The organism is Geobacillus sp. WSUCF-018B, from assembly GCF_002809985.1.
In the GTDB taxonomy this organism is placed as follows: domain Bacteria; phylum Bacillota; class Bacilli; order Bacillales; family Anoxybacillaceae; genus Geobacillus; species Geobacillus thermophilus.
Map to the genome: position 1 here is coordinate 1 of NZ_PIJF01000025.1, position 40,593 is coordinate 40,593.

The window sequence follows — 40,593 nt, forward strand, 5'->3', positions numbered from 1 at the left end:
GTGTTTCCGTGCTTGGTCACGAGATACACGGGAAACCCGGTGTATCGTGAAACACCCGGAAAGAAAAAGGCAAGAAACCCCCACTTCAACGCCTACAGGCGTAAGTGGGGGAGGTTCATCTCCTCGCTATGTTTGGTCGGAATTTGATGGCGGGCCTGGTCGATCAACACAACGCCAGCATGCGGCACATAGCGGCGAAATATGGTGATATAGAAATGAATGTAACGGTCGCGCGCTCCGTAAATGAGCAGCACCGGCAGGCGCAGGGAGGAGAGCTGCTCCGTGCAGCGGTAGACGAGCCCAGCCCGATACGCGGCCTCTAAATCCCGCTTGTTGGCCATCTGGGCGTACCGCCTCAACAGCCGCCGCTCGCGCTGGTTTGTTCCGTGCCCGAGGGCGAGCGCCAAGGAGAGCAGTGGGATGGCTCTGAGTTTGGCGGCGGAAATGCCAAGCCAAAACTCACCCCACAGCAGCGGGGTACACACTTCAGGAAATCCGCCAATCAAAATAAGTTGCTTCACATGCTGTGGATAGCGAAGGGCGAAATCAAGTGCGACCGACCCGCCGCTGGAGTAGCCGCAAATGATCGCGCGCCCGATGCCGAGGGAGCGAAGCAACACCGAGACGTCATCGGCGAGCAGCGGCACCGTAATCGGTCCATCCGACGGACTGCTTCGCCCGTTGCCGCGCATGTCGTATAAAATGAGGCGAAAATCGCGGGCGAGCGGCTTTTGGCGGCAAAAAACGACATGCCCCATCCCAGGGGGATGGATGAACAATAGCGGTGTTCCGTTCCCTTTTTCTTCATAATATAGAGACGGACGCGGCTGTTGATGGAAATGTATGGCATGCGAATCCCCCCTTCACGGCATCGCCCTCTATAGTATGGAAAGAAGAACAGCCTCCCATCCAAAAAACCTCCATCTTTTTTTCATTGAGAAGGACGGCTTTCCGATTTATAATTAGTCACGTGGATGAACGGCGGACAGGCGGCACGGAAAGGAGGGGGCCCGATGGAGCAGTCGTTCCGTGTGGAAAAGGCGCTCAATAACAACGTTTTAATCGCTTTCCACTCCCAGTATGGCGAAGTCGTCCTGCTCGGCAAGGGGATCGGCTTCGGCAAAAAAAAGGGGGATGAAATTGCGGAAAGTGCCGTGGAAAAATGTTTCGTCCTCAAAAACGAACGCGAACAAGAGCAATACAAAAAGCTGCTTCCGGAATTGAGCGAAGAATTCATCGCCCTCATGAGCGAGGTGGTTCAACATATTCAGCAACGCGTGGGCGCACCGCTCGACGAGCACATCCATGTGGCGCTGACGGACCATATCGCCTTTACATTAAAGCGGCTTGAGCAAGGATTGGACGTCAAAAACCCGTTTTTGGCTGAGACGAAAAACTTGTATCCGTTGGAATATGAAATTGCCCATGAAGTGGCCCGCACGATTGAACAAAAGCTCGGAGTCTCCCTGCCTGAAGGGGAGACAGGCTTTATTGCTCTTCATATTCATAGCGCGATTTCGAAACAAAGCGTGTCGGAAGCGAATCGATATTCCCAGCTCATTGCTGACCTTGTCAAGATCGTCGAGCAACAGCTTGGCGTTGACATCGACCGCGAGAGCGTTCATTATTTGCGTTTCGTCCGCCATTTGCGCTATGCGATTGAGCGGATGAAAAAAGGTGAAAAAGTCGAAGAACCAAAAAATTTGTCGAAAATCTTGAAGGAAGCGTATCCATTGTGCTATAATCTAGCATGGAAGTTGGTTAAGGTCATGCAGCAAACGCTTCATCTGCCGGCGGACGATGCCGAGGCGGTCTATTTGACGTTGCATTTGCAACGGCTGGCGGAGAAAAAGAACAATACAACTGCATAGGTTGTCTCGCTTTACGTGTTACTGACTCGATCAGGCATGAGTAAAGAGGGCAAATAAGGCGGCAACAGCTGCGAATGTATGCGCGCTGTTGTAAGCGTTCTTTTTGCCTCTCTTTAGTCATGCCTTTTTTATTGCGCCGATGCCCCTCGGAAGCGTCCGCTCCATTTTCGATACATGAATCGGCTGTTTGCTGCAAAACTTAAGAAAAGGAACCTAAAGGAGGTTATGAAGATGAAGCGAGCGTTTGGCACGCTGCAAAAAGTCGGGAAAGCGCTCATGTTGCCGGTGGCGATTTTGCCGGCGGCCGGGATTTTGCTGGCGTTTGGCAATGCGTTGAAAAACCCGGCGCTCACGGATAAAATTCCCGCATTAAAAGCCGATTGGGTCGTGCTCGTCTCCAACGTGATGGAGCAAGCAGGCGGCATCGTCTTCTCCAACTTGTCGCTCTTGTTTGCGGTCGGCGTAGCGATCGGCCTTGCCGGCGGGGACGGAGTCGCAGGCTTGGCGGCGATCATCGGCTACTTGATTATGAACGTGACGATGAGCGTCATCTTAGGTGTAACGGCCGATATGGTCGGCGCTGACCCGTCGTATGCCAACATTCTCGGCATCCCGACGTTGCAAACCGGCGTCTTTGGCGGGATTATCGTCGGGATTTTGGCCGCCTACATGTACAACAAATACTTCAATATTGAACTGCCTCAATATCTCGGCTTTTTTGCCGGCAAGCGGTTCGTGCCGATCGTGACGGCGGCGTCTGCGGTCGTGCTTGGCATTATCATGACATTCATCTGGCCGCCGATTCAGCACGGGCTCAATGCGTTTTCGCACAATATGATCGATGCGAACAAACCGTTGGCCGCCTTTATTTTCGGCGTCATCGAACGGGCGTTGATTCCGTTTGGCTTGCATCACATTTTCTATGCACCGTTTTGGTTTGAATTTGGCGAATACGTCAATAAAGCCGGGCAAGTGGTCCATGGCGACCAAAAAATCTTTTTCGAGCAGCTGAAAGACGGCGTGGAACTGACGGCCGGCACGTTCATGACCGGGAAGTTTCCGTTTATGATGTTCGGCCTTCCGGCAGCGGCGCTTGCCATCTACCATGAAGCGCGGCCAGAAAACAAAAAAGTTGTGGCCGGCATTATGGGATCGGCTGCGTTGACATCGTTTTTGACTGGGATTACCGAACCGATCGAATTTTCGTTCTTGTTTGTCGCTCCGGTGCTGTTTGCCATTCACTGCGTTTTTGCCGGCTTGTCGTTTATGATCATGCACTTGTTGAACGTCAAAATCGGGATGACGTTCTCCGGCGGGGTCATTGACTTCTTGCTGTTTGGCGTTCTGCCAAACCGGACGGCATGGTGGCTCGTCATTCCGGTCGGCTTGGTGTTTGCCGTGATTTATTATTTCGGGTTCCGCTTTGCGATCCGCAAATGGGATTTGGCGACGCCGGGCCGGGAAAAAACGGTCGAGGAAGCACCGAAAGCCGAGGCGGCCGCTGCTGGCGACCTGCCGTATGAAGTGCTCGCTGCTCTTGGCGGAAAGGAAAACATCGAACATTTGGACGCCTGCATTACACGTTTGCGCGTGTCGGTCCATGACATTGGCCAAGTCGATAAAGACCGCCTGAAGGCGCTTGGCGCTGCCGGGGTGCTGGAAGTCGGCAACAACGTGCAAGCGATTTTCGGTCCGAAATCGGATATGTTAAAAGGGCAAATTCAAGACATCATGCAAGGAAAAGCGCCGGCCCGTGCGGCGGAAGAAGAAAAGCCGAAAACAGTGGCTTCGGAAGCCGCGGAGTCCGAAACGATCGCTTCGCCGATGTCCGGAGAAATCGTTCCGCTCGCTGAAGTGCCGGACCAAGTGTTTTCGCAAAAAATGATGGGCGATGGGTTCGCAGTCATGCCGACGGACGGCACGGTCGTCTCTCCGGTTGATGGGAAGATCATCAACGTCTTTCCGACGAAGCACGCCATTGGCATTCAGTCGGCCGGCGGGCATGAAATTTTGATCCACGTCGGCATCGATACGGTGAAGCTGAACGGCCAAGGGTTTGAAGCGCTTGTGAAGGAAGGCGACGAAGTGAAAAAAGGACAGCCGATTTTGCGCGTCGACCTTGATTATGTCAAACAGAACGCCCCATCGATCGTCACACCGGTGATTTTCACGAATCTCCAAGCTGGCGAAACGGTTCACGTCAACAAGCAAGGCTCAGTTGCTCGAGGAGAAGACGCTGTTGTGACGATCCGCTAAGCTGCTTATTCGCCGCGGGGCGGGGACAAGCATTTTCCGTTGCCATCCCGCCCCTGCATTTGATATGATGGCAAAGAAAAAATTGAAGAAAAGGGGAATGATGAACATGGCAGAAAAAACGTTTAAAGTCGTTTCGGATTCCGGCATCCACGCTCGTCCGGCGACGATTTTGGTGCAAACGGCGAGCAAATTCAACAGCGAAATCCAGCTTGAGTACAACGGCAAAACAGTGAACTTAAAATCGATCATGGGCGTCATGTCGTTAGGCATTCCGAAAGGGGCAACGATCAAAATCACGGCAGAAGGGGCCGATGCGGCGGAAGCAATGGCGGCGTTAACGGATACGTTGGCGAAAGAAGGTCTTGCAGAATAATGGGAAACGCAATCCGCGAAAAAACGATCCATGGGATTGCTGCATCGAGCGGTATTGCCATCGCGAAGGCATACCGCTTAGAAACCCCTGATTTGGCAGCCGAAAAACGGGCTGTTGCCGATGTTGAAGCGGAAGTAGCGCGGCTTGAGGCGGCGGTGGCGAAAGCGAAAGAAGAGCTGGAAGCCATCAAACAGCATGCCTTGGAAAAGCTTGGCGAAGACAAAGCTGCCATTTTTGCCGCCCACTTGCTTGTGCTTGACGACCCAGAATTGTTGAACCCGATTAAAGAAAAAATCCAAACGGAGCGCGTCAATGCCGAGTACGCTCTCGATGAAACCGCCTTGTTTTTCATCTCGATGTTCGAGGCGATGGACAATGAATATATGAAAGAACGGGCCGCTGACATCCGCGATGTGACAAAGCGCGTCCTCGCCCATCTGCTTGGCGTCACAATCTCGAACCCGAGCCTCATTTCTGAGGAAGTCGTGATCATCGCGGAAGACTTGACGCCATCCGATACGGCGCAGCTGAACCGCCAATATGTGAAAGGATTTGCCACCGACATCGGCGGGCGGACGTCGCATTCAGCAATTATGGCCCGTTCGCTCGAAATCCCTGCCGTCGTCGGCACGAAGACGGTGACGGCGGAAGTAAAAAACGGCGACATCGTCATTGTCGATGGGCTCGACGGCCAAGTAATCATCAATCCATCGCCGGAGTTGCTCGCCCAATATGAACAAAAACGGGCCCGCTACGAGGCGCAAAAGGCAGAATGGGCGAAACTCGTTCACGAGGCGACCGTGACGGCTGACGGCATTCATGTCGAGCTGGCTGCCAACATCGGCACGCCAGACGATGTGAAAGGAGCGTTGGCGAACGGAGCGGAAGGAATCGGATTGTATCGCACAGAATTTCTATACATGGGACGCTCGGAACTGCCGACGGAAGACGAACAGTTTGTGGCTTACAAAACGGTGCTGGAACAAATGAATGGCAAGCCGGTCGTTGTGCGGACGCTTGACATTGGCGGCGACAAAGAGCTGCCGTATTTGCAGCTGCCGAAAGAAATGAATCCGTTCTTAGGGTTCCGGGCGATCCGCCTTTGCCTTGAGATGCAAGACATGTTTCGGACGCAACTGCGCGCCTTGTTGCGGGCGAGTGTGTACGGCAATTTGAAAATCATGTTCCCGATGATTGCGACGCTCGATGAATTCCGCCAAGCGAAAGCCATTTTGCTTGAAGAAAAAGAGGCGCTCCTCCGCCAAGGGGTTGCCGTTGCGGATGGAATTGAAGTCGGCATGATGGTGGAAATCCCGGCAGCTGCCGTCATGGCGGACCAGTTTGCGAAAGAAGTGGATTTCTTCAGCATTGGAACGAACGACCTGATCCAATATACGATGGCGGCCGATCGGATGAATGAGCGGGTTGCGTATTTGTACCAGCCGTACAACCCGGCGATTTTGCGGCTCATCAGCCACGTGATCGATGCCGCCCATCGCGAAGGAAAATGGGTCGGGATGTGCGGGGAAATGGCCGGCGACCCGATCGCGATTCCGATTTTGCTTGCCCTTGGCCTTGATGAGTTCAGCATGAGCGCCACCTCGATTTTGCCGGCGCGCGCTCAGTTGAAACAATTGGCGAAAGAAGAGGCGGCTCGCATCAAAGAGACGGTGTTGTCGCTCGGCACGGCTGAGGAAGTCGTGTCGTTTGTCAAACGAACATTTTCACTTGCCTGAATGAAAGCGTGGCGACGTTTACGTTCGCCGCGCTTTTTTCGTTTTGCGTTATGCCAACAGCGGCGTCGACGATTCATAGCCATACCGCTGCCGGACCGTAAGCGAAAGGCCGATAGCGATAACTTTCGCCTTTTGGTAAACAATGTGCAAATTCGTATACGGAAGCGCGCTTACATCGGCCGTGTCCTCCATCATGACTCCCATGACGCTGATGTCTCCGACCGGTGGCAGCGATTTGCCGAGCGCCGTGCCAGGGGAAAGGGCGCCAGGGCGGATGGCGATCGTATGGACAAACGGCTGCGGGCCGACGATGCTGTCGATTGCCACCACATACGCTCCGCGCTCGTGTTGCAGCCGCTCGGAAACACGATGAATGTTCGTTGCATCGACAGGCTTCCTAAGTGTACCGATGACGGTCAAATGATCCGGATAAGCGTTTTCCAGCAGCGTGCCGACGAACGGCCCTAAGCTGTCGCCGTTGATGCGGTTGCTGCCGATGCAAACGACGGTCAAACGGGAAATGTGCGCTGGCAGCAGGGAAAACAATTCATTGCGAATAAGCAAAGGAGCAAGCGGATCACTATACAAAATCGATTTCATCGGCCGCCATTCCTTTCCGTCGGTCGTTCTCCTTTTCTTAGTTCGCCGCCGATGCTGGTGATTCCTTTTTTTCGTTTCTGTCAATTGTGTCCTTGTTTTTGCTTGAACGGATTGCGCCATTCCATTAACACGGCATGGTTGAGCGATTCTTCGTCTTCTAAATAATTACGGACAATCGCAAGCGGCGTTCGCCCGCAACGGAGCAAAAATGTAATGACCGGATCGTTCAGCTCGCCGGCGACGACTTTGTCGATGTAGGCTTCCGGCGATAGTTCAGCCGCATGTCGATGGTAGCCAGGCATCCGCCCGCCGCCGAGCAGCCGGTCAAGGCCGAGATGGACGACGACTTCATACATCGACTGCATGAGCCACTTGCCGAGGCCGAGCTTCCGGTATGGCGGCGAGACGCAAATGTCGACGACATACAGCGTGTTGCCATCCGGGCGGTGGTTGCGGATGTAGCCGCCGTCGGTGATCTCTTCCCATGTATGATCGGCATGGGCTGGATCAAAATCAACGATCAAGCCGGTCATCGATCCGACGATGCGCCCGTCGACTTCGACGCAAAGCGCTCCTTCGGGAAACAAGGTGACATGGTTGTGAAGCTGTTGTTCGTTCCACCATAACTCCGATGGAAACGGGGGCGGAAAACTTTCTTGCTGCACGCGGATGAGATCAGCGAAGTCGTCTGTCGTATAGTTGCGGATGACCGCTTCGCGCGGGGTGTTGCCGTCAAAGACGTATAAACGTTTATCGTACATGCCGATCCTCCTTGCTTTTTTACCTTCATCATAACGGAAAACGCGAAAAAATGGAAAGAAAAACCCCCGACAACTAACAGCGGCCGGAGGTTTTTTGCTCGACATACTCGCTCACAAGCGCTTCAATTTGCTGTTCATCGGGCTTTTCGCCGCAAAATGCAAACTCAATTTCCTCAATCAATTCACCGTCGCGATAAACGTGCAGCGCCCCTTTTTGCAGCAAGACGCTGTATTCGATCTCAAATATATAGCCCTCATGTTCAATCGCGCCCATTGTGGTTCACCTGCCTACGTTTAATGTCCCACAGGCGCGGCTCTCTATGTATGAATAAGAAGCCCATCCTATAGACGCAGGACGATTGTCCTTTTATAATGGACGTGGTTCGACAAAAAGAGGAAACAGAGGGGAGAAATAGAGAGTGTTCCGGACATTGCGCAGTAAATTGATCGTCTTGATGGCTTTATTGTTAGTGATTTCATTGGCAGCGACACAACTCGTTGGGGTTGTGCAAATGCGGAAGATGGTGGATGCTGACGTGAAACAGCGGGCGCAGACGGCGCTTGACGGACTGCTTGGCGATATTCGCGACAGTTTTCAAAGTGAGGAGAATAGCTTAGTGCAATTCAGTGAATCGCCGTTGGCTTTGCAAATGGTTCAAGATGAAAAAATGTGGCTGCAGCTTGAGAAACAGTTCCGCACGTTTTTGCGCCTGCATGAGAATGTGCAATTCATCTATATTGGCACGGAGCAGAAGAAAATGTACATATCGCCGATGACAGAGCTCCCGGATGGATACGATCCGACGAGCCGCCCGTGGTATAAAGAAGCGATGAAGCGTCCGGATGAAGTGGTGTGGACCGAACCGTACGTCGATGCGATTACCGGCAAGCACGTTGTGACGTTGGCCAAAGCGGTGAGCGAAAACGGCCGCATTGCGGCGGTCATCGGCATCGATATGACGCTCGATGCGGTGACAAGAATCGTCAATGCGAGCGACGTCGGCTATCACGGCTATCCGGTGCTGTTTGACACGAAGGGAACGGCGGTTGTTCATCCGGAAGATAAAGGGAAAAATATGGCGAACAATGCGACAGTCCGCTACATGCTCGAGCATGAAAAAGGAATGCACGAATATGAGCAAGACGGCGAACGGCGGGTGATTTACTTCACTACGATTCCAGAGCTCGGCTGGAAAGTCGGCGCCGTCTATAAAGAAAAAGACTTATCGGCGATGAGCCGCTCGCTCGGAGCAACCATGCTTGTCATTACGGTGATTGCGTTCATCATCGCTTTGGTCGTCGTTTATTTCTTAGCGCGCTCGATCACCAAGCCGATTGTGGCGCTGCAAGAGCAAGTCGAAAAGGCGGCGGGCGGTGATTTGACCGTGCAAGTGCGCACCGCCAGCAAAGATGAAATCGGCCGCCTCGCCCGCCATTTTAACGAGATGATCGATCATATGCGCGCACTGATCGGCGAAGTGAACCGATCGGTCAACGAGCTGGCCGCCTCGGCTGATCATTTAAGCGCCGTCTCAGAGGAAACGATGGCGACAAGCGAACAAGTGGCGAAAGCGATTGGCGAAATCGCCAAAGGAACAACCGATCAAGCAGGCAGCCTCGATACGATCAATGAGCGGACAACAGCGCTGTCGCAGCAAATCGAAGCGGTCACAGGAGCGACCGCTTCGATGGAATCGTTGTCAAATGAAACGAAAACGGCGAGCTACGATGGCTTGGAGCATTTAAATGTTCTGCAGCAAAAATCCGAAGAGGCGAACAACGAGCTGTCCGCCGTTGAAAACGTCATTAGCGACCTTGTGAGAAAAATGGGGGAAATCGATGACGTCATTCAAACGATTACCGCCATTTCCGGGCAGACGAACTTGCTCGCGTTAAACGCCAGCATTGAGGCGGCGCGCGCCGGCGAGCACGGCAAAGGGTTCGCCGTTGTCGCGGACGAAGTGCGGAAGCTGGCGGAACAATCGGCGAAAGCGACGGAAATGATCCGCGCAACGATCGCTGCGATTCAGCAGCAGGCCGGACTGGCGATCGAGGCGGTCGGCCGCTCGAAAGACGCTTACAACGAGCAACGGAAAGCGGTGCACACGACCGGCGATTCGTTCGTGAAAATTACGGGCATGATGGAGCAGTTGACCGACGCGCTCGCGAACATCATGGAAGAGGCGAAGCGAATGAACAGCGGCAAGGATGATGTGATCGGCGCCATGCAAAACATCGCCGCCATCGCTCAACAGTCGGCGGCAGCGGCGGAAGAAGTGGCCGCTTCCGCTGATGACCAGCTGCAGGCGCTGGCAACGGTGACCGAATCGGCGGAAACGTTAAGTGAGATGAGCCGGCAGTTGAAACAACTGGTGGAGAAGTTCAAAATTTCATAAAAGGCAGAGGACGCCCTGATGGCAGCGGGGTGTTCTTTTTATCGCCTCCAGCCGAGTGTATTCGTACAGTGATAATAAGTGAAATTTTTTCAGTTTCTTCGTCGATTTTAGTGAGCGATAGTGCTAAAATAAATAGTGAAAACGTTTATACCGTTATTTTGTTGTCCGTTCGGGCATAATGGCAGCTAAGCAGACAGTTGTCTATTGCGAGGAAACAAGCTGTCAACTCGAGGGAAACGAAAACTAGTTGGAGGTTTTTTCACGATGGCAAAACAGACAAACTACGCTCAACCGTGGAGCCAGTTTTACGGGCCGAACCTCGGTTATGTCATCGACATGTATGAACAGTATCTCGATGACCCGGACAGTGTCGACCCGGAACTGAAACGATTATTCGAACAGTGGGGGACGCCGGTTGTCGAAGAGCCGGTTTCACCGGCAGACGGCGGTGTGGCACAAACACACCAAACATTTCGGCTGCCGGAAACGCCGAACGCCTTCAGCAAGCTTGTCGCCGCTGTCAAGCTGGCGGACAGCATTCGCCATTATGGCCATCTGGCCGCCGACACGAATCCGCTCGTCAAAGAAGAGAAAAAGCTGCGCCGTCTCGAGCTTGACGAGTACGATTTGACGGAAGAGGACTTAAAGCGCATTCCAGTTGCGTTCCTTTGCCCGCATGCTCCGGCCCATGTTCAAAACGGCTGGGATGCCATCTTGCACTTGCGTAAAGTTTATACCGATAAAATCGCGTTTGAATTCTCGCAAGTACATAATCTAGAAGAAAGGAACTGGCTCATCCAGCAAATTGAGTCCGGAGCGTACTATCCGAGCCTGGCGAACAAAGAGCGGGTCGCCTTGTTGCGCCGCTTGACGGAAGTCGAAGGGTTTGAAAAATTCATCCATCGGACGTACGTCGGGCAAAAGCGGTTTTCGATTGAGGGGCTTGACGCCATGGTGCCGCTTTTGGATGAGCTTGTCAGGCAGGCGATCGAACATGAAATCGATGCCGTCAACATCGGCATGGCGCACCGCGGCCGGCTGAATGTGCTGGCTCACGTGCTCGGCAAGCCGTACGAAATGATTTTTGCCGAGTTTCAGCATGCAGAGAGCAAAAACTTTATTCCATCTGAAGGAGCGGTGGCCATCACCTACGGCTGGACGGGCGACGTGAAATACCATTTGGGGGCGGCGCGCCGCCTTCGCAATAAAAGCGCGCATACGATGCGGATTACGCTCGCCAACAACCCGAGCCACCTTGAAGTGGTCAACCCGGTTGTGCTTGGCTACACGCGCGCCGCGCAAGAAGATCGGACAAAACCGGGCGTGCCGGAACAAAAGACAGATGCTTCTTTTGCCATTTTAATTCATGGCGACGCCGCTTTCCCGGGGCAAGGCATTGTCGCCGAGACGTTCAACTTAAGCCAGCTGCGCGGCTATACGACCGGCGGGACGATCCATATCATCGCCAATAACATGATCGGCTTTACGACGGAAAGCTACGATTCACGCTCGACGACGTATGCTTCCGATATGGCGAAAGGGTTTGAGGTGCCGATTGTGCACGTCAATGCCGACGACCCGGAGGCTTGTTTGGCGGCCGCATGCTTGGCGTTTGCCTACCGCCAGCGGTTTAAAAAAGACTTTGTCATTGACCTAATCGGTTACCGCCGTTTCGGTCATAATGAAATGGATGAACCGATGGCGACGAATCCGACGATGTACGCGATCATCAACCAACATCCGACTGTGCGCAAGCTGTATGAGCAAAAATTGATGGAAAAAGGGATCATCACCGAGCGGGAAGTCGACGAAATGGAGCAAGAGGTGGCGGAACGGCTGAAAATCGCCTACGAGCGGGTGCCGAAAAACGAAGACGAGCTTGATTTCATCATGGATCCGCCCAAACCGGTCGTCGATCGGCTACCGGAAGTGAAAACAAGCGTGGCGAAAGACGTGCTCCATCGTGTGAACGAAGAATTGTTGCAGTTTCCGGACGGATTCAACGTCTTTAACAAGCTTGAGCGCATTTTAAAACGGCGAAGCGGCGTGTTTGCGCAAAACGGCAAAGTCGATTGGGCGCACGCGGAAATTTTGGCGTTCGCCACGATTTTGCAAGACGGGGTGCCGATCCGTCTGACTGGTCAAGATTCGCAGCGCGGCACGTTCGCACAGCGCCATTTAGTGCTGCATGACGTCAAAACCGGCAAAGAGTATGTGCCGCTTCACCATATCAGCGGCGCCAAAGCGTCATTTGTCGTGTACAACAGCCCGCTGACGGAAGCAGCCGTGCTCGGCTATGAATACGGCTACAACGTGTACGCGCCGGAGACGCTCGTGCTGTGGGAAGCGCAATTTGGCGACTTCGCCAACATGGCGCAAGTGATGTTTGATCAATTCATTTCATCCGGCCGGGCGAAATGGGGGCAAAAATCTGGGCTTGTCATGCTCTTGCCGCACGGCTACGAAGGGCAGGGCCCGGAACATTCAAGCGGCCGCGTCGAGCGCTTTTTGCAGCTGGCGGCGGAAAACAACTGGACGGTCGCCAACTTATCGACGGCCGCGCAATATTTCCATATTTTGCGGCGGCAGGCGGCGCTGTTGACAAGGGAAGAAGTTCGCCCGCTCATCATTATGACGCCGAAAAGTTTGCTCCGCCATCCGCTGGCGGCATCGGATGCGGAAGCGTTCGTTGACGGTGCGTTCTCGCCGGTGCTGGAACAGCCGGGATTGGGCGCTGACGCCGGCAAAGTGGAACGCATCGTGTTTGGCACCGGCAAATTGATGATCGATTTAGCCGAACAGATCGGCAAAACCGAAGGGCTCGATTGGCTGCACGTCGTGCGCATTGAAGAGCTGTACCCATTCCCGGAAGAAGCAGTGAGAGACATCATCGCCCGCTATCCGAACGTCAAAGAGCTCGTCTGGGTGCAGGAAGAACCGAAAAACATGGGCGCGTGGACGTATATGGAGCCGCACCTGCGTGCCGTTGCCCCAGACGGTGTCGATGTCAGCTATATCGGGCGGCGCCGGCGGGCGAGCCCGGCGGAAGGTGATCCGGTCGTCCACCGAAAAGAGCAGGAGCGCATCATCCGCTGTGCATTGACGAAGCATGAATGATGACTACGGAACATTTGAGGAGGGCATCAACGTGGCTGAGATCAAAGTCCCAGAGTTAGCAGAATCCATCACGGAGGGAACGATCGCCCAATGGCTGAAAAAACCGGGCGACTACGTGGAAAAAGGAGAATCGATTTGCGAGCTGGAAACGGATAAAGTGAACGTGGAAATTATGGCGGAAGAGTCGGGCGTTTTGCAACAGCTGCTTGCCAATGAAGGCGATACGGTTGCGGTCGGTCAAGCGATCGCCATTATCGGAGAAGGAGCGGCGTCGGCACCGCCTGCACCAGAGAAGGCGCCGCAGCTGGCCGAGGAACCAAAACCGGCTGTGCCGGTCGACCGTGCTGAGCAGCCAGCGCCGCAGCCGGTTGCGGTTGCCCAAGCGCCAGGCCAACGACCGATTGCTTCGCCGGCTGCTCGGAAAATGGCGCGTGAAAAAGGGATCGACTTGACGCAAGTGCCGACCGTTGATCCGCTTGGACGCGTGCGCAAACAAGACGTCGCCTCGTTTGCCGCCCAGCCGGCCGCCGCTCCGCAGCCGGCGCCGCAAGCCGCGCCGACGTCGACGCCGGCCGCCGTTCCAACCGCTGAGGCCGGCAAGCCGGTCATCCGCGAAAAAATGTCGCGCCGTCGGCAAACGATCGCCAAACGGCTGCTGGAAGTGACGCAAACGACCGCGATGTTGACGACATTTAACGAAATTGACATGTCGGCGGTCATCGATTTGCGCAAGCGGAAAAAAGATAAATTTTTCGAAGAGCATGACGTCCGCCTTGGCTTTATGTCGTTTTTCGTCAAAGCGGCTGTCGCGGCGCTGAAAAAATATCCGTACGTCAACGCGGAGATCCAAGGCGATGAGATTTTGCTGAAAAAATATTACGATATCGGCGTTGCCGTATCGACGGATGAAGGGCTTGTCGTTCCGGTTGTGCGCGACTGCGACCGGAAAAACTTCGCCGAAATTGAGCGCGACATTGCCGAATTGGCGGCGAAAGCACGCAGCAATAAGCTGTCGCTTGCCGATTTGCAAGGCGGCACGTTTACGATCACAAACGGCGGTGTGTTCGGTTCGCTTCTGTCGACTCCGCTTCTCAACGGCCCGCAAGTCGGCATTTTAGGGATGCATTCGATCAAACTGCGCCCGGTCGCCATCGACGAAGAGCGGATCGAAAACCGGCCGATGATGTACGTTGCTTTGTCGTACGACCATCGCATTATCGATGGCAAAGAGGCCGTCGGGTTCTTGAAAACGGTGAAAGACTTGATCGAAAATCCGGAAGACTTATTGTTGGAAAGCTAACCAAGGCAGGAACGGGGGTGTCCCAAAAGGATCGGGACACCCTCTTTCGTTTCTATATATACACCGACCGCTTCTTCCGCACTATATTTTGTGTCTATACTGAAGACAGACAGCCTTTTGGGTCAGCCCCTTTTTTGGAAAAGAACAAAAAGAAAAGTGCAGTCACCTGTTTTTGAAGGAAAGCGCAATTCGGAACCGAAAAGGCATGATTGCGCGATGCGGTGGTACACTACAAGCAAAAAGGAGGGAACCATTGATGCCGGAACGCGGACGAAACGACCATCCACATTCCTTTCACCGTGACGGCGCCCGCGAAAGCATCATCAACGATGCAACTGCCGACGGCGCCAAGGCAATCGGTGTACGGATTGACGCCGATCCGATGCGGGCGGCCAACCCCGACCCGTTTCACGTCGACTCCCTTGCTGTCGAGGAAGGAATGAAGCGGTTTCGCTCTCTCATGGAAGGAAAAAAGTGATTCGCCCAGCGGATCGCTTTTTTCGTGAACGAAAAAAGAAGGAAAACGGCGAACAAACGCGAATATTGTTTACTTGATATGACTATTTTTCGGGGGGGATGGCAATGGAGTACGGATTAGCCGGAAAAACGGCGCTGGTCGCCGCCTCAAGCCAAGGGCTCGGCAAAGCGGTCGCCCGGGCGCTTGTGCTCGAAGGAGCAAACGTGATGATCACGAGCCGGAACGAAGAAAAGCTGCAGGAAGCAGCCGAGGAGTTGAATGGGCTGCATAAGGGACGCGTCGCCTACACGCGTGCAGATGTGACGAAGGCGGAAGACATCCGCCAGCTGGTCGCCAAAACGGTCGAAACGTTTGGGACGATCGATTTGCTCGTCAACAACGCCGGCGGCCCTCCGGCGGGAACGTTTGAAACGGTGAGCGACGAAGACTGGCAATATGCGTTTGAGCTCAATTTATTGAGCTACATTCGGCTGATTCGTGAAGCGCTGCCATATTTAAAGAAAAACGGCGGCAAAATTGTCAACATCGCTTCGTCATCGATCAAAGAACCGATTCCGGGCTTGATTTTGTCGAACACGTTTCGCACCGGGATTGTCGGGCTGACGAAAACGTTGGCGACGGAATTCGCGCGGGACAACATTTTGATCAACACCGTCGCTCCCGGGCGGATTGCGACAGAACGCGTCGCCTTTTTAGATAAGGTGAACGCCGAAAAGCTTGGCATTACAAAAGAGGAAATGGAAGCGCGCATGAAAAGCGCCATTCCGCTCGGCCGCTACGGGACGCCGGAAGAATTTGCGAACGTCGTCGTCTTTCTATTGTCCGAAGCGAACTCGTACGTCACCGGACAAGCGTTGATCGTCGACGGCGGCATGGTCAAAGCGATTTAACGATTTTCGAAAGAAGCCTCCGCTGCTAAGCGAAGCGCAGGTGGTGGGCAGATCGCTGGGCGCTTGCGGCCAAACGGACAAGAAGGGAGAGGACAGCGTTGAAAACGATCGGGTTTATCGGCCTTGGCGTCATGGGAAAAAGCATGGCGCGCCATTTGCTGAAGGCGGGCTATCCGCTTCTCGTCTATACACGCACAAAAGAAAAGGCGGAAGACTTGCTTCAGGAAGGGGCGGTTTGGAAGGAAACGGTCGCTGATTTGGCGCGGGAGGCGGATGTCGTCATCACGATGGTCGGCTATCCTCACGATGTCGAGCAAGTGTATTTCGGCGAAGGCGGCATTTTGGAGAATGCGCGGCCGGGAACGTATGTCATCGATATGACGACGTCAACGCCGACGCTTGCAAAGTCCATTTATGAAGCAGCCAAGCAAAAAGGGATTCACGCGTTGGACGCCCCGGTGTCCGGCGGTGACATCGGTGCGCGCGAAGGAACGTTGACGATTATGGTCGGCGGTGATGAGGACGTCTTTTTGGCGTGCAAGCCGATTCTCGAGCGGCTTGGCACGAACATCGTGCGGCAAGGAGGAGCTGGAGCCGGCCAGCATACGAAAATGTGCAACCAAATTGCCATCGCCACCAATATGATCGGCGTTTGCGAGGCCATGGCGTATGCGAAGCGGGCTGGTCTTGATCCATTCAAAGTGTTGGAAAGCATCGCCAAAGGGGCGGCGGGCAGCTGGTCGCTGAGCAACTTGGCGCCGCGCATGTTGTCAGGCGATTTTGCTCCGGGGTTTTACATCAAGCATTTCATTAAAGATATGAAAATTGCGCTTGAAGAAGCAGAGCGCATGAACTTGCCGCTGCCAGGGCTGGCGCTCGCCAAACAAATGTATGAGGAGCTGGCGCAAGCCGGTGAGGAAAACAGCGGCACGCAAGCATTGTACAAACGCTATATCAGACAGTGACATGGGGGGCGGATTCGTCCTCTCTTTTTTTGAATGTGAGATATATTTATCAAAAAATATTGAATATTTCTTCTGGTCGAGGTATAGTAGAAATAAAGGGAACATACTAACCGGTTAGTATACAAGGAGGGGATGACATGGACTTTTCCTATTCGCCGAAAGTCCAAGAGTTGATCAAAAAATTAAGCGCTTTCATGGAAGAGTACATTTATCCGAACGAAAGGGTGTATGAGGAGCAGCTGAACGCCCAAGAGTCAAGATGGTCAGGGGTGCCGCCCATCATCGAAGAGCTGAAGGAAAAAGCGAAAAAAGAAGGGCTCTGGAACTTGTTTTTGCCGGACAGCGAATACGGAGCCGGCTTAACGAACGTCGAATACGCGCCGCTTTGCGAAATTATGGGCCGTTCGCTCATCGCTCCGGAAGTGTTCAACTGCAATGCGCCGGATACCGGCAACATGGAAGTACTCGTCCGCTATGGAACAGAAGAACAAAAGCGGAAATGGCTCATCCCGCTCTTGAACGGAGAAATTCGCTCCTGCTTTTCGATGACCGAACCGGACGTCGCGTCAAGCGATGCGACGAACATTCGCGCTTCCATCGTCCGCGACGGGGACGAATACGTCATCAACGGGCGGAAATGGTGGTCGTCCGGCGCCGGCGACCCGCGCTGCAAAGTCGCCATTGTGATGGGGAAAACGAATCCGGATGCCCCGAAGCATGAGCAGCAGTCGATGATCATCGTTCCGCTTGATACGCCGGGGGTGAAAATCGAACGGATGCTGCCGGTGTTCGGCTTTGACCATGCGCCGCACGGGCATGCGGAGATTACGTATGACAACGTGCGGGTGCCGAAAGAGAACATCATTTGGGGAGAAGGGAAAGGATTTGCCATCGCCCAAGGGCGGCTCGGTCCGGGGCGGATCCATCATTGCATGCGCTTGATTGGAGCGGCGGAGCGGGCGCTTGAGCTTATGTGCCGGCGCGTGCAGTCGCGGGTGGCGTTCGGCAAGCGGCTTGCGGACCATGGCGTCATTCGCGATTGGATCGCTCAGTCGCGCATTGAGATCGAGCAAGCGCGCCTGTTGACAATGAAGGCAGCGTACATGATGGATACGGTCGGCAACAAAGCGGCGCGCAAAGAAATTGCCATGATTAAAGTTGTCGCTCCGAATGTCGCCTTAAAAGTGATCGACCGCGCCATTCAGGCGTTCGGAGCCGCCGGGGTGAGCAACGATTTTCCGCTTGCTGCCATGTGGGCGAACTCGCGCACGCTCCGGTTGGCCGACGGGCCGGATGAGGTGCATAAAGAGCAAGTAGCCAAGCTTGAGTTGCGTCCATATGAACAATAAAGGGAGGGGAAGTGGCGTTTATGCATGTGTTGGACTTGTTTAAAATCGAAGGAAAAACCGCCATCGTCACCGGCGGCGGGCGCGGGCTCGGCGAGCAAATCGCCGTCGGCCTCGCCGAAGCGGGGGCGAACGTTGTCGTCTGCTCGCGCAAAGTGGAGGCGTGCGAGCAAGTGAAAGAAAAGTTGGAACAGCTGGGCGTCCGTTCATTGGCGCTAAAGTGTGATGTGACGAACCCGGATGATGTCCAACATGTCGTCGAAACGACGGTGAAGGAGTTTGGCGGCATCGATATTTTGGTGAACAACAGCGGAGCGACGTGGGGAGCGCCGGTCGAAGAGATGCCGCTTGAAGCATGGCAAAAGGTGATGAACGTCAATGTAACCGGCACGTTTCTCATGAGCCAGGCGGCCGGCAAGGTGATGATTGAGAAGCAAACGGGCGGCGCCATCATCAACATCGCTTCCGTCGCCGGCCTTGGCGGCACGCACCCGGACATTTTAAATACGATCGGCTACAACACGAGCAAAGGGGCGGTCATTACGTTTACGAGGGACCTAGCAGCAAAATGGGGGAAGCACGGCATTCGCGTCAATGCGGTGGCGCCGGGCTTTTTCCCGACGAAAATGTCAAGAGTTGTCCTCGAGCAAGTGGGGCAAAAAGTGCTCGAGCATACGCCGCTTGGCCGCTTTGGCGGCGAGGATGACTTAAAAGGCGCCGTTCTGTTTCTCGCCTCGCCGGCGTCTGCGTTTGTCACCGGTGCGCTGTTAGTCGTTGACGGCGGCAGCCATGCGACCGGCATTTAACGAGAAAAGGGGGAGACGAAATGAGCGAAAAACGGGCTTTGCCTTTTTATCCGGAGCATGTGTCGTTTTACATCGATATTCCAGACAAAACGGTATGCGATGTGCTCCAGGAACGGGCGGGGGAATTCGGCTCCCAGCCGGCGTTGACATTTTACGATAAGACGATCACCTATGCCGAGCTCGCGGCCGCGGTCAACCGCTTTGCCTCAAGCCTGCAGGCGCGCGGCGTACAAAAAGGGGACCGCGTCGCGATTATGCTGCCGAACTGCCCGCAATATGTCATCGCCTATTACGGCATTTTGCAGGCGGGCGCTATCGTCACCCAAGTGAACCCGATGCTTGTTGAGCGCGAACTTGCCTATTTGCTCAAAGATTCCGGCGCCAAGATGATTGTCATTTATGAACCGCTTTATCCGCGCCTCGCTGCCGTCAGAGGGGAAACAGCCGTCGAGCAGGCGGTCACCGTCAGCCTTGGCGCGCCGCCGTCCGTTGCGCTCGCGGAAGGAGATGTCACGTTTGACAAATTTCTTGCCGCAGGAAGCGGAGTGGTGCGCCCGGTGCCGATCGAGCCGATGCACGACGTCGCTGTATTGCAATATACGGGAGGAACGACGGGGCGCTCCAAAGGGGCGATGCTCACCCACCGCAACATTTTCGTCAACGTCCTGCAATGCGCCGAGTTTTTCAAAGGAACGTTTGAGCTCGGCAAAGAGCGGTATTTAACCGTCATCCCGTTGTTCCATGTGTTCGCGATGACGTCGGGAATGAACTTGGCCATTTACCAGGGGGCGGAAAACATTTTGCTGCCGCGCTTTGAGCTGAAAGAAGTGCTCGAGACGATCCGCGACAAACAGCCGACCGTGTTTCCGGGAGTGCCGACGATGTACGTCGCGATTACCAATACGCCGGGCGTCGAACAGTACGGCATCAGCAGCATCAAAACGTGCAACAGCGGCAGCGCGCCGATGCCGCTTGAATTGATGCGCGATTTTGAATCGAAAACTGGGGCGGTCGTCCTTGAAGGGTACGGCTTGTCCGAAGCGTCGCCGGTGACGCATTGCAATCCGCCATTTGCGGCGCGCAAGCCAGGTACGGTCGGCATTGGCATGCCGTTGACGGAGTACAAAGTCGTCGACGTGGCGACCGGCACGCAGGAATTGCCGCCAGGAGAAGTCGGCGAGCTGATTATCCGTGGACCGCAAGTGATGAAAGGGTATTGGAACATGCCGGAAGAAACGGCCGTGGCGCTGCGCGATGGCTGGCTGTACACTGGCGATTTGGCTTCGATTGACGAGGAAGGGTATGTGACGATTGTCGACCGGAAAAAAGATTTGATCATCGCCGGCGGTTATAACATTTATCCGCGTGAAATTGAAGAGGTGTTGTACGAACATCCAGCGGTGAGAGAGGCGGCGGCAGTTGGTGTGCCTGATCCGTATCGCGGCGAAACGGTGAAGGCGATTATCGTTTTAAAAGATGGAATGCAGGCAAGCGAAGAAGAAATTCTTGCCCATTGCCGAAAAAACTTAGCGGCGTACAAAGTGCCGCGCATTGTCGAGTTCCGTGCCGAACTGCCGAAGACGAACGTCGGGAAAATTTTGCGCCGCGCCTTGCGTGAAGAGGCGTCCCGCCCGCAATAACAGAGGGCTTTCGGCCAAGTCCGAAGCAGGCTTGGCCGTTTTATGGTACAATAGCTGGCAGCGACTACATTTTAGGCAAGAGGTGTAAAAACATGAAGGAGAAAATTATGGCTGCCAGCATTGAGCTGTTTGAACAAAATGGGTTCAGCGAAACATCGATCCAAGACATCGTTGACGCCCTCGGGGTGACAAAAGGGACGTTTTATTACTATTTTACAAGCAAAGAAGAACTGTTGATGGATATTCACCTTCGCTACATTGAATGGCTGCTGGACGAAGAGGAGCGGATTATAAGCGATACACAGCGCTCGGTGCGGGAACGACTGTATGACATCGTCTTCATGCTCATCCATAATGTCGAACGGCAGGGACGGGAAGCGCGTATTTTTTTTCGTGAAATGAAGCATTTGAATGAAGAGCATTTACAGAAAGTAAAAGAAAAGCGCGATTTGTTCCGCTATCGGCTGCAGTCGTTGATTGAGGAAGGAATGAAAAGCGGTGAACTGCGCTGCGATTTGTCACCATCGATCGCCACGCTTACCGTTCTTGGGGCGGCCAATTGGAGCTACCAATGGTTTCGTCCGGACGGCGAGCTGACCGATGCCGAGGTGGCGAAGCAGATGGTGGAGATCCTGCTTGATGGCATGAACGCGCCGTCTGTCTCGAAAGCCGAGTGAAAAGAGAGACAAACAAGTTTGATCCGAGGTGTGTCGATGGATGCTGTTCGTGCGGCGGCAATGGCGCGCTTGAATTGTTGACCAAGGGGGAGAGGGAGATGACAGCGATTATTCCAGTGCGCAAGGGGGAAGAACTGCCGGCAGGGAAGCTGGCCAAGTTTTTGCGAACGGTGCTGCCGGACATGCCGGATGGGGAGCTCGAGATCCAGCAATTTTCCGCCGGCCGGTCGAATTTGACGTATTTGCTCCGCTGTGGGGAGTGGGAGGCGGTGCTGCGCCGGCCGCCGTTCGGCCCGGTGCCGCCGAAAGCGCACGATATGAAGCGGGAGAGCACGTGGCTTTCTGAAATCCATCCGCTGTTCCCGTTGGCGCCGAAACCATTCTATTTTTGTGAAGACGAATCGGTGATCGGCAGTCCGTTTTTCGTCATGGAGCGGCGGCATGGCGTCGTGATTGACAGTGATTTTCCCGATGGCGTCATCCCGACAGAAGACGTTTGCCGTGGCATCTCTGAGACGATGGTCGAGACGCTTGTCCGTATCCATCAAATTGATTATACGAACACACGCCTCGTTCAGATGGTAAAGCCGGATGGGTTTATGGAACGGCAAGTGCACGGATGGATCCAACGTTACGAACGGGCGAAAACGGATGATATCCCGGAGGCCGAAGCGCTTATGAAATGGCTGGCGTCCCATATTCCGCCGCAGCGAGAGGCGACGGTCATCCATTACGACTTTAAGCTGAACAACGCTTTGTTTGCCAAAGACGATGTGACGAAAATGGTCGGCTTGTTCGATTGGGAAATGTCGACCGTTGGCGATCCGCTGGCCGATTTGGCGGTGGCGATGAGCTATTGGATTGAGGAGGATGATCCGCCGCTTGTCAAACACGGGTTTGGCCGCGCGCCGGTCACCGTTCGGCCTGGTTTTTACACGCGCGAACAGTTTATTGAGGCATATGCCAAAAAAAGCGGCCGTGATGTGTCCGATATACACGTTTATTTAACGTTTGCCTACTTTAAATTAGCGGTCATTTGCCAGCAAATTTATTACCGCTATCGCCGCGGCCAGACGAACGACGAGCGGTTTCGCCATTTCAACCAGTTTGTCGAGGCGCTCATTCAGCATGCATGGCAGCTGGCGGGGCGGGGAGGCGCATGATGACGAAAGTGCATGTCGTGCTGCGCAAAGAAGACATTGATGAAACTGCGCTCGCCGATGCCAAGGTCGCCGTTGTGTTCGATATTTTGCTCGCCACATCATCGATCACTGCGGCGTTGGCGGCGGGCGCCCGCTCCGTCATTCCGGTGTACAACGCTGCCGAAGCGGAGCAAGTCGGACGCCGATTGCCTGGCGGGAGCTATGAGCTTGTCGGGGAAAGCGAAGGAAGGACGATCGCCGGCTTTCATCCGCCCGCGCCGCTGTTTTTGCAGACGGTATGCCCGGAGAAAACGGTCGTTTTGTCGACGACAAACGGCACCGTGGCGCTCCGCAAGGCAATGCCGGCCCGCGCGGTCTATGCGGCGAGCTTGCTGAACAGCCCGGCGGTCAGCGAACATATTGGCCGTTCGCACAAAGAAGAGACCGTTATCGCCATTTGCGCCGGTTCATCCGGGCGTTTTTGCTTGGAGGACTTTTATGGCGCCGGATATTTTGTCCATTGTCTAGTCGAGCAGGGGATCGCCGCGGCGGAGCTGTCCGACAGCGCGATGGCTGCTTGGCTGTTTTACCGGCAATACGCAAGCGAGGAGAAGGCAAAAGAAGTGTTGTCCGCCTCGCGGGTCGGACGTTGGATGGTGGCTTATGGCCTCGAAAAGGAGATCGACTACATCAACCGGCACGGAGCGCTTTCCGTCATTCCGAAACTCGAGCCAGGGCCGTTGGCGGCGGAAGTGCGCGATATCGTGCAAATGAAGATGACGAAAGAGGGGAATGAACAGTGAAAATCGTGCAATTTGCTGAGTACGGCGGTCCGGAAGTGCTGCAAGTAAAAGAGGCTGAGCGCCCGTTGCCATCGGGACGGCAAGTGGTGATTGAAGCTGAGGCGATCGGTGTGAACTACGCCGATACAGCGAGGCGGGAAGGGCGCTACGTTGTGCCGACGCCGCTTCCGTTCGTGCCCGGCACCGAGGTGGCCGGCATCGTCCGCGAAGTCGGTCCGGATGTGGAAGCCATCCGCCCGGGCCAGCGGGTTGTCGCGTTGATTGAATCAGGCGGTTATGCCGAGTTTGTGGCGGTTGACGAACGCGCGGTCGTGCCGCTGCCGGACGGGTTGGACGTCCGCCGGGCGGCGGCTCTGCCCGTGCAAGGGTTAAGCGCCTATCATATTTTGACGACAATGGGGCGGCTGGAGGAAGGGGAAACCGTGCTTGTGCACGCTGCCGCTGGCGGCGTTGGCACGCTCGCTGTGCAGCTGGCGAAACGGTTCGGGGCGAAAACGGTGATCGCCACCGCCAGCACGGAGGAAAAGCGAGCGTTAGCCGCGCGGCTCGGCGCCGACGTCACGATCGATTATACAAAGGACGGCTGGGCGGCGGAAGTGATGGAGGCAACAGATGGACGCGGCGTCGATGTCGCCTTGGAAATGGCGGGCGGCGATGTGTTCCATCAAACGCTCGACTGCCTTGCCCCGTTCGGCCGCTTGGTTGTATACGGGGCGGCGAGCGGGGAGATGACGCGCCTCAATCCGGTCCGTTTGATGGCAAAAAACTGGTCGGTCGTTGGCTTTTTCTTGCCGCAAGTCATGCGAAAACGGGCGCTATATGAACGAAGCTTGCGCGATCTGCTCGCTTGGGTGCGGGATGGAAGCCTTGAGTTGACCATCGGGGGCGTCTATCCGCTCGAGCGCGCGGCCGAGGTGCACCGCCTGCTGCAAGGGCGAAAAACGAGCGGCAAACTGCTGTTGGTGCCGTGAGCAACAAAGGGGCTGACCCGAAAACACACTCTTGTTTTCGGTCAGCCCCTTTTTCAATCTTGTATTTTACGGAAGGACAGACGGCTTTTGAGTTAACCCGGCGCAAAAAAGCGAAAGCCTGTCTTGCTCCGGTCTTAAGGGGCGCCATCAGCGTGCACTTGCCGCCTTTTTGTCGATATACCGCTCAAGACGGTCAAGCCCTTCTTTCAGGACATCGAGCGAATAAGCATACGACAGGCGGACATGGCCTTCGCCGTATTCGGAGAAGGCGCTGCCGGGGACGAGGGCGACACCGGCTTTTTCAACGACATCGAGGGCAAAGTCAAACGATGGCATGCCAAAGGCGGCGATCGATGGAAACAAGTAAAATGCCCCGTCCGGTTTTTCGACCGGCAGCCCCATCGCGGTTAGGCGGTTGTAAGCGTACTCGAGCCGTTCCGCATAGGCGGCGCGCATTGCCTCGGCGTCATGTTTGCCGGCGGTCAGCGCCTCAATGGCCGCCTTTTGACTGATCGACGAGGTGCATGAGACGCTGTATTGGTGCACCTTCACCATCTGTTCAATCACAAACGACGGGGCGAAGACAAATCCGATGCGCCAGCCGGTCATCGAGTGCGATTTGCTTAAGCCATTGATGACGATCGTCTGCTCGGGCAGCCATTCGGCGATCGAACGATGGCGGCCGCGATAGACGAGTTCGCTGTAAATTTCGTCGGATACGATCCAAATTGGCCGTCCTTTCAAAAGGGAAGCGATGTTCTCAAGCTCTTCGGCTGACAGCGCCGTCCCGGTTGGATTTGATGGGTATGGAAGAACGAGGCAGCGCGTCTTTTCCGTCAAATAAGGCGCAATGAGCTCAGCCGACAGACGGAAACCGTTTGGCCTTGTGTCGATGTACACCGGTTTCGCCCCGCACAGGCGGATGAGCGGTTCATAGCCGGGGTAGACCGGCGCGGGAAGGAGCACCTCTGTTCCTTCCTCTAAAATGGTGCGAAACGCAATATCAAGCGCCTGGCTGGCGCCGACGGTGGCGATGACTTCGTCCGGCGTGTAACGAAGGCCGTACTTGTCAGCGACGAATTGGCAAGCCGCCTCGCGCAGCTCAATTAGGCCAGCGTTTGCCGTGTACGTTGTAAAATCCGCCGCGATGGCTTCTTGAGCGGCTGCTTTCACATGTTCGGGAGTTGGAAAATCCGGCTGGCCGATCGTCAAGGAAACAAGCCCCGGCCGTCCAGCGACAAGGTTGAAAAATTGGCGGATGCCTGATAATTGAATCGCTTGAACGCGTGGCTGAATGAGGTGTCTCACTTGTTGTCCACCTTTCCGTTTTTCCTCTATTGTACCATTTATGTCGAAGAACGAAAAAATAAAAATGAGCCCCTTTCCGTTTGCGTCATTCTGCACACGGAAACGGGGCTCATCCGGTCATAGATGATTCACAATCCAACATTATTCGCTCCTTTTACGCGCCGTATTGTTTCAACAAATCGTTATATTGGGCGGAAAGCTTGAAAAACAACGGCTTGTTGCCGGCCGCGAGCGCTTCATCAATTTGTTCCATCAGTTTTTTTCTTTGAAACTGAAAGATCGCCTCTTTCAACACTTGTTCCGCCATCGGCCCATAGCTGTTTTTTTCTTCGGGTTGATTGAACAAGACGGCGCCTTCATTTGGATATTGTTTTTCGTACATGGTTGATTCCCTCCCATATGGGAACAAAGGGTTCCCTTTTTTATATTATCGTCGTTTTTGGCGATAATGTAAAGAAAATTTTGATAAATTTTTTTGCCAATTTTTCTCTACATCTTTCTGTACCCTTTTTAGGTTGGGATGTAACACATTTTCGGTTATGATAAGAGAAGAGAAAAAATGGCAAGGTGTGATGGTGATGATCCGTACATGTGCGATAACAAAAGAGTTTGAGATTCTGCATGATGTTGATTTGACGTTTGTCAACAGCCCGGACGTTTCATGGTATTGGGTCGATTTTCACGAGCCGACGGATGAGGAGTCGGACTTGCTCGCTTCTTTTTTCCGGTTCCATCCGCTTGCCATTGAAGACTGTTTGGAGTATGTGCAGCGGCCGAAGCTCGATTTTTATGACCGTTACTTATTTATTGTCCTTCACGCGATCGCCGGGGCAACGCTTGAAGCTGAGGAAGTCGACTTATTTGTCGGGCAAAATTTCATCGTGTCTTTTCATAAGTCACCGATCCATGCGGTGGATGACGTATGGGAGCGGCTGAAGCGCGAGCAAGATGTGCAGCAAGGGCCGTTTCATGTTATGTATCGGCTCATTGACAAGCTCGTCGACGATTATTTTCCGCCGCTTTATCATATTGAGGATGTGTTGAATGACCTGGAGGAGAATACGAATAACGAACCGATTCACGACATTATCGAAAAGGTGTTTGATATCCGCAGCGATTTGTCGAAGCTGCGCCGGACGATCGTGCCGATGCGCGATTTGTTGTATCGCATCATCCACTCCGATCGCCTGCAGCGCATGAAAGAACGACAGTTGTATTTTCACGACATTTACGACCATTTATTGAAGCTGTCGGAAATGATCGAGACCAACCGCGAGATTACAGCAGATATCCGCGACAGCTATTTGTCGCTGAACTCGAATCGAATGAACAACATTATGATGACGTTTACGGCCATTACGACGATTTTCATGCCGCTTACCTTTATCGCCGGCATTTATGGGATGAATTTCAACTATATGCCTGAGTTGCGCTGGAAATACGGCTACTTTGCGGTATTGGCTGTTATGGCCGTGATCGGCATGACGATGTTTGTTTGGTTTAAGCGCAACGGCTGGTTTCAATTGTTGAAAGGCGATTGGACGGAAGAGGAACGGAAGCGCCGCCGGTAGCCGTATAAAACAAGCGCTCCCCCTCATATACATAACTATGGCAGCGTGACCGCAAAGGAGGGGGAAGGATGGTAAGAGGCATTTGGGGAGTCGATTCCGCGCAGGTGGTCACGGATCAGCTGTTTCAGTGCGTGCGAACCGAGCTCGGCTACCCGAAGTTTTGGGGCCGCTATTTGGTCGAGGTGCCGAACGTATCGGAAGGATTGACGCGGGAGGAGATCGCCCGCATTCGCAACTATGGGGTGAAAGTGCTGCCGATCTACAACGCCTTCCGAGAGGCGGTCGGCTATGCAAACGGACAGGTGGCGGCGCGCAACGCCGTATTCCATGCGCGGCGGCTTGGCATTCCAAAAAATAAACTGCTGTTTGCCAATATCGAGGACTTTTTTGCGGTTGATGCGGCTTGGATCGCGGCTTGGGTGGAAACGCTCTATCCGACCGGGTACCGCCCGGGGCTGTATGCGGATCCGACGAAAGGAGACTTTGCCGCTGCCTATTGTGAAGCGGCCGCACGGAACAATCAAGTGGCGGTGCAGGCTGTTATTTGGAGTTCAGCCCCAAGGCCGGGAACGACGAAAGAGCAAAAAGCGCCGCGCTACCAGCCGGCGGCCCCGCCCTGCAGCGCAAATGTGTGGGTGTGGCAGTACGGGCGTGATGCCGAAGTGTGCCCGGTCGATACGAATTTGGCGGACCGCCGCCTTCTCGATTTTTTGTATTGAATCGAGACCGTTGCCATGAAGCAACGGTCTTTTTGAATGCATGGACGAAAAAAGGCTGTTTTGCTTTCATTTTTTTTGATAATGTTTTTCGCCCCTGCCGACTATATTACTAATAGGAAAAAGGGAGGATGAACGTGAAAATACAAACGGCGGAACGGCAGGCCGATGGGCGGAAAGGAGGGGGAGATTGGATTCTTACACTGCTTCGTTATTAAGCCGATTGAAGGAACAGTATGAACGATGGAAGACGGAAGAGCCGTTTGCGGGGGCGGAGCTGATCCGGTTTTTAGACGCTGTCGGCCGGACGGCGGCGGTGATGAACCGCAGCGATCTCGCTGTTGAAGCAGACCGCCTTTCTCGCCGGATGAATCAGCAAAAGGAACGGAAATGGACAGCGGAGGAGGCGTTGGCGGAGATGTTTCCGCTCCTTCGCTGCTGCTATGAAGCGGGAGAATCGGATGCTTCGTTCGTTTCCCCTCCCGGCCGCCAAGGGCCGGAAGCGGCCATTCTCCTCTGCGGAAACGATCCGCTGTTTTCTGCGTATTTGCGCGGTTCGTTGCAAACGACGCCGTGGCGTTTCATCACACTTCCATTTATTGAACAACCTGCGGCCTCTTTAGTACAATTGGGCATAGATTGCATTGTGGTGATACTTGAGGAGGACGGCGCAGATGCTTCCGTTTTTGACGCTTTTTTGAACGATGCAGGCCGCCATTCATATATTCCAGTGGCCATTGTGGGTGGGAACAGACGAAAAGGCGAGGAGCTGAAATGGTATGAGATCGGCGCCGACGATGTCATGGCAAAGCCGGTCGCGGTCGGCGAGTTTTTCATTCGCATCCGCCGGCTTGTGGAAAAAAAGCAGAAAATTGATCAGTTAGTGCTGATTGACGAATTGACCGGCGTTTACAACCGAAAGTACTTGCCGCGAGTGTACGCTCGTTTGCGGAGCGATTTAGAGCGGTCTCGGACGCCGAGCTGTTTGGCGCTGCTTGATTTGGACCGTTTTAAGCAAGTTAACGATCGGTTTGGTCACTTGGCGGGCGATGCGGTGTTAAAGAAACTGGCTGCTTTTTTGCTTGCACATACGCGTGGGATGGATACGGTCGTTCGCTTTGGGGGAGAGGAGTTTGTCGTCTGGCTGGCCAAAACGACAAGAAATGAAGCGCATCGCGTGCTCAAACGGCTGCAGCGCCAATTTGCTGCTGAGGAAATCGAAGCCGGCGGCGTGCGCCTGTCATGCACTTTCTCGGTTGGTTTTGTTGAGTGCGATGACCCAGACGAACCGCTTGAGCATTGGCTTCGTCTGGCTGACGAAGCGCTGTACGCAGCCAAAAAGAGCGGGGGATGTCGGGTTGAAGAAGCGAAGAGGGAAGCCGTTCCGACCGATGGCGGCCGAGCGAAAAAAGAACGACGCCAAGGCAATGGGCAACGATGGTCTGTTGCGATCGTCGACGATGATGAACTGGCGCGGACGGTCATCGCTGACCTCGTCCGCAAGCTTGCGGACGAGCAAGAACGGGAGGCGGACATTTACGAGTTTAGCGACGGGCTTTCATTTCTCGAATCGCCGGTGTACAAAGGCGAGAAGCGCTCCGTCGTCATTTTGGACCGGGTGATGCCGAAAATGGACGGTCTTGAGGTGTTGCGCCGCCTCCGCCGCCAGCAAAAGCCGTATAAGGTGATAATGTTGACGTCGCGCCAAGATGAGCGGGACATCGCCCGCGCCATTGACGAAGGAGCGGACGAGTATGTGACGAAGCCGTTTAAATGGCTGGAACTGGAGGCACGCCTGCGCCGGCTGCTAAAGGAGTTTGATGAGTAATGGCGCTCATTGTCGCCGTCTTGATGGTTGCTGTTTTATTGGCGGTGCTGGCCGGGCTGTTTCTTTATTTAGTCGTGCGCAAATGGCGGGAAAACCGGCGCCAAGCCCGGCTTCATTTCTATAAAGAACAGCACCGGCTTCCTTTGCTTCGCTATTTGCTCGGCGAAGAGGAGCTTTCGTTTCGTTTTTCGTCTCCGCTCGAACGGGAAGCGGTGCTTCAACTGCTCGATGGCTTTGCTTCATTGCTTAAAGGAAAAGACGTGCAAGTGCGCATTCGAGCGTTTGCCGAGACCCATTTTCAAGGTTGGCTGCGCCGGCAATTGGCGAGCCGGCATTGGAGCGAACGGATGAACGCATTATTTTTCATTGAAGATTTGCATATGAAAGCGATGTTGCCAGACCTCGAGCGGCTGCATCGGGCGGATGGGGCGACAAGGGGAGAGGTGGCAAAAATTTTAACCATTTTCGCCAAGTTCGATTACGATCCAGTGGCCATCTATGTGTTTAGGCCAAACCGCGAACTGACGGAATTTGCGTATCGCCTCATTTTCGGCCATATGAGCGAGCGGCTGCTTGAAGAGGTGAAACAACGGTTTGCCGAGCTGCCGCCGGCCGGAAAGTATGCGTTTATCGATATGATCGGCATCCGGCGCCGGCAAGAACAGCGGTTTTTGCGGCGCCTGCTGGCAGCAGAAGAACCGGAAATTCGCATCCGCGCGCTCAAGGCGATGGCAGAAATCGGCATGCCGCTTGAAGCGGAGAGGCTCAAGCAGCATTTGTGCTCCTCCCATTGGCAAGAGCGGCTGATGGCTGCCCGCCTGGCGGGAAAATGCCGCGAAGAGCGGCTTCTTCCGTTGCTGTATGAGCGGCTTAGCGACCGTTCATTTGTTGTTCGTTCTGAAGCCGCCGCGGCCATCGCGCGTCTGCCGGGAGGCCGAACGGCGTTGCGCGCCGCGGCGCGCACAGCATCGGATCGTTATGCTCGTGATATGGCGAGGCAGTGGCTTGGAGGAGGAGAATGATAGTGGAAGCGTGGCGTTCGTTTCTTTGGGTCGCAGGACATATTGTACTGATTTACATGGTCATCGTTCTTCTTTTTTATGCCTTTTTGCTTGTTGTCTCGTTCATCCATTTGCGCCGCATTCATCGTCTTGATGACTGGGAGCCGTATGAAGAGCTGCTCGATGCGAGCTATGCCAAACCGGTGTCCATTCTTGTTCCCGCTTATAATGAGGAAGCAGGCATCGTCGGTTCGGTGCGGTCGCTGCTGGCTATTGAATATCCTGAGTACGAGGTCATTGTCATTAACGATGGATCGACTGACAAAACGCTTGAACGGCTGATTGAGCATTTTCATTTGCAGCTGGTCTATCGCATCATTCGCCGCCAGCTGGACGCAAAGGAAATTAAGGCGGTTTATCAGTCGCTTAATTATCCCCATTTGTTTGTGCTGGATAAAGAAAACGGTGGGAAAGCGGATGCGTTGAACGCGGGAATCAACGCTTCTCGCTATCCATACATTTGCACGATTGACAGCGATTCGGTTTTGGAGCGGCGCGCGTTTTTGAAAGTGATGAAACCAATGCTTGAGTCCGACGGGGAGATCATCGCTTCTGGAGGAAGCGTCCACATCGCCAATGGCTGCCGGATTGAACGCGGGGAGATCGTCCAGGTTGGGTTGTCGCGGCGGCCGCTCGTCATTATGCAAACGATTGAATATTTGCGTGCGTTTTTGCTCGGCCGTCTCGGCTTAAGCCGCCACAACTTGCTGCTGATTGTGTCTGGGGCGTTCGGCGTCTTTTCCAAGCCTTGGGTGATTGAAGCAGGGGGATATGCTAATACAGTTGGCGAAGATATGGAGCTCGTCGTGCGTCTGCATCGACTGGCGCGGGAAAAAAACGAGGCGAAAAAAATCATCTACATCCCCGACCCGGTTTGCTGGACGGAAGCACCGGAAACGTATGGCGATTTGCGGAGGCAGCGGCGACGCTGGCATCGCGGGCTTTTGGAAAGCTTATGGATGCATCGATCGATGCTGTTCAATCCAAAATATGGCTCAATCGGCCTTCTTTCGCTGCCGTATTTTTGGTTCATTGAGCTTCTTGGTCCGATCGTTGAATTGATGGGCTATATTGTCGTTGTTTTCTCCTTATTTCTCGGAAACTTGTACGTCGAATTCGCTCTTTTGTTGCTGACGGTTTCGGTTTTGTACGGTTCGCTGTTATCAGCAGTAGCCGTCTTGCTTGAAGAGTGGACTGAGCGGAAGTTCCCGAGCATCTCTGATTTGGTGAAGCTGTTTTTCTTCGCGTTGACCGAGACGTTTTGGTACCGTCCGCTTACCGCTTGGTGGCGGTGCGAAGGGGTGATCGATGCCATTCGTCGAAAAAAACAATGGGGAAGCATAAAGAGGAAAGGGGTCTCAGCGTAGCCGACAGAACAGCGGCTGGCTTATTTGTTTTAGAAGGCCGGTGATTGAACAGGAAAGGCGGCCCAATCATGTTTCTCCTCAAATGGAGAAGCCTTACGGATATTGTTCTCCTCTTCATTCGAGAATCATCAATTTAGGGAAAATGGTTGCTTTTCACCGCCTCTTAGTGCAGCGAAAACGAGAGGGGACTTTCATTGCAAGACAGGGTGGGCGAAAAAGCAGGTTGAAGCAAAAGAGACATCGATGCCCCTGTTGCCGACCCGGCGCTAAGATGTGCCCACTGTTGAAAAAAACCGGCGTCCGCTTAATAGCGGTCGCCGAGCCGTTTAAATACGGGTCTTGTCAGCCGTTTCGGCTTTTGTTCCGGCTTTTCCTTCAGTCCGGTGTAGGCGATGAGAATGGCTTTTGCCTCTGACAGCGGCATCCGAGCTGGAGGGTTGCGGTATGAATCGTTGAGAGAGCCAAGGTGCGGAAGGGCGGCGAAATCTTGTTTTGTCGGTGGGATGTGGAAGTAGTAGTCGCCGACGGCGACAAGCACGTCGGATTGCTGTTGACTGTATCTCGGATTGCGGGAAAAATGGAGGCCCACTTTTTTCGCCTTGCCCTCCTCAAGCAGCTTCTCGATCGCTTTTTTCTTCAGAAGATAAAGAAACGAAGGGTTCAATGCTGTTTTGGCATGGCGGTTGACGGTAAAAATCGCTTTGGCAATATTGTCGACCGTTAATTGCACCGGTTTCATCGGCATGTCTCCTTTTTTCTTTCTATTATAACATAGGAAGCGGTGTTGTTGCCCGGTTTGTCCTACTTCTATCCGGGGGTAAGCGAAAAAACGGTCAACTCCGGCGGAGCGAAGAAGCGAAGCGGCACCCTTGTTGTGCCAAGGCCGCGGTTGACGTACAACAAGAGTCCGCCGACGTGGTAAAACCCTTCATAATACCGCTCAGACAACGGCGGCGTGATGAGCGGTCCGATAAACGGCAACTGAATTTGCCCGCCGTGGCTATGGCCGGAGAGTTGAACGTGAATAGGGAAGCGGCGAGCCTCAATGGCACCGTCCGGCTCATGAACGAGGGCGATCGTATATGTCGCCCGAGGAATGCCGTTCGTCATTTTCGACCAGTCCGGGCGTCCGAGCATCATATCGTCGCTGCCGGCGATAGCGATCGCCCCGTGGCCGCGCCGGACGAGTGCATGCTCATTGACGAGAACGCGGAACCCGGCTCGTTCCATCAATCGACGGTAAATATCTGTCCCGTAGCCGCCGTGATCATGGTTTCCGTAAATGCAAAATTTTCCAAGAGGAGCACGGACGCCAGCCAACGCCTCAGCGACCGCGTTGACGTGCGGATACCGGTTCGCCTCATGGAGCAGATCACCTGTGAATACGACGAGATCGGGCCCGAGTTCGTTGATGCGGCCGATAATGCGGTAAAAGCGTTTCAAGCCGTAATAATGGCCGAGATGGAGATCACTGAACTGCAGCAGCTTGACGCCGGCAAACGACTTTGGGATCAACGGATGCGACAGCGCATGGTGCGTCACGGTCAGCTCGGCTGGCTCAATCCAGCGGGCGTATCCAGAGGCGGCTGCCATCGCCAGCGCTGCGCTGAAACTTGTGCGCGCCAGCTTTTTCAAAAAGGCGCGCCGGCTTAGTTTGGTTGTTTCGATATGGTGCATCGTTTCGCCGTCCTTTCACAAGCAGCTTTATTATAACGAAAAGAGAGGGAAAAGGACAATAGGAGGACTAAGATGTTCGAATATTCCACTATTTTATGATATGATAAAAATGAATGAGTAATCAGTCATAGGAGGAGAAATGGATGAACGGAAAAGTGATCATTGTGACCGGCGGGTCGAGCGGAATGGGGAAATATATGGCGAAGCGGTTTGTTTCTGATGGGGCCAACGTCGTCATTACGGGAAGGCGGGCCGAGGCGCTCGAAGAGGCCAAGCGGGAAATCGCCGCGCCGGATGGAGGGAAAGTGCTTACGATCCCGATGGATGTGCGCAACCCGGAACAAGTGGCGCACATGGTGGAGCGGACTGATGCGGAATTCGGCCGCATCGATGCCCTCATCAACAACGCGGCTGGCAATTTCATTTGCCCGGCGGAAAAGTTGTCGATCAACGGCTGGAACAGCGTCATTAACATTGTGTTAAACGGCACGTTTTACTGCAGCCGGGAAGTCGGCAACTACTGGATTCAGCGCGGCTTGAAAGGGAACATTATCAACATCGTTGCGACATATGCCTGGCATGCCGGCGCCGGGGTCATTCATTCAGCGAGCGCCAAGGCTGGAGTGCTGGCAATGACGCGCACGCTTGCTGTGGAATGGGGGAAAAAGTACGGCTTCCGCGTCAATGCGATCGCTCCCGGACCGATTGAGCGGACTGGCGGGGCGGAGCGGCTTTGGGAATCAGAGGAAGCGGAGCGGATGACGTTGGAAAGCGTGCCGCTCGGGCGGCTCGGGACGCCGGAAGAAATCGCGGCGGTCGCTTCGTTTTTGCTTTCGGATGAAGCCGCTTACATTAACGGCGCTTGCATCACAGTCGACGGCGGCCAATGGCTGAACCGGCGGCCGTTTTAATCAAATTTGCCATAAAGCAAGATGGTCCTCACCCAAAAGGGATTGCAGGCGGTATTTCTTCATTTATCGCGGGCAACCGGCTCATTGCACGCAACGGCCTTTGTCACAAGCGGATTCCCTGCTGTCAGGGGAGCCGCTTTTTTTTTACGAGTCAGGAACGATTGGGCAATTATGCTATAATAAAGGCAAAGATGGTCGATGGGGATGAGGTGAACACGATGGATGCATTAGACGTGATGGCCAACTTGCCGCAAGTGATTCCGCACTATCAACCGATTTTCAGCGCCGATGAGCATGGGGTCGTCGGCTATGAAGTGCTCGGTCGGTTTCAAACGGAAACAGGGCCGGTCAGCCTTGGGCCGTTTTTTCACGATGAAACCATTCCAGAAGAATTTCGCATCGAAGTGGATGATGTGATCACGAAAAAAGCGCTCGACTATTTTCTGTCGCTTGATGATCAAACGCTGCTCATTTTTTTAAACCGCGACGCCAACTTGCTGATGCTTGACCGCGGCGAGTCGTTTTTGCAGCTGCTTCTCTCCTATGAAGCGAAAGGGTTGGCCCCAAGCCGCATCGTTTTGGAAATCAACGAGCAGCATTTCAAGGGAGACGTCGATCAGCTCAGCCATTTATTGACGTATCTTCGTACATACGGCGTTAAAGTGGCGGTCGACAACATCGCCGAACATAGCATTCATCTTGAGCGGATCGGCGTTTTGTCGCCTGACATTTTAAAAATCGACTTGCATGAATTGCGAAAAACGTCGGTCCACCAAGCTTATCAAGAAATCGTTCATTCCATTTCGTTGTTGGCGCGCAAAATCGGAGCGACGCTTCTGTATGAGGATATTGAAACATCATTTCAGCTTCAGTACGCATGGCGGCATGGCGGCCGCTACTACCAAGGATACTATTTGGCTAAGCCGGCGCCGGAAGTCGTGCCGCGCGATCTGTTGAAAGACTTGCTCCGCCAAGAGTGCCATCGCTTCATCCAGCAGGAAAAGAAAAAGCTTGAAACGCTGTATCAAATTGCTGAGCAGTTTCAGCAGCGGATCAGCGCGCTGCTTGGCAAATACAAAAAAGCCGCCGATTTTAACGAGCTCATTTCCCTGTTGGCCGGCGAGCTCGACGATGTTTGCTTCCGCATTTATGTTTGTGATGAGGACGGCTTCCAGCAGTCGGGCAATATGTTCAAGCGCGGCGGCCGGTGGGAGCTTCAGCCGCAATATTATATGAAAAACTGGAGCTGGCGCCCGTATTTTTTGGAAAACATTATTCGCATGCGCTCGCGCCGAAGAGGGATTTTGTCCGATTTATACACGGATATTGAAACAGGGGAAACGATCCGGACGTATTCGTATCCGATCGATGAGCGCCATTACTTGTTTATTGACTTGTCGTACAGCTATTTGTTTGAGCATGACGCCCATTATTGACTGCATAAAATCGCCTCATTGCGGCAAAGTAAACATGAGGTGAAACTTATGGCACAGTTAACTTTTGTGTTATCCGCCCTCTCTGTATTGATCGCGGTCATTGGGTTCGTCTATACGGTTCGCCTCGGACGCCAACAGCGTTGGCAAGGGGAGCTTGACGGGCCGATTCCGAAAACGGTCGAGGAGCATGCCTACTTGCGCAACCCGGTGTTCCTCGCTTATGTACTCGCTGTCTTGCTCGCCATTTTTGCCATTGGTTATTTGGCGTTGCGCTATTATTGAAAAAAGGCCATTCCATTCATATGGGTGGCCTTTTTGCCTGTCCGCAAATGACGCTTTTTTCCACGACTTTTTTCCTTTGCCGGCGAATATATATGGAAGCGGAAGAGGCAAAGGGGGAATGGAGATGACGAAGCGGCTGCCGACAAGGCTGTCGGGCGAGGAAGCGGCGTTATTGCTTGACGTTTTGTTCAGCCAGCAATATGCACTCGAGCTCATCCGCTCCGAGCTGGCGGATATCGAAAACGGAGACAAGGAGGTCGATGAACACCGGTACCAGCAGCTGTTGCGTTTATACGACCGACTGTTGACAGAGGAAGAGGAAGGATAAAAATTGTTGTGCACTATCGCTATCGCAGGAAGCGATAGTCTTTTTTATGGTATGATAACAATGTGGAGAGGAGAAGATGCAGAAGAAAGGCGGAACATCGGCATGACATGGGAACACAATGAATTCATGCAAATGACTGTCAAGCCATTTCTGATTCCGGTGGATAAAGTGGCGCATGTGCAGCCGGGAAATTATTTGGATCATGCGCTGCTCGTCCTGACGAAAACCGGCTATTCAGCGATTCCAGTTCTCGATACATCGTATAAACTGCATGGGCTCATCAGCATGACGATGATGATGGATGCAATTTTAGGATTGGAGCGCATCGAATTTGAACGTCTCGAGACGATGAAGGTCGAAGAAGTGATGAACCGAAACATTCCGCGCCTGCGGCTTGACGACAGCCTGATGAAGGCAGTGGGGCTTATTGTCAATCATCCGTTCGTGTGTGTGGAAAATGACGACGGATATTTTGTAGGCATTTTCACTCGACGGGAAGTACTGAAGCAACTGAATAAACAGCTGCACAGGCCTAATGGCGGCCGGAAGCTAGGCCGAAAAGAGGCTGAACAATGAGCAGAAAGATAATCGTGTGCAATAACAAGAGCAGCTGGCTTTGGCTGATCAGTTCGGAAGCTGCGTGGCAACTTCCGCAAGTGCAAGCCTTCGAGAAGATATTTACAGCATTTTGCTCGATGAATTTGTGCTTGTCACAATGATCTCTGTTTTGCTAAAGTAAAAAAGAATACAGGTGTAAAGGAGGATATCGCCCATGAAGATGATGGACGCCAATGAAATCATTTCCTTTATTCAAAACAGCAAAAAATCGACACCAGTCAAAGTATACATAAAAGGGGATCTCGAAGGCATCGATTTCGGCTCAAGCGCCAAAACATTTATCACGGGCAACGTCGGCGTCGTGTTTGGCGAATGGCAAGACATTCAAGCGGCAATCGAAGCGAATCAAGACAAAATCGAGGACTATGTCGTCGAGAACGACCGCCGCAACTCGGCCATTCCGCTCCTAGATTTGAAAGGCATCAAGGCGCGCATTGAGCCGGGCGCCATTATCCGCGACCATGTCGAAATCGGCGACAACGCCGTGATCATGATGGGAGCGGTCATCAACATCGGTGCGGTTGTCGGTGAAGGAACGATGATCGACATGAATGCGGTGCTCGGCGGCCGGGCGACGGTCGGAAAAAACTGCCATATTGGCGCCGGAGCGGTGTTGGCCGGAGTCATTGAGCCGCCATCAGCCAAGCCGGTCGTCATTGAAGACGATGTCCTTGTCGGCGCGAATGCCGTTATTTTGGAAGGCGTCACCGTCGGCAAAGGGGCGGTCGTCGCCGCCGGGGCGGTCGTCGTCGAGGATGTGCCGCCGTATACCGTTGTCGCCGGCGTGCCGGCGCGCGTCATTAAGCAAATCGACGAACAAACGAGAGCGAAAACGGAAATTAAACAAGAGCTTCGCCAGTTATAATGACGGGAAAAAAGCTGTCCGCTCACGGGGCAGCTTTTTTCCAATGGAGGAGAGAGGATGGAAGCGATCAGCCCATTTGTCGCCATTCGCCGCGACTTGCATCAAATTCCGGAGCTTGGGTTTCAGGAGTTTAAGACGCAGCAATATTTGCTTCGCTATATCCAGTCCCTGCCGCAAGAGCGGCTTCAAGTCCGGACGTGGAAAACGGGGATTTTCGTCAAAGTCAACGGAACATCGCCGCGCAAAACGATCGGCTACCGCGCCGATATGGACGGGCTGCCGATTCGCGAGGAGACCGGTTTGCCGTACCGCTCTGAACATGAAGGGCGCATGCACGCGTGCGGCCACGATGTGCATATGAGCATCGCTCTTGGCGTGCTCACCCATTTCGCACATCATCCGATTCAAGATGACTTGCTGTTTATTTTCCAGCCGGCCGAGGAAGGACCGGGCGGAGCAAAGCCGATGTTAGAAAGCGACATCATGCAGGAATGGAGGCCGGATATGATCGTCGCCTTGCATATCGCCCCGGAATATCCGGTCGGCACTATCGCGACGAAAGAAGGACTGTTGTTTGCCAATACATCGGAGCTGTTTATCGATTTAAAAGGAAAAGGCGGACATGCAGCCTTTCCCCATTTGGCGAACGATATGGTCGTCGCTGCCTGCACGCTCGTCGTTCAGCTGCAGTCGATCGTCGCCCGCAACGTTGATCCGCTCGACAGCGCCGTCATTACGATCGGGAAAATTGCCGGGGGGACAGTGCAAAACGTCATCGCCGAACATGCCCGGCTCGAGGGAACGATCCGGACGCTGTCGACTGCAGCGATGCAGAAGGTGAAGCGGCGGATTGAGGCGATCGTGCGCGGAATCGAAGTGGCCTACGAATGCGAGGCGGCGATCGATTACGGCGCCATGTACTACCAAGTGTACAACGATCCGGCGCTGACAGCGGAATTTATGAAGTTTGCCAAGGCGCACGGCGGCGTGAATGTGATCCGTTGCAAAGAAGCGATGACTGGCGAAGATTTCGGCTATATGCTGGCGGACATCCCGGGTTTTATGTTTTGGCTTGGCGTCGCCTCACCATATGGGCTGCACCATGCAAAACTGGCTCCGAACGAGGAAGCGATCGACCGCGCCATCGCGTTTTTAATCGACTATTTTTCATGGAAAGGAAACGCAGAATGAAGTATAGTTCCGCCTCTAGCAACACACATTAATGAGTGTGAGGAGGTGGATTGTGATGGCGAAAATTGGTGTTGAGCCATCGTTGACGGACGTACAGGAAGCGTTGAAAGAGCGAGGATATGACGTTGTGCCGCTCCGAGGGGAGCAAGACGCAAGAGGCTGCGACTGCTGCGTCATTACCGGCTTGGATGCAAACGTTGCCGGCATTCACAACATCGTCACGTCCGGTCCGGTCATTGAAGCGAGCGGGCTTACCGCGGAAGAAATTTGCCAAAAAGTTGAAGAAAAACTTCGCTAACGACGAAATTCATCGGGCTGTGTGCGCAGGCAGCCCGTTTTTTTGCGGAAAGGCGCGGGCCGGCCGATTAGAAAAAGGCAGCATGAGGAAAAAGAAGCGGAAGAACGTTTTCGTTCTCCTTCTTTTTTGATAGAATAAGAAAAAAAGCAATGATGGGCAAGCGATGGAGGAATCACTGATGAAAAAGAAACAGTTTGCCGTCATCGGCCTCGGGCGGTTTGGCGGCAGCATTTGCCGCACGTTGAGTGAACAAGGGATGGAAGTGTTGGCCATCGATATTGACGAAGACCGGGTGAACGAATTTGCGGCGGTCGCCTCACACGCCGTCGTCGGTGATACGACGGACGAAAATGTGTTGAAAAGCTTAGGCATCCGCAACTTTGACCACGTCATTGTCGCCATTGGCGACAACATTCAGGCGAGCATTTTGACGACCCTGATTTTAAAAGAGCTTGGCGTCAATCATATTACGGTCAAGGCGACAAACGATTACCACGAAAAAGTGCTGAAAAAAATCGGCGCTGACCAAATCGTGCATCCAGAACGGGACATGGGCGAGCGGATCGCCCACAACTTGATTTCCAACAACGTCCTAGATTATCTGGAGCTGTCGGACAAATACAGCATTGTCGAAATCGTGGCAAGCGAGCGGCTTGACGGCCATTCGCTTTTGGAGCTTGACATCCGCGCCCGCTATGGCATCAACATCGTCGCCATCAAGCGTGGAACAAGCGTCATCGTCTCCCCGCTCGCTTCGGAAATCATCCGCAAAGGCGACGTGTTGGTCGTGATTGGCGCCGACAGCGACATCGATCGGTTTGAAGAAAAAGTTGTCGGCTCGTGACCGGCCGGACGGCTTGTTCCGACGGCAAAAAAGCAACGTCCCTCTAAACCGGAAACAATATTGCGGTTTCATCCTATTTCGCGCAGGAGACTCCCACTTCAACGACCAAAGGGAGTAAGTGGGAGAGGAATGCGCGTTCCCCCCTTTCTTTTGTGTATGATATA

General features: G+C 53.9%; 37 protein-coding genes and 2 pseudogenes. 31 read left to right on the forward strand and 8 right to left on the reverse strand.

Features of this window, described 5'->3' with window-relative positions; all coding sequences use genetic code 11:
- Nucleotides 1-92 precede the first annotated feature (92 nt).
- Nucleotides 93-850 (reverse strand): annotated as a pseudogene (locus tag CV944_RS09010) (alpha/beta fold hydrolase).
- 163 nt (nucleotides 851-1,013) lie between these two features.
- On the opposite strand from CV944_RS09010, the gene glcT reads away from it, so the two are divergent.
- The 4 genes from glcT (at nucleotide 1,014) to ptsP (ending at nucleotide 6,236) form a co-directional block, all read left to right on the forward strand.
- A complete protein-coding gene (gene glcT, locus CV944_RS09015; RefSeq protein WP_095859080.1) occupies nucleotides 1,014-1,871 on the forward strand; it encodes a glucose PTS transporter transcription antiterminator GlcT in 858 nt (285 codons plus the stop codon).
- 231 nt (nucleotides 1,872-2,102) lie between these two features.
- On the forward strand, nucleotides 2,103-4,127 hold the full coding sequence (gene ptsG / locus CV944_RS09020) for a glucose-specific PTS transporter subunit IIBC (protein WP_100660075.1): 2,025 nt from the start codon (nucleotides 2,103-2,105) through the stop codon (nucleotides 4,125-4,127).
- A 106-nt stretch (nucleotides 4,128-4,233) separates the two neighbouring features.
- The gene (locus CV944_RS09025; RefSeq protein ID WP_011230496.1) at nucleotides 4,234-4,500 is read left to right on the forward strand and encodes a phosphocarrier protein HPr; all 267 of its coding nucleotides are present in this window, start codon (nucleotides 4,234-4,236) and stop codon (nucleotides 4,498-4,500) included.
- Entirely contained in the window at nucleotides 4,500-6,236 is a 1,737-nt protein-coding gene (ptsP, locus tag CV944_RS09030) for a phosphoenolpyruvate--protein phosphotransferase (RefSeq protein ID WP_094239807.1), read from the forward strand. The genes CV944_RS09025 and ptsP overlap by 1 nt, the downstream gene beginning before the upstream one ends.
- 48 nt (nucleotides 6,237-6,284) lie before the next feature.
- On the opposite strand, the gene yyaC is transcribed toward ptsP, so the two are convergent.
- The 3 genes from yyaC to CV944_RS09045 form a co-directional block, all read right to left on the reverse strand.
- Nucleotides 6,285-6,836: a spore protease YyaC gene (gene yyaC / locus CV944_RS09035; RefSeq protein WP_100660076.1), complete on the reverse strand. Its 552-nt coding sequence runs from the start codon at nucleotides 6,834-6,836 to the stop codon at nucleotides 6,285-6,287.
- Nucleotides 6,837-6,916: 80 nt separating this feature from the next.
- The gene (locus tag CV944_RS09040; RefSeq protein ID WP_081132887.1) at nucleotides 6,917-7,597 is read right to left on the reverse strand and encodes a GNAT family N-acetyltransferase; all 681 of its coding nucleotides are present in this window, start codon (nucleotides 7,595-7,597) and stop codon (nucleotides 6,917-6,919) included.
- 73 nt (nucleotides 7,598-7,670) lie between these two features.
- Nucleotides 7,671-7,871: a YbxH family protein gene (locus tag CV944_RS09045; protein WP_014195319.1), complete on the reverse strand. Its 201-nt coding sequence runs from the start codon at nucleotides 7,869-7,871 to the stop codon at nucleotides 7,671-7,673.
- Nucleotides 7,872-8,016: 145 nt separating this feature from the next.
- Between CV944_RS09045 and CV944_RS09050 the strand changes: the two genes are divergently transcribed.
- The 13 genes and pseudogenes from CV944_RS09050 (at nucleotide 8,017) to CV944_RS09110 (ending at nucleotide 24,128) form a co-directional block, all read left to right on the forward strand.
- Nucleotides 8,017-9,993 (forward strand): methyl-accepting chemotaxis protein, encoded by a 1,977-nt coding sequence (locus CV944_RS09050; protein ID WP_100660077.1) that lies wholly within the window; start codon nucleotides 8,017-8,019, stop codon nucleotides 9,991-9,993.
- Nucleotides 9,994-10,257: 264 nt separating this feature from the next.
- Nucleotides 10,258-13,110, forward strand: coding sequence for a 2-oxoglutarate dehydrogenase E1 component (locus CV944_RS09055; RefSeq protein ID WP_100660078.1), 2,853 nt, complete (start codon nucleotides 10,258-10,260; stop codon nucleotides 13,108-13,110).
- 31 nt (nucleotides 13,111-13,141) lie between these two features.
- Entirely contained in the window at nucleotides 13,142-14,410 is a 1,269-nt protein-coding gene (odhB, locus tag CV944_RS09060; RefSeq protein ID WP_015374316.1) for a 2-oxoglutarate dehydrogenase complex dihydrolipoyllysine-residue succinyltransferase, read from the forward strand.
- Between the two features lie 256 nt (nucleotides 14,411-14,666).
- Entirely contained in the window at nucleotides 14,667-14,888 is a 222-nt protein-coding gene (locus tag CV944_RS09065) for a hypothetical protein (protein WP_015374317.1), read from the forward strand.
- Between the two features lie 104 nt (nucleotides 14,889-14,992).
- Complete coding sequence (locus tag CV944_RS09070) at nucleotides 14,993-15,778, forward strand: SDR family oxidoreductase (RefSeq protein ID WP_015374318.1); 786 nt, start codon at nucleotides 14,993-14,995, stop codon at nucleotides 15,776-15,778.
- A 59-nt stretch (nucleotides 15,779-15,837) separates the two neighbouring features.
- Nucleotides 15,838-16,743, forward strand: a pseudogene (locus CV944_RS09075) (NAD(P)-dependent oxidoreductase); the annotation flags it as partial.
- 137 nt (nucleotides 16,744-16,880) lie between these two features.
- Nucleotides 16,881-18,092, forward strand: a complete 1,212-nt coding sequence (locus CV944_RS09080; RefSeq protein ID WP_015374320.1) for an acyl-CoA dehydrogenase — start codon at nucleotides 16,881-16,883, stop codon at nucleotides 18,090-18,092.
- Between the two features lie 20 nt (nucleotides 18,093-18,112).
- Nucleotides 18,113-18,895 (forward strand): SDR family oxidoreductase, encoded by a 783-nt coding sequence (locus tag CV944_RS09085; protein WP_094239832.1) that lies wholly within the window; start codon nucleotides 18,113-18,115, stop codon nucleotides 18,893-18,895.
- A gap of 20 nt (nucleotides 18,896-18,915) precedes the next feature.
- Nucleotides 18,916-20,535, forward strand: a complete 1,620-nt coding sequence (locus tag CV944_RS09090; protein WP_100659900.1) for a long-chain-fatty-acid--CoA ligase — start codon at nucleotides 18,916-18,918, stop codon at nucleotides 20,533-20,535.
- 92 nt (nucleotides 20,536-20,627) lie between these two features.
- On the forward strand, nucleotides 20,628-21,212 hold the full coding sequence (locus CV944_RS09095) for a TetR/AcrR family transcriptional regulator (RefSeq protein ID WP_044743271.1): 585 nt from the start codon (nucleotides 20,628-20,630) through the stop codon (nucleotides 21,210-21,212).
- Between the two features lie 98 nt (nucleotides 21,213-21,310).
- Nucleotides 21,311-22,375, forward strand: coding sequence for a phosphotransferase family protein (locus CV944_RS09100; RefSeq protein WP_100659901.1), 1,065 nt, complete (start codon nucleotides 21,311-21,313; stop codon nucleotides 22,373-22,375).
- The gene (locus CV944_RS09105) at nucleotides 22,375-23,157 is read left to right on the forward strand and encodes a 2-phosphosulfolactate phosphatase (RefSeq protein WP_047818063.1); all 783 of its coding nucleotides are present in this window, start codon (nucleotides 22,375-22,377) and stop codon (nucleotides 23,155-23,157) included. Before CV944_RS09100 ends, CV944_RS09105 begins: the two co-directional genes overlap by 1 nt.
- Nucleotides 23,154-24,128 carry a quinone oxidoreductase family protein gene (locus CV944_RS09110; RefSeq protein WP_047818064.1) on the forward strand — a complete coding sequence of 325 codons (975 nt, stop codon included), beginning with the start codon at nucleotides 23,154-23,156 and terminating at the stop codon, nucleotides 24,126-24,128. The genes CV944_RS09105 and CV944_RS09110 overlap by 4 nt, the downstream gene beginning before the upstream one ends.
- Before the next feature lie 147 nt (nucleotides 24,129-24,275).
- Here the strand turns inward: CV944_RS09110 and CV944_RS09115 are convergent, their stop codons facing one another.
- Together CV944_RS09115 and CV944_RS09120 are read right to left on the reverse strand one after the other, a co-directional pair.
- Nucleotides 24,276-25,436 carry an aminotransferase A gene (locus CV944_RS09115; RefSeq protein ID WP_094239837.1) on the reverse strand — a complete coding sequence of 387 codons (1,161 nt, stop codon included), beginning with the start codon at nucleotides 25,434-25,436 and terminating at the stop codon, nucleotides 24,276-24,278.
- A 154-nt stretch (nucleotides 25,437-25,590) separates the two neighbouring features.
- The gene (locus CV944_RS09120) at nucleotides 25,591-25,818 is read right to left on the reverse strand and encodes an IDEAL domain-containing protein (RefSeq protein WP_100659902.1); all 228 of its coding nucleotides are present in this window, start codon (nucleotides 25,816-25,818) and stop codon (nucleotides 25,591-25,593) included.
- A 196-nt stretch (nucleotides 25,819-26,014) separates the two neighbouring features.
- Between CV944_RS09120 and corA the strand changes: the two genes are divergently transcribed.
- The 5 genes from corA to CV944_RS09145 all read left to right on the forward strand — a co-directional run bounded on the left by corA (nucleotide 26,015) and on the right by CV944_RS09145 (nucleotide 31,979).
- On the forward strand, nucleotides 26,015-27,007 hold the full coding sequence (gene corA / locus CV944_RS09125; protein ID WP_198518515.1) for a magnesium/cobalt transporter CorA: 993 nt from the start codon (nucleotides 26,015-26,017) through the stop codon (nucleotides 27,005-27,007).
- A gap of 68 nt (nucleotides 27,008-27,075) precedes the next feature.
- Nucleotides 27,076-27,726 (forward strand): glycoside hydrolase domain-containing protein, encoded by a 651-nt coding sequence (locus CV944_RS09130; RefSeq protein ID WP_100659904.1) that lies wholly within the window; start codon nucleotides 27,076-27,078, stop codon nucleotides 27,724-27,726.
- A gap of 187 nt (nucleotides 27,727-27,913) precedes the next feature.
- Entirely contained in the window at nucleotides 27,914-29,551 is a 1,638-nt protein-coding gene (locus tag CV944_RS09135; protein WP_100659905.1) for a GGDEF domain-containing response regulator, read from the forward strand.
- Complete coding sequence (locus CV944_RS09140) at nucleotides 29,551-30,573, forward strand: HEAT repeat domain-containing protein (protein WP_100659906.1); 1,023 nt, start codon at nucleotides 29,551-29,553, stop codon at nucleotides 30,571-30,573. Before CV944_RS09135 ends, CV944_RS09140 begins: the two co-directional genes overlap by 1 nt.
- Nucleotides 30,570-31,979: a glycosyltransferase family 2 protein gene (locus tag CV944_RS09145; RefSeq protein WP_100659907.1), complete on the forward strand. Its 1,410-nt coding sequence runs from the start codon at nucleotides 30,570-30,572 to the stop codon at nucleotides 31,977-31,979. Before CV944_RS09140 ends, CV944_RS09145 begins: the two co-directional genes overlap by 4 nt.
- 304 nt (nucleotides 31,980-32,283) lie before the next feature.
- Here CV944_RS09145 and CV944_RS09150 read toward each other — a convergent pair whose 3' ends face one another.
- Together CV944_RS09150 and CV944_RS09155 are read right to left on the reverse strand one after the other, a co-directional pair.
- The gene (locus tag CV944_RS09150) at nucleotides 32,284-32,718 is read right to left on the reverse strand and encodes a YkyB family protein (protein WP_014195334.1); all 435 of its coding nucleotides are present in this window, start codon (nucleotides 32,716-32,718) and stop codon (nucleotides 32,284-32,286) included.
- A gap of 68 nt (nucleotides 32,719-32,786) precedes the next feature.
- Nucleotides 32,787-33,656 carry a metallophosphoesterase gene (locus CV944_RS09155; RefSeq protein WP_063330707.1) on the reverse strand — a complete coding sequence of 290 codons (870 nt, stop codon included), beginning with the start codon at nucleotides 33,654-33,656 and terminating at the stop codon, nucleotides 32,787-32,789.
- A 143-nt stretch (nucleotides 33,657-33,799) separates the two neighbouring features.
- Here CV944_RS09155 and fadH point away from each other — a divergent pair, with 143 nt between their 5' ends.
- The 9 genes from fadH (at nucleotide 33,800) to CV944_RS09200 (ending at nucleotide 40,429) form a co-directional block, all read left to right on the forward strand.
- The gene (gene fadH / locus CV944_RS09160) at nucleotides 33,800-34,567 is read left to right on the forward strand and encodes a 2,4-dienoyl-CoA reductase (protein ID WP_011230544.1); all 768 of its coding nucleotides are present in this window, start codon (nucleotides 33,800-33,802) and stop codon (nucleotides 34,565-34,567) included.
- A 218-nt stretch (nucleotides 34,568-34,785) separates the two neighbouring features.
- Nucleotides 34,786-36,003: an EAL domain-containing protein gene (locus tag CV944_RS09165; protein ID WP_044743258.1), complete on the forward strand. Its 1,218-nt coding sequence runs from the start codon at nucleotides 34,786-34,788 to the stop codon at nucleotides 36,001-36,003.
- A gap of 48 nt (nucleotides 36,004-36,051) precedes the next feature.
- Nucleotides 36,052-36,285: a hypothetical protein gene (locus CV944_RS09170; RefSeq protein WP_011230546.1), complete on the forward strand. Its 234-nt coding sequence runs from the start codon at nucleotides 36,052-36,054 to the stop codon at nucleotides 36,283-36,285.
- Nucleotides 36,286-36,409: 124 nt separating this feature from the next.
- The gene (abbA, locus tag CV944_RS09175) at nucleotides 36,410-36,613 is read left to right on the forward strand and encodes an antirepressor AbbA (protein ID WP_100659908.1); all 204 of its coding nucleotides are present in this window, start codon (nucleotides 36,410-36,412) and stop codon (nucleotides 36,611-36,613) included.
- A gap of 102 nt (nucleotides 36,614-36,715) precedes the next feature.
- Nucleotides 36,716-37,189, forward strand: a complete 474-nt coding sequence (gene cbpB, locus CV944_RS09180; protein ID WP_100659910.1) for a cyclic-di-AMP-binding protein CbpB — start codon at nucleotides 36,716-36,718, stop codon at nucleotides 37,187-37,189.
- A 196-nt stretch (nucleotides 37,190-37,385) separates the two neighbouring features.
- A complete protein-coding gene (gene dapD, locus CV944_RS09185) occupies nucleotides 37,386-38,096 on the forward strand; it encodes a 2,3,4,5-tetrahydropyridine-2,6-dicarboxylate N-acetyltransferase (protein WP_011230549.1) in 711 nt (236 codons plus the stop codon).
- Nucleotides 38,097-38,153: 57 nt separating this feature from the next.
- Nucleotides 38,154-39,287: an N-acetyldiaminopimelate deacetylase gene (locus CV944_RS09190; protein WP_100659909.1), complete on the forward strand. Its 1,134-nt coding sequence runs from the start codon at nucleotides 38,154-38,156 to the stop codon at nucleotides 39,285-39,287.
- 55 nt (nucleotides 39,288-39,342) lie between these two features.
- The gene (locus CV944_RS09195) at nucleotides 39,343-39,585 is read left to right on the forward strand and encodes a YkuS family protein (protein ID WP_044743255.1); all 243 of its coding nucleotides are present in this window, start codon (nucleotides 39,343-39,345) and stop codon (nucleotides 39,583-39,585) included.
- Nucleotides 39,586-39,763: 178 nt separating this feature from the next.
- Nucleotides 39,764-40,429 carry a potassium channel family protein gene (locus CV944_RS09200; RefSeq protein WP_044743254.1) on the forward strand — a complete coding sequence of 222 codons (666 nt, stop codon included), beginning with the start codon at nucleotides 39,764-39,766 and terminating at the stop codon, nucleotides 40,427-40,429.
- Nucleotides 40,430-40,593 lie beyond the last annotated feature (164 nt).

Coding starts and splice junctions, on each gene's coding strand:
- glcT (WP_095859080.1), top strand. CDS start 1,014: ATGGAGCAGTCGTTCCGTGTGGAAAAGGCGCTCAATAACAACGTTTTA.
- ptsG (WP_100660075.1), top strand. CDS start 2,103: ATGAAGCGAGCGTTTGGCACGCTGCAAAAAGTCGGGAAAGCGCTCATG.
- CV944_RS09025 (WP_011230496.1), top strand. CDS start 4,234: ATGGCAGAAAAAACGTTTAAAGTCGTTTCGGATTCCGGCATCCACGCT.
- ptsP (WP_094239807.1), top strand. CDS start 4,500: ATGGGAAACGCAATCCGCGAAAAAACGATCCATGGGATTGCTGCATCG.
- yyaC (WP_100660076.1), bottom strand. CDS start 6,836: ATGAAATCGATTTTGTATAGTGATCCGCTTGCTCCTTTGCTTATTCGC.
- CV944_RS09040 (WP_081132887.1), bottom strand. CDS start 7,597: ATGTACGATAAACGTTTATACGTCTTTGACGGCAACACCCCGCGCGAA.
- CV944_RS09045 (WP_014195319.1), bottom strand. CDS start 7,871: ATGGGCGCGATTGAACATGAGGGCTATATATTTGAGATCGAATACAGC.
- CV944_RS09055 (WP_100660078.1), top strand. CDS start 10,258: ATGGCAAAACAGACAAACTACGCTCAACCGTGGAGCCAGTTTTACGGG.
- CV944_RS09065 (WP_015374317.1), top strand. CDS start 14,667: ATGCCGGAACGCGGACGAAACGACCATCCACATTCCTTTCACCGTGAC.
- CV944_RS09070 (WP_015374318.1), top strand. CDS start 14,993: ATGGAGTACGGATTAGCCGGAAAAACGGCGCTGGTCGCCGCCTCAAGC.
- CV944_RS09080 (WP_015374320.1), top strand. CDS start 16,881: ATGGACTTTTCCTATTCGCCGAAAGTCCAAGAGTTGATCAAAAAATTA.
- CV944_RS09085 (WP_094239832.1), top strand. CDS start 18,113: ATGCATGTGTTGGACTTGTTTAAAATCGAAGGAAAAACCGCCATCGTC.
- CV944_RS09090 (WP_100659900.1), top strand. CDS start 18,916: ATGAGCGAAAAACGGGCTTTGCCTTTTTATCCGGAGCATGTGTCGTTT.
- CV944_RS09095 (WP_044743271.1), top strand. CDS start 20,628: ATGAAGGAGAAAATTATGGCTGCCAGCATTGAGCTGTTTGAACAAAAT.
- CV944_RS09100 (WP_100659901.1), top strand. CDS start 21,311: ATGACAGCGATTATTCCAGTGCGCAAGGGGGAAGAACTGCCGGCAGGG.
- CV944_RS09105 (WP_047818063.1), top strand. CDS start 22,375: ATGACGAAAGTGCATGTCGTGCTGCGCAAAGAAGACATTGATGAAACT.
- CV944_RS09120 (WP_100659902.1), bottom strand. CDS start 25,818: ATGTACGAAAAACAATATCCAAATGAAGGCGCCGTCTTGTTCAATCAA.
- corA (WP_198518515.1), top strand. CDS start 26,015: ATGATCCGTACATGTGCGATAACAAAAGAGTTTGAGATTCTGCATGAT.
- CV944_RS09130 (WP_100659904.1), top strand. CDS start 27,076: ATGGTAAGAGGCATTTGGGGAGTCGATTCCGCGCAGGTGGTCACGGAT.
- CV944_RS09140 (WP_100659906.1), top strand. CDS start 29,551: ATGGCGCTCATTGTCGCCGTCTTGATGGTTGCTGTTTTATTGGCGGTG.
- CV944_RS09145 (WP_100659907.1), top strand. CDS start 30,570: ATGATAGTGGAAGCGTGGCGTTCGTTTCTTTGGGTCGCAGGACATATT.
- CV944_RS09150 (WP_014195334.1), bottom strand. CDS start 32,718: ATGAAACCGGTGCAATTAACGGTCGACAATATTGCCAAAGCGATTTTT.
- CV944_RS09155 (WP_063330707.1), bottom strand. CDS start 33,656: ATGCACCATATCGAAACAACCAAACTAAGCCGGCGCGCCTTTTTGAAA.
- fadH (WP_011230544.1), top strand. CDS start 33,800: ATGAACGGAAAAGTGATCATTGTGACCGGCGGGTCGAGCGGAATGGGG.
- CV944_RS09165 (WP_044743258.1), top strand. CDS start 34,786: ATGGATGCATTAGACGTGATGGCCAACTTGCCGCAAGTGATTCCGCAC.
- CV944_RS09170 (WP_011230546.1), top strand. CDS start 36,052: ATGGCACAGTTAACTTTTGTGTTATCCGCCCTCTCTGTATTGATCGCG.
- abbA (WP_100659908.1), top strand. CDS start 36,410: ATGACGAAGCGGCTGCCGACAAGGCTGTCGGGCGAGGAAGCGGCGTTA.
- cbpB (WP_100659910.1), top strand. CDS start 36,716: ATGACATGGGAACACAATGAATTCATGCAAATGACTGTCAAGCCATTT.
- dapD (WP_011230549.1), top strand. CDS start 37,386: ATGAAGATGATGGACGCCAATGAAATCATTTCCTTTATTCAAAACAGC.
- CV944_RS09190 (WP_100659909.1), top strand. CDS start 38,154: ATGGAAGCGATCAGCCCATTTGTCGCCATTCGCCGCGACTTGCATCAA.
- CV944_RS09195 (WP_044743255.1), top strand. CDS start 39,343: ATGGCGAAAATTGGTGTTGAGCCATCGTTGACGGACGTACAGGAAGCG.
- CV944_RS09200 (WP_044743254.1), top strand. CDS start 39,764: ATGAAAAAGAAACAGTTTGCCGTCATCGGCCTCGGGCGGTTTGGCGGC.